Source organism: Nocardia sp. NPDC055053 (genome assembly GCF_053608285.1).
Genome location: NZ_JBSGVD010000037.1, coordinates 1 through 56086 on the forward strand (window position 1 = coordinate 1; position 56086 = coordinate 56086).

The 56086-nt window shown below is 68.4% G+C and carries 56 protein-coding genes and 1 pseudogene (1 of these 57 cut by a window edge); 20 read left to right on the plus strand and 37 right to left on the minus strand.

Going from position 1 to position 56086, the window contains the following annotated elements:
• Positions 1-111: 111 nt before the first annotated feature.
• The 5 genes and pseudogenes from rlmB to carD all read right to left on the minus strand — a co-directional run bounded on the left by rlmB (position 112) and on the right by carD (position 4350).
• Complete coding sequence (rlmB, locus tag ACWF82_RS28335; protein WP_452506048.1) at positions 112-1095, minus strand: 23S rRNA (guanosine(2251)-2'-O)-methyltransferase RlmB; 984 nt, start codon at positions 1093-1095, stop codon at positions 112-114.
• On the minus strand, positions 1095-2498 hold the full coding sequence (gene cysS, locus ACWF82_RS28340) for a cysteine--tRNA ligase (protein ID WP_452506050.1): 1404 nt from the start codon (positions 2496-2498) through the stop codon (positions 1095-1097). The genes rlmB and cysS overlap by 1 nt, the downstream gene beginning before the upstream one ends.
• Positions 2499-2601: 103 nt before the next feature.
• Positions 2602-3069, minus strand: coding sequence for a 2-C-methyl-D-erythritol 2,4-cyclodiphosphate synthase (ispF, locus tag ACWF82_RS28345; protein ID WP_452506052.1), 468 nt, complete (start codon positions 3067-3069; stop codon positions 2602-2604).
• A gap of 113 nt (positions 3070-3182) precedes the next feature.
• Positions 3183-3860, minus strand: a pseudogene (gene ispD / locus ACWF82_RS28350) (2-C-methyl-D-erythritol 4-phosphate cytidylyltransferase); the annotation flags it as partial.
• 1 nt (position 3861) lies between these two features.
• The gene (carD, locus tag ACWF82_RS28355; RefSeq protein WP_019044685.1) at positions 3862-4350 is read right to left on the minus strand and encodes an RNA polymerase-binding transcription factor CarD; all 489 of its coding nucleotides are present in this window, start codon (positions 4348-4350) and stop codon (positions 3862-3864) included.
• A 351-nt stretch (positions 4351-4701) separates the two neighbouring features.
• On the opposite strand from carD, the gene ACWF82_RS28360 reads away from it, so the two are divergent.
• Both ACWF82_RS28360 and radA read left to right on the plus strand, forming a co-directional pair.
• Entirely contained in the window at positions 4702-5427 is a 726-nt protein-coding gene (locus ACWF82_RS28360; RefSeq protein ID WP_452506054.1) for a hypothetical protein, read from the plus strand.
• 192 nt (positions 5428-5619) lie between these two features.
• On the plus strand, positions 5620-7020 hold the full coding sequence (gene radA / locus ACWF82_RS28365) for a DNA repair protein RadA (RefSeq protein WP_379077442.1): 1401 nt from the start codon (positions 5620-5622) through the stop codon (positions 7018-7020).
• Positions 7021-7187: 167 nt separating this feature from the next.
• On the opposite strand, the gene ACWF82_RS28370 is transcribed toward radA, so the two are convergent.
• The gene (locus ACWF82_RS28370; RefSeq protein WP_452506056.1) at positions 7188-7877 is read right to left on the minus strand and encodes a hypothetical protein; all 690 of its coding nucleotides are present in this window, start codon (positions 7875-7877) and stop codon (positions 7188-7190) included.
• An 82-nt stretch (positions 7878-7959) separates the two neighbouring features.
• Positions 7960-8583 carry a carbonic anhydrase gene (locus ACWF82_RS28375; protein WP_452506058.1) on the minus strand — a complete coding sequence of 208 codons (624 nt, stop codon included), beginning with the start codon at positions 8581-8583 and terminating at the stop codon, positions 7960-7962.
• Between the two features lie 90 nt (positions 8584-8673).
• On the opposite strand from ACWF82_RS28375, the gene ACWF82_RS28380 reads away from it, so the two are divergent.
• Entirely contained in the window at positions 8674-9552 is an 879-nt protein-coding gene (locus ACWF82_RS28380) for an A/G-specific adenine glycosylase (protein ID WP_452506060.1), read from the plus strand.
• Between the two features lie 89 nt (positions 9553-9641).
• Here ACWF82_RS28380 and ACWF82_RS28385 read toward each other — a convergent pair whose 3' ends face one another.
• Positions 9642-10385 (minus strand): alpha/beta fold hydrolase, encoded by a 744-nt coding sequence (locus ACWF82_RS28385; protein ID WP_452506061.1) that lies wholly within the window; start codon positions 10383-10385, stop codon positions 9642-9644.
• Between the two features lie 56 nt (positions 10386-10441).
• On the opposite strand from ACWF82_RS28385, the gene ACWF82_RS28390 reads away from it, so the two are divergent.
• The 4 genes from ACWF82_RS28390 (at position 10442) to ACWF82_RS28405 (ending at position 12460) form a co-directional block, all read left to right on the plus strand.
• Entirely contained in the window at positions 10442-10765 is a 324-nt protein-coding gene (locus ACWF82_RS28390; RefSeq protein WP_379077456.1) for an antibiotic biosynthesis monooxygenase family protein, read from the plus strand.
• 226 nt (positions 10766-10991) lie between these two features.
• Positions 10992-11192 (plus strand): CbtB domain-containing protein, encoded by a 201-nt coding sequence (locus tag ACWF82_RS28395; RefSeq protein WP_378854277.1) that lies wholly within the window; start codon positions 10992-10994, stop codon positions 11190-11192.
• On the plus strand, positions 11183-11971 hold the full coding sequence (locus ACWF82_RS28400) for a CbtA family protein (protein ID WP_452506063.1): 789 nt from the start codon (positions 11183-11185) through the stop codon (positions 11969-11971). The genes ACWF82_RS28395 and ACWF82_RS28400 overlap by 10 nt, the downstream gene beginning before the upstream one ends.
• 36 nt (positions 11972-12007) lie before the next feature.
• Positions 12008-12460 carry a hypothetical protein gene (locus tag ACWF82_RS28405; protein ID WP_452506065.1) on the plus strand — a complete coding sequence of 151 codons (453 nt, stop codon included), beginning with the start codon at positions 12008-12010 and terminating at the stop codon, positions 12458-12460.
• Between the two features lie 82 nt (positions 12461-12542).
• On the opposite strand, the gene ACWF82_RS28410 is transcribed toward ACWF82_RS28405, so the two are convergent.
• The 4 genes from ACWF82_RS28410 to ACWF82_RS28425 form a co-directional block, all read right to left on the minus strand.
• On the minus strand, positions 12543-12980 hold the full coding sequence (locus ACWF82_RS28410) for an OsmC family peroxiredoxin (RefSeq protein WP_452506067.1): 438 nt from the start codon (positions 12978-12980) through the stop codon (positions 12543-12545).
• Positions 12981-13053: 73 nt separating this feature from the next.
• On the minus strand, positions 13054-13497 hold the full coding sequence (locus ACWF82_RS28415) for an SRPBCC family protein (RefSeq protein ID WP_452506068.1): 444 nt from the start codon (positions 13495-13497) through the stop codon (positions 13054-13056).
• Between the two features lie 55 nt (positions 13498-13552).
• A complete protein-coding gene (locus ACWF82_RS28420) occupies positions 13553-13873 on the minus strand; it encodes a DMT family transporter (protein WP_452506070.1) in 321 nt (106 codons plus the stop codon).
• On the minus strand, positions 13870-14523 hold the full coding sequence (locus ACWF82_RS28425) for an FMN-dependent NADH-azoreductase (RefSeq protein ID WP_452506072.1): 654 nt from the start codon (positions 14521-14523) through the stop codon (positions 13870-13872). The genes ACWF82_RS28420 and ACWF82_RS28425 overlap by 4 nt, the downstream gene beginning before the upstream one ends.
• Before the next feature lie 108 nt (positions 14524-14631).
• Between ACWF82_RS28425 and ACWF82_RS28430 the strand changes: the two genes are divergently transcribed.
• Both ACWF82_RS28430 and ACWF82_RS28435 read left to right on the plus strand, forming a co-directional pair.
• Positions 14632-15240, plus strand: coding sequence for a TetR/AcrR family transcriptional regulator (locus tag ACWF82_RS28430; RefSeq protein ID WP_452506074.1), 609 nt, complete (start codon positions 14632-14634; stop codon positions 15238-15240).
• A gap of 31 nt (positions 15241-15271) precedes the next feature.
• Positions 15272-15751 carry a DUF4240 domain-containing protein gene (locus ACWF82_RS28435; RefSeq protein WP_452506076.1) on the plus strand — a complete coding sequence of 160 codons (480 nt, stop codon included), beginning with the start codon at positions 15272-15274 and terminating at the stop codon, positions 15749-15751.
• 3 nt (positions 15752-15754) lie between these two features.
• Here the strand turns inward: ACWF82_RS28435 and ACWF82_RS28440 are convergent, their stop codons facing one another.
• Together ACWF82_RS28440 and ACWF82_RS28445 are read right to left on the minus strand one after the other, a co-directional pair.
• On the minus strand, positions 15755-16615 hold the full coding sequence (locus ACWF82_RS28440) for an ABC transporter permease (RefSeq protein WP_452506078.1): 861 nt from the start codon (positions 16613-16615) through the stop codon (positions 15755-15757).
• The gene (locus tag ACWF82_RS28445; protein ID WP_452506080.1) at positions 16612-17505 is read right to left on the minus strand and encodes an ABC transporter ATP-binding protein; all 894 of its coding nucleotides are present in this window, start codon (positions 17503-17505) and stop codon (positions 16612-16614) included. Before ACWF82_RS28445 ends, ACWF82_RS28440 begins: the two co-directional genes overlap by 4 nt.
• Before the next feature lie 216 nt (positions 17506-17721).
• Here ACWF82_RS28445 and ACWF82_RS28450 point away from each other — a divergent pair, with 216 nt between their 5' ends.
• From ACWF82_RS28450 to ACWF82_RS28460, 3 genes are all read left to right on the plus strand, one after another.
• The gene (locus tag ACWF82_RS28450; RefSeq protein ID WP_452506083.1) at positions 17722-19167 is read left to right on the plus strand and encodes a sensor histidine kinase; all 1446 of its coding nucleotides are present in this window, start codon (positions 17722-17724) and stop codon (positions 19165-19167) included.
• Positions 19164-19856 carry a response regulator gene (locus tag ACWF82_RS28455; RefSeq protein WP_452506085.1) on the plus strand — a complete coding sequence of 231 codons (693 nt, stop codon included), beginning with the start codon at positions 19164-19166 and terminating at the stop codon, positions 19854-19856. Before ACWF82_RS28450 ends, ACWF82_RS28455 begins: the two co-directional genes overlap by 4 nt.
• A gap of 147 nt (positions 19857-20003) precedes the next feature.
• Positions 20004-20360, plus strand: a complete 357-nt coding sequence (locus ACWF82_RS28460; RefSeq protein ID WP_452506087.1) for a DUF1877 family protein — start codon at positions 20004-20006, stop codon at positions 20358-20360.
• Here the strand turns inward: ACWF82_RS28460 and ACWF82_RS28465 are convergent.
• Complete coding sequence (locus ACWF82_RS28465; RefSeq protein WP_452506089.1) at positions 20354-20848, minus strand: hypothetical protein; 495 nt, start codon at positions 20846-20848, stop codon at positions 20354-20356. The two genes, ACWF82_RS28460 and ACWF82_RS28465, sit on opposite strands and share 7 nt — an antisense overlap.
• Before the next feature lie 110 nt (positions 20849-20958).
• On the opposite strand from ACWF82_RS28465, the gene ACWF82_RS28470 reads away from it, so the two are divergent.
• Positions 20959-21423 carry a YfbM family protein gene (locus ACWF82_RS28470; protein ID WP_452506091.1) on the plus strand — a complete coding sequence of 155 codons (465 nt, stop codon included), beginning with the start codon at positions 20959-20961 and terminating at the stop codon, positions 21421-21423.
• A 54-nt stretch (positions 21424-21477) separates the two neighbouring features.
• On the opposite strand, the gene ACWF82_RS28475 is transcribed toward ACWF82_RS28470, so the two are convergent.
• From ACWF82_RS28475 to ftsH, 19 genes are all read right to left on the minus strand, one after another.
• A complete protein-coding gene (locus ACWF82_RS28475) occupies positions 21478-24042 on the minus strand; it encodes an ATP-dependent Clp protease ATP-binding subunit (RefSeq protein ID WP_452506093.1) in 2565 nt (854 codons plus the stop codon).
• A gap of 251 nt (positions 24043-24293) precedes the next feature.
• Positions 24294-25232, minus strand: a complete 939-nt coding sequence (locus ACWF82_RS28480) for an esterase/lipase family protein (RefSeq protein WP_452506095.1) — start codon at positions 25230-25232, stop codon at positions 24294-24296.
• 81 nt (positions 25233-25313) lie between these two features.
• Positions 25314-25910 (minus strand): anthrone oxygenase family protein, encoded by a 597-nt coding sequence (locus tag ACWF82_RS28485; protein ID WP_452506096.1) that lies wholly within the window; start codon positions 25908-25910, stop codon positions 25314-25316.
• Between the two features lie 121 nt (positions 25911-26031).
• Positions 26032-26646 carry an FHA domain-containing protein gene (locus ACWF82_RS28490; protein WP_452506098.1) on the minus strand — a complete coding sequence of 205 codons (615 nt, stop codon included), beginning with the start codon at positions 26644-26646 and terminating at the stop codon, positions 26032-26034.
• A gap of 309 nt (positions 26647-26955) precedes the next feature.
• Positions 26956-27318 carry a histone-like nucleoid-structuring protein Lsr2 gene (locus tag ACWF82_RS28495; RefSeq protein WP_019044650.1) on the minus strand — a complete coding sequence of 121 codons (363 nt, stop codon included), beginning with the start codon at positions 27316-27318 and terminating at the stop codon, positions 26956-26958.
• Positions 27319-27433: 115 nt separating this feature from the next.
• Positions 27434-28900, minus strand: a complete 1467-nt coding sequence (gene lysS, locus ACWF82_RS28500; protein WP_452506155.1) for a lysine--tRNA ligase — start codon at positions 28898-28900, stop codon at positions 27434-27436.
• Positions 28901-29212: 312 nt separating this feature from the next.
• A complete protein-coding gene (locus ACWF82_RS28505) occupies positions 29213-29635 on the minus strand; it encodes a rhodanese-like domain-containing protein (protein WP_452506157.1) in 423 nt (140 codons plus the stop codon).
• An 8-nt stretch (positions 29636-29643) separates the two neighbouring features.
• Positions 29644-30240 carry a cysteine dioxygenase gene (locus tag ACWF82_RS28510; protein ID WP_452506100.1) on the minus strand — a complete coding sequence of 199 codons (597 nt, stop codon included), beginning with the start codon at positions 30238-30240 and terminating at the stop codon, positions 29644-29646.
• Between the two features lie 162 nt (positions 30241-30402).
• Positions 30403-31185, minus strand: a complete 783-nt coding sequence (locus ACWF82_RS28515; RefSeq protein ID WP_452506101.1) for a type III pantothenate kinase — start codon at positions 31183-31185, stop codon at positions 30403-30405.
• A gap of 19 nt (positions 31186-31204) precedes the next feature.
• Positions 31205-31624, minus strand: coding sequence for an aspartate 1-decarboxylase (gene panD / locus ACWF82_RS28520; RefSeq protein ID WP_110041391.1), 420 nt, complete (start codon positions 31622-31624; stop codon positions 31205-31207).
• A 14-nt stretch (positions 31625-31638) separates the two neighbouring features.
• Positions 31639-32595: a pantoate--beta-alanine ligase gene (panC, locus tag ACWF82_RS28525; RefSeq protein WP_452506103.1), complete on the minus strand. Its 957-nt coding sequence runs from the start codon at positions 32593-32595 to the stop codon at positions 31639-31641.
• On the minus strand, positions 32595-33509 hold the full coding sequence (locus ACWF82_RS28530; RefSeq protein WP_452506105.1) for a Rossmann-like and DUF2520 domain-containing protein: 915 nt from the start codon (positions 33507-33509) through the stop codon (positions 32595-32597). The genes panC and ACWF82_RS28530 overlap by 1 nt, the downstream gene beginning before the upstream one ends.
• A 280-nt stretch (positions 33510-33789) precedes the next feature.
• Entirely contained in the window at positions 33790-34806 is a 1017-nt protein-coding gene (locus ACWF82_RS28535; protein ID WP_452506107.1) for a DUF6779 domain-containing protein, read from the minus strand.
• 68 nt (positions 34807-34874) lie between these two features.
• Complete coding sequence (locus ACWF82_RS28540) at positions 34875-35348, minus strand: DUF3180 domain-containing protein (RefSeq protein WP_452506109.1); 474 nt, start codon at positions 35346-35348, stop codon at positions 34875-34877.
• Positions 35342-35881 (minus strand): 2-amino-4-hydroxy-6-hydroxymethyldihydropteridine diphosphokinase, encoded by a 540-nt coding sequence (folK, locus tag ACWF82_RS28545; RefSeq protein ID WP_452506111.1) that lies wholly within the window; start codon positions 35879-35881, stop codon positions 35342-35344. Before folK ends, ACWF82_RS28540 begins: the two co-directional genes overlap by 7 nt.
• The gene (gene folB, locus ACWF82_RS28550) at positions 35878-36300 is read right to left on the minus strand and encodes a dihydroneopterin aldolase (RefSeq protein WP_452506113.1); all 423 of its coding nucleotides are present in this window, start codon (positions 36298-36300) and stop codon (positions 35878-35880) included. The genes folK and folB overlap by 4 nt, the downstream gene beginning before the upstream one ends.
• Positions 36297-37166 (minus strand): dihydropteroate synthase, encoded by an 870-nt coding sequence (gene folP / locus ACWF82_RS28555; protein ID WP_452506115.1) that lies wholly within the window; start codon positions 37164-37166, stop codon positions 36297-36299. Before folP ends, folB begins: the two co-directional genes overlap by 4 nt.
• The gene (folE, locus tag ACWF82_RS28560) at positions 37163-37792 is read right to left on the minus strand and encodes a GTP cyclohydrolase I FolE (RefSeq protein WP_452506159.1); all 630 of its coding nucleotides are present in this window, start codon (positions 37790-37792) and stop codon (positions 37163-37165) included. Before folE ends, folP begins: the two co-directional genes overlap by 4 nt.
• A gap of 117 nt (positions 37793-37909) precedes the next feature.
• Complete coding sequence (ftsH, locus tag ACWF82_RS28565) at positions 37910-40255, minus strand: ATP-dependent zinc metalloprotease FtsH (protein ID WP_452506117.1); 2346 nt, start codon at positions 40253-40255, stop codon at positions 37910-37912.
• A gap of 276 nt (positions 40256-40531) precedes the next feature.
• Between ftsH and ACWF82_RS28570 the strand changes: the two genes are divergently transcribed.
• Positions 40532-41467, plus strand: a complete 936-nt coding sequence (locus tag ACWF82_RS28570; RefSeq protein ID WP_452506119.1) for a hypothetical protein — start codon at positions 40532-40534, stop codon at positions 41465-41467.
• Positions 41468-41490: 23 nt separating this feature from the next.
• Here ACWF82_RS28570 and ACWF82_RS28575 read toward each other — a convergent pair whose 3' ends face one another.
• Positions 41491-42348, minus strand: a complete 858-nt coding sequence (locus ACWF82_RS28575; RefSeq protein WP_452506121.1) for a DUF1266 domain-containing protein — start codon at positions 42346-42348, stop codon at positions 41491-41493.
• A gap of 97 nt (positions 42349-42445) precedes the next feature.
• Here ACWF82_RS28575 and ACWF82_RS28580 point away from each other — a divergent pair, with 97 nt between their 5' ends.
• Complete coding sequence (locus ACWF82_RS28580; RefSeq protein WP_452506123.1) at positions 42446-42718, plus strand: DUF2277 domain-containing protein; 273 nt, start codon at positions 42446-42448, stop codon at positions 42716-42718.
• On the opposite strand, the gene ACWF82_RS28585 is transcribed toward ACWF82_RS28580, so the two are convergent.
• Entirely contained in the window at positions 42703-43926 is a 1224-nt protein-coding gene (locus tag ACWF82_RS28585) for a PucR family transcriptional regulator (protein ID WP_452506125.1), read from the minus strand. The two genes, ACWF82_RS28580 and ACWF82_RS28585, sit on opposite strands and share 16 nt — an antisense overlap.
• Before the next feature lie 105 nt (positions 43927-44031).
• Between ACWF82_RS28585 and ACWF82_RS28590 the strand changes: the two genes are divergently transcribed.
• The 3 genes from ACWF82_RS28590 (at position 44032) to ACWF82_RS28600 (ending at position 47699) form a co-directional block, all read left to right on the plus strand.
• A complete protein-coding gene (locus ACWF82_RS28590) occupies positions 44032-45594 on the plus strand; it encodes an aldehyde dehydrogenase family protein (RefSeq protein ID WP_452506127.1) in 1563 nt (520 codons plus the stop codon).
• The gene (locus ACWF82_RS28595) at positions 45591-46409 is read left to right on the plus strand and encodes an SDR family oxidoreductase (protein WP_452506129.1); all 819 of its coding nucleotides are present in this window, start codon (positions 45591-45593) and stop codon (positions 46407-46409) included. The genes ACWF82_RS28590 and ACWF82_RS28595 overlap by 4 nt, the downstream gene beginning before the upstream one ends.
• Before the next feature lie 393 nt (positions 46410-46802).
• On the plus strand, positions 46803-47699 hold the full coding sequence (locus ACWF82_RS28600) for a LysR family transcriptional regulator (RefSeq protein ID WP_379037214.1): 897 nt from the start codon (positions 46803-46805) through the stop codon (positions 47697-47699).
• Here ACWF82_RS28600 and ACWF82_RS28605 read toward each other — a convergent pair.
• Positions 47696-49045, minus strand: coding sequence for an amidase (locus ACWF82_RS28605; RefSeq protein WP_452506131.1), 1350 nt, complete (start codon positions 49043-49045; stop codon positions 47696-47698). The two genes, ACWF82_RS28600 and ACWF82_RS28605, sit on opposite strands and share 4 nt — an antisense overlap.
• A gap of 221 nt (positions 49046-49266) precedes the next feature.
• Between ACWF82_RS28605 and ACWF82_RS28610 the strand changes: the two genes are divergently transcribed.
• Both ACWF82_RS28610 and ACWF82_RS28615 read left to right on the plus strand, forming a co-directional pair.
• Entirely contained in the window at positions 49267-51747 is a 2481-nt protein-coding gene (locus ACWF82_RS28610; RefSeq protein ID WP_452506133.1) for a serine/threonine-protein kinase, read from the plus strand.
• Between the two features lie 62 nt (positions 51748-51809).
• Positions 51810-56086 carry the 5' portion of an amino acid adenylation domain-containing protein gene (locus tag ACWF82_RS28615; protein ID WP_452506135.1) on the plus strand. It continues 97 nt past the right edge of the window, so 4277 of the gene's 4374 nt are visible here — the first part of the coding sequence; the start codon lies at positions 51810-51812; the stop codon falls past the right edge of the window.

Below are 56086 nucleotides of genomic sequence, written 5' to 3' on the forward strand. Positions count from 1 at the left end.
GTGGGCGGGGTGCGCGCCAGCCCGTCCCGGCCCTCGCGCGCGTGCAGGCAACGGTGCCTGACCGGCGGGACACAAGGGGCCGCGACTCGAGCGCGCCAGCGCTCAGATAATTCAGCCCAGACGGCGCTGTCTCGCGATGTCGGCGAGGACCACACCGGCGGCGACCGAGGCGTTGAGCGACTCGACCGGACCGGCCATCGGGATGCTCAGGATCGAGTCGCAGTTCTCCCGGACCAGGCGCGACAGGCCCTTGCCCTCGGAGCCGACGACGACGACCGTCGGCATGCTGCCGTCGAATTCGTCGAGAGGGGTGTCGCCACCCGCGTCGAGACCGACGATCTGGAAGCCCTGCGCGGCCCAATCCTTGAGCGTGCGGGTCAGGTTGGTCGCCCTGGCGACGGGCAGCCGGGCCGCGGCGCCCGCGCTGGTGCGCCACGCCACCGCGGTCACGCTGGCACTGCGACGCTGCGGAATCACCACGCCCTGACCGCCGAACGCGGCCACCGAGCGGATGACAGCGCCGAGGTTACGCGGATCGGAGATGTTGTCCAGGGCGACGAGCAGCCCGGGCTCGCCGGAAACCTTCACCCGGTCCATCAGATCGTCGGGGTGGGCGTAGCGGTACGGCGGCACCTGCAGGGCGACACCCTGGTGCAAACCGTTGGCGCTCAACCGATCCAGATCGGTGCGCGGCACCTCCAGGATCGAGATGCCCAAGTCGGCGGCGCGCTGCACGCTCTCGGAGAGCCGGTCGTCGTTCTCGGTGCCGACGGCCACATACAGCGCGGTCGCGGGCACCTCGGCGCGCAGGCACTCGAGCACCGGGTTGCGGCCGAGCACCAGCTCGGGGCCGTCGTCGGACTTGCGGCCGACCCGCGGCACACCGGCCTTGCCGGACGGACGCGACTGCGCCGCTTTGGCTTTCGCCGCGGCCGCGGCGCGCTTGGCGGCGGGATGCTTGGTGCGGGCCTCGGCGGGCGGTGTGGCGCCCCTGCCCTCGAGCCCGCGGCGACGCTTACCGCCGGTACCGACGACGGCACCCTTCTTGGTGCCGCCCTTCCTGACCGCTCCGCGTCGCTGTGAATTGCCTGCCATCAGTTCGCCTTTCCGCTCGATGCGCCCAGCGACCATTCCGGCCCCTGCGGGGTATCGGTGACCTCGATACCCGCTGCGACGAGCCGATCCCGTGCGGCATCGGCTTCTGCCCAGTTCTTCTCCGCCCGCGCGCTCGCCCGGCGATCCAGCTCGGAGCGGACCAGCACATCCAGCGCGTCGAGCGCCGCCGAGTTGTCGGCGGGGGTGTACCAGTGCGCGTCGAGCGGGTCGGCGCCGAGGATGCCGAGCATCCCGCGGACCTGGCCGGCCAGCTCGGCCGCGGTCTCGACCGCGCCGGCCTCCAGCGCGCGATTGCCCTCGTGCACCACATGGTGAATTTCGGCCAGCGCCTTCGGAATCGCCAGATCGTCGTCGAGCGCGGCGGCGAATCCGTCGGTCCATTTACCGACCGGGACCTCGCCTACCCGGTCGAGCACGCGATGGACGAATGCCTCGATACGCTGATACGAGGCGACCGCGTCGTCGAGCGCTTTGTCGGAATATTCGAGCATCGAACGGTAATGCGCGCTGCCCAAGTAGAAACGCAATTCGACCGGGCGGACCCGGCTGAGCACATTCGGCACCGAGAGCACATTGCCGAGCGACTTCGACATCTTCTCCCCGCCCATCGTCACCCAGCCGTTGTGCAGCCAGTAACGCGCGAATCCGCCGCCGGACGCCTTGGACTGGGCGATCTCGTTCTCGTGGTGCGGGAAAATCAAATCCATTCCACCGCAGTGGATATCGAATTCGGGGCCGAGATAGAACTCGGCCATCGCGGAGCATTCCAGGTGCCAGCCGGGGCGGCCGGGGCCCCACGGCGACGGCCAGCTCGGCTCGCCCGGCTTGGCGGCCTTCCACAGCGTGAAGTCGCGGGGGTCGCGCTTGCCGCGCGTCGGGGTCTCGCCCTGGTGCACGTCGTCGAGTTTGTGGCCGGACAGCTCGCCGTAGCTGGGCCAGCTCAGCACGTCGAAGTAGACGTCACCGTCGGCGGCATAGGCGTGCCCGCGCTCGATCAGCCGCTGCATCAGCCCGACCATCTGGGTGATGTGGCCGGTGGCGCGTGGTTCGGCCGAGGGCGGCAGCACGCCGAGTATCTCGTAGGCGGAGTCGAAGGCGCGCTCGTGCGTGGCGGCCCACTCCCACCACGGCCTGCCCGCCTCGGCGGCCTTGTTCAGGATCTTGTCGTCGATATCGGTGACATTGCGGATGAACCACACGTCGTAGTCGTGCGCGAGCAGCCAGCGGCGCAGCACGTCGAAGGCGACGCCGCTGCGCACGTGCCCGATATGGGGCTGACCCTGCACGGTGGCCCCACACAGATACACCGAGGCACGGCCGGGGACCAACGGGGTGAATTCCCGCAGGGTCCGCGTGTCGGTGTCAAAAAGGCGCAAGGTCACGGCATTCGATCCTAGTCGGTGGGATGGTGGTGGAGATGACCGGCCGGTTCGTGGCTCGCCGTGGTTGTAGGACGGCGGAACGAAGTGGCGAGAAAGCGTTGGGCTACGAACACGCCGTGATCAGACAGGTGGCGATGGCCGCGATGCCCTCGCCGCGGCCGGTCAACCCGAGACCGTCCGTGGTGGTGCCGGAGACCGAGACCGGGGCGTCGAGCAGTTCGCCCAGCACTTTCTGGGCCTCGGCGCGACGGGGGCCGATCTTCGGGCGATTGCCGATGACCTGCACCGCCGCGTTGACGACCTCGAACCCCTCCTCGGCCAGCAGCCTGCGGACCTCGGTGAGCATGGCGGCGCCGGTGACCCCGGCCCACTCCGGACGGCCGACGCCGAAGACGGCACCGACATCGCCCAGGCCGGCGGCCGAGAGCAGCGCGTCGCAGAGCGCGTGCGCGGCGACGTCACCGTCGGAGTGCCCGGCGCAACCGTCGGCGTCGGGAAACAACAGGCCGGCCATCCAGCAGGGGCGGCCGGGCTCGATGGGGTGCACGTCGCTGCCGATTCCGACTCTCATCGGACGACCGCCTGATCGGGACGCTCCGCGACGGCAAGGGTCGGGCGCGCAACCTCGACGGTGTCGTCCCCGCCGGCAGCAGGGTCGCCCGCAGCAGGCACTCGATCGGCGCACAGCGATTCAGCCAGGCGCAGGTCGAGTGGGGTCGTGATCTTGAAGGCGAGGGGATCGCCCGCGACTGTGCGCACGGCGACGCCGAGGCGTTCGACCAGGCCCGCGTCGTCGGTCGCGCCGACCTCGGTGGCGTAGGCCTCGCGCAGCAGGTCGGCGGCGAAGCCCTGGGGGGTTTGGATGGCGCGCAGGTGGGCGCGATCAGGGGTGCCGGTCACCACGCCCGCGTCGTCGACCGATTTCACGGTGTCGACGACCGGCAGGGCGGGAACGACGGCGGGACTACCCGCCTGCAACTCGGCGGCCACCCGCGCGATCAACTCCGGTGGAGTGAGCGCGCGAGCGGCATCGTGCACGAGATAGAACGCGGCATCGGGCGCGGCCGCGATCCCGGCGCGCACCGAATCGGTGCGCTCGGCGCCGCCAACGACGACCTGCACCGGCACAGGGGGCATCGAACCGCCGGTCAGTGAGGTGGTGGACAGCAGAGCGGACGCGGCATCGACCAGGTCGGCGGGCACGACCACGACAACCCGGTGCACCGCACCGGACGCGATCAGCCCATCGACGGCCAACCGAACCATAGGTGTACCGCCGACCGGGACGAACGCCTTCGGGGTGGATTCACCCAGGCGCACGCCACGACCGGCGGCAGGGACCAGTGCTACGACAGGTCGCACTCTAGGAAGCCGCGGCGAGGACCTCGTCGAGCAGCGATTCGGCCTTGCCGTCGTCGGTGCCCTCGGCGAGCGCGAGCTCACCGACGAGGATCTGACGGGCCTTGGCCAGCATCCGCTTCTCACCGGCGGACAGGCCGCGATCCTGCTCACGACGCCACAGGTCACGCACGACCTCGGCCACCTTGTTCACATCGCCGGAGGCGAGCTTCTCGAGGTTGGCCTTGTAACGGCGGGACCAGTTGGTCGGCTCCTCCGTGTGTGGCGCGCGCAGCACCTGGAAGACGCGGTCGAGACCCTCCTGGCCGACGACGTCACGGACGCCGACATATTCGGCGTTCTCTGCGGGAACCCGAACGGTCAGGTCACCTTGCGCGACCTTCAGGACCAGATACTCTTTCTGCACACCCTTGATGGTGCGGGTCTCGATTGCTTCGATCAGCGCCGCTCCGTGGTGGGGGTAAACGACGGTGTCTCCGACCTTAAAAATCATGTGTCCCGTGCCCCTTTCGATGTTCACAGTTTAACATGCGACTCGATAACGGCGCGATCAACTGTGCAGGTCAGGGCCACAACGAGGCCATCGTAGGGGTTGACAACGCGTAATTGTTGTGCATTGTGTTGCGCCAGAACGGGTTAACCACCAGCACAGCGAGCCGTCATCGCGCCGTACGCGCCCGGCATCGATCCGGCAACCCCGCTCCGGACACCGAACTGTTACTTCCGCGCCCGCGCGTCGCGAGCCCGGACGCCACGCGCGCGGAGCGAACTACTACGCTGCCTAGTTACTACCCTCCGATCCCTGTGTGGACGGAGTGAGCCCGGTCGACATGGAGGACAAACCGTGACTGCCCTGAAAGCTGTGACCGCCCCGTCGGCGCGACGTCGCATGGTGACGGTTGCCGCGCTCGCCGCTGCCGCGGGCATCGCCCTGACCGGCTGCAGCGCCGGCCAGCACGCCCAGACGGCGTCGCAGGCCGCCGCCATCAACGGCAACCACGCCGACGTCGGCGACATCTCCCTGCGCAACGTGCACATCGTGTACCCCGAGGCGGCCGCCGAGCACGACAAGGGTGGCAAGGCGGTGATCGCGCTGTCGATCATCAACAACAGCGAAACCGTCACCGACGAGCTGACCAGCGTGACCACCGACCTCGGTCAGGTCAAGCTCACCGGCCCGGCGGGCGACGCCAAGTTCGTGCTGAAGCCGCAGCAGACCGTCGTCGCAGGCCCGGTCAAGGTCGCCGCCGCCCAGTCGGACGACCACCACGCGGCGCCGACCACCACGGCGGCCCCGACCACGACGGCGGCTCCGACCACCACCGGCGCGCCGACCACCACGGCGGCCCCGGCGGGCGACAAGCCGTCCATCGATCCCGAGGCCAAGCCCGGCACGATCGAGATCACCGGCCTGACCAAGGAGATCGATCCGGGTCTGACCTACAACGTCACCTTCAACTTCAAGGACGCCGGCACCGTGCAGGTGTCCGTCCCGGTCGACGCCGCCGCGTTCCAGCGCGTCGAGAACGAGAAGTCCGGCCCCGCCCCCGAAGGCAGCGGCGGGCACTGAGCCATCGGCGGCTGGCGCCGCGTGTTTCCGGCCTCGTGACCTCGCGTCCGAGGGGCGATACTGCGCCTTCGGCGTTCCGTCTCGCCCCTCGGACGCGAGGTGGCCGGAAACGTTGTGGTGCGGTCGTGAAAAGCCGTCGCGGTGATCGCGGCGGCTTTTCTTTTTGTCGGAGCCGATCCGTAGGGTGCGCGTGTGGCCAAGACCAAAGCTGTCTTCCGGTGCACCGCGTGCTCGCACGAGGTGTCCAAATGGGTGGGGAAGTGCCCCGAGTGCGGCGCCTGGGGGACAGTGAACGAGACCGCCGCGTCGGCGTCCGCCGCGGCGCCGGGGCGGCGGGCGATGCTGCCGACCACGGCGGCGGCACCGCTGTCGCAGATCGACGCCAAGGTCACCCAGGCGCGGTCGACGGGGGTCAGTGAGCTGGATCGGGTGCTCGGTGGCGGTGTCGTGCCGGGTTCGGTGGTGCTGCTCTCGGGTGAGCCGGGCGTCGGCAAGTCGACCCTGTTGCTCGAGGTCGCCCACCGATGGGCCGCGCAGCGCAGCGAGACCTCGCTGTATGTGACGGCCGAGGAGTCCGCGGGGCAGGTGCGCCTGCGGGCCGACCGCACCGGCGCCGTGCACGACCGGGTGTACCTGGCCGCCGAATCGGACCTGTCGATCGTGCTCGGGCACGTGGAACAGGTGCGGCCGACGCTGCTGGTGGTCGACTCGGTGCAGACGATGCTCGCGCCCGAGGTGGACGGCGTGATCGGCGGCGTCACCCAGGTGCGCGCGGTGACCGCGGCGCTGACATCACTGGCCAAGGCCAGCGGGATCGCGGTGCTGCTGGTCGGCCATGTCACCAAGGACGGCAATGTCGCGGGCCCGCGCACGCTCGAGCATCTCGTCGACGTGGTGCTGCAATTCGAGGGCGACAAGAACTCCACCCTGCGCATGATCCGGGGCATCAAGAACCGCTTCGGCAGTGCCGACGAGGTGGGCTGTTTCGAACTGCACGAGGACGGCATCGCCTGCGTCGACGACCCGTCCGGGCTGTTCCTGCACCACCGCACCGACACCGTCCCCGGCACCGCGGTCACCGTGGCGATGGACGGTAAGCGCCCGCTGGTCGCCGAGGTGCAGGGCCTGACCGTCAAGACCGAGATCCCCCAGCCCCGCCGTGCCGTGAGCGGCCTCGACTACAACCGGGTGGCCATGGTGCTGGCCGTGCTGCAGAGCCGCGGCCGGGTGTTCCTCGGCAAGCACGACGTCTACGCCGCGACCGTCGGCGGCATGCGCCTGGTCGAGCCGACCGCCGACCTCGCCATCGCCCTTGCCATCGCCTCCGCCGAGGCCGATATAGCCCTGCCGGCGGGCTGGGTGATCCTCGGCGAGGTGGGCCTGGCGGGAGAAGTCCGCAAGGTCACCGGGCTCGGCCGTCGGCTCGCCGAGGCCGAGCGCCTCGGCTTCACCACCGCCCTCGTCCCGCCGGGTTCGGAGAAAACCAAGATCGGTTCGATGCGTATCCACGAGGTCGGCGACCTCCGCTCGGCCCTGCGGCTCGCCGAACTCCGCAAATCCCGCGCACCCCGCGACCCGGTTCCCGTGGAATAACCCCGGCAAACCACCGATTTCACCGAAATTCGGCATTTCCCTGCCAACAACCATTGACGCGCGCATCGATCATGCGAAGGCTGCAAATTGCCCCAACTTGAACATGTGACTTACAGCGCACCCGCACAATGCACGGTCCGCACGCCGGTGTATGCGGCTCGGCCGGGTCACGCCGCCAGGTTGAAGGGCTCGGCCGCGCTGCGAATGGCGCCGAGCTGCGCGACCACCATGTAGGCGCCCGCGGGCACCGGCAATCGCTCTCCGGCGCACTGGGGCTGCGAGGTGGTCCCGAACCAGGTGCCCTTGTAGGAGAGCTGTTCGCCTGCCCCGAGCGTCTTCAGATCGGGCGGCCCGTCCGGGTTGCAGTCGTTGCTCGCCCACAGCCGCCGCTGGCCGTCGAGCGTGTACACCAGGAACTGCGGACCCGGCCCCAGATCCCGTGAACAGGACGCCGACGAGATATTCGTGATGACAGTCCCGAACGCGGGCTGATCCCCCACCCGATACGTCGGCTGCCCGACCGTCACCTTCAGCGCCAGCGACTGATCGCCACACGGCTCAGCCGCTGGCTGGGCCGCCGCAGAACTGGTCGCTGCCGAACTGGTCGCCGCGGCACTGGTCGTTGCGGTCGCCGAGCTGCTGCTCGCCGTTGTCGAGCTCGACTCGGCGGAACTGCTGGTGCTCGACTCGGACGTGGTCGTCGTCGCCGCATCGGTCTTCCCGGACGAGTCCCCGCCGCGCGCGACCATGGTGACGAGCCAGATCACGATCACCAGCGCGACGACGATGACGCCGATGGCGAGTGCACGGCGACGCCAGTAGATCTCCGGAGGCAGCGGTCCATTCGGTTCCAGCACGCCTCAACGGTAAGCGCACCGCGCGGGCCCGCGCTCGATGACCTCGGCGTGTCGGCGGCCCAAAACGGGTAGATACCCCGGTTCAGACCACCTCGCCGATGTTCCCGACGGCCCGGCGCAGGTGCGCGCGGCCGTCGGCGAGCTTGTAGGTGACACTCGCGATCGCGAGCTGACCGGTGGCCACGCGCTGGGAGATGATCATCGACCGCTGCATGAGCAGCCTGCTTGTCTCCTCGACGTGCCGCGCCTCGAACTCGTCGATCGAGGTGAGGCCTTCGCGGCGGCCGACAAGGATCGACGGGGTGACCCGCTCGACGACGCTGCGGATGAACCCACCGGGCACCTCGCCGCCGTCGAGCGCGTCGATGGTGGCCTTCACCGCGCCGCAACTGTCGTGGCCGAGGACCACGATCAGCGGCACGTTGAGCACCTCGACGCCGTACTCGATCGACCCGAGCACCGAGCTGTCGACCACGTGACCCGCGGTCCGGACGACGAACATGTCGCCGAGACCCTGGTCGAAGATCAGTTCGGCGGCCACCCTGGAGTCGCCACAGCCGAACAGGATCGCGTGCGGATGCTGGCCACTGACGAGCTTGGCTCGATCCGCGGCACCCTGGCTAGGATGCAGCAGAGTGCCGTTGACAAAGCGCTCATTGCCTTCGCGCAGTGACTTCCAGGCGCTAATCGGATTGGAACCAGGCATACCGACCATTGTGCACACGCCCTTGGTTACCAGCGAGTCCGGCGCGTTACGCGTCGGCAAACACGGCCTGGCGGAGTGGGAACGGGAGCAGTGAGTATCGACGCCGAAGCCCTGGTGGACTGGTTCGCCGACACCGCGCGTGACCTGCCGTGGCGCAAGCCGGAAGCAACCGCGTGGCACATCCTGATGAGCGAGATCATGCTCCAGCAGACCCCGGTCGTTCGCGTCGAGCCGATCTGGCGGGAGTGGGTGGCGCGCTGGCCGGTGCCATCGGCGATGGCGGCGTCCTCCCAAGCCGAGGTGCTGCGGGCCTGGGGCAAACTCGGGTACCCGCGGCGGGCGTTGCGGTTGCACGAGTGCGCGCGGGTGCTGGCCGCCGAACACGGCGACGTGGTCCCGGCCGATGTCGACGTGCTGCTGAGCCTGCCCGGCATCGGCGCCTACACCGCCCGCGCGGTGGCCTGCTTCGCCTACGGTCAGCGAGTTCCGGTGGTTGACACCAATGTTCGCCGGGTGGTCGCGCGTGCGGTACACGGCCGCGAGCCGGGCAATCCGTCTTCGCGCGATCTCGCCGAGACCGAGGCGCTGCTGCCCGTCCCGGTGCCGCGCGCCGCGAAGTTCTCGGCGGCGCTGATGGAGTTGGGCGCGCTGGTGTGCACGGCCCGCAATCCCGACTGCACGCGATGCCCGTTGCCGTCCTGCGCGTGGGTCGAGGCGGGCAAGCCCGCCGCCGCGGTGGCCCGCAAGGTGCAGAAGTACGAGGGCACCGACCGGCAGGCGCGTGGACGCCTGCTCGACGTGCTGCGCGACGCGTCCGGTCCCGTGGAACAGGTGCGCCTCGATCTGGCGTGGACGCGCGATCCCGGCCAGCGGGCAAGGGCCCTGGACTCGCTGCTGGTCGACGGGTTGATCGAGCAGACCGACGATGGACTGTTCGCGCTGGCAGGCGAAGGTGGCGCTGCGGACTAGCCTCCCGATGACGGGTGCCTCGCCCTACCCGGATGGCACAGGCCAGCCGTGCGCGAGTGGCTGCCGCGCCTTGTCCAGACGCGGGCGGGTCAGCCGGTGACTCGCGCCAGGAACCGGCTGACATGCTCGCGATACAGCCCGGGTTGTTCGTCGTGCACCAAGTGTCCGGCTTCGGCGATACAGACGTATTCGGCATCGGGGTGCATCTCAGCCATGGCCACCATCTGACCCGGCGGGGTGATGGTGTGCTCGCCTTCGATGAGCAGCGCGGGCACCCGCAGCGACTTCCATTCGGTCCAGAAGTCGCGCGTGCCCCACTCCTCGGAGATCGCCCGGAACGTGTCGACCTCGCCGTGCAGCCGGTAGCCGTCGGGTGCGGCGGTGAAAGCGCGCAGGAAGTAGGCGCCCGCGACCGGTCCGAAGTAGTCGAGCACCGCCTGGTCGTCGGCGAAGGGCTGCGGCCAGGAGTGGATCAGCTCGGCCCAGTGCGCGGCGGTGCGGCCGGTGAAATCGGGCGCGATGTCCTCGACGACGATCGCGCGCACCCGTTCGGGATAGGTGGCGGCGAAGACCCAGCCGTGGATCGCGCCCATCGAGTGCCCGACTATCACCATCGGCTCGGTGATCTCGGCGGTGAGCCCGGCGAGATCGGCGACGAACGCCTCGGTGCTGAGCTCGGCGGGCGGCACCCGGCCGTGACCCGCGGCGTCGACGGTGTAGACGTGGCCGAATTCGCGCAGCCACGGCAGCTGATCTGTCCAGGTGCGCGCGCTGCCCATCAGCCCGTGCAGCAGCAGGATCGGGACGCCGGTCCCGCCTTCGTCGTACAACACCCTGACGATTGTGCCCCAGAGCGGGATGTTTTCCGCGCGGTCGTATTGTCGGCGCTATGGCTGTTGTGAAGATCAATGCGATCGAGATCCCTGAAGGCGCCGGCCCGGAGCTGGAGAAGCGCTTCGCCGCCCGCGCGCACGCGGTGGAGAACTCCCCCGGTTTCCTCGGCTTCCAGTTGCTGCGCCCGGTGGCCGGAGACAACCGGTATTTCGTGGTGACGCAATGGGATTCGGAGGAATCGTTCGCCGCGTGGCGCGACGGTCCGGCCCGTGCCGCGCACGCCGGACACGGTGCCGAGGGCGAGCGTCCCAAGCCGGTGTCGACCGGTGCCTCGCTGCTCGAGTTCGAGGTCGTCCTGGACGTTCCCGCCAAGGCCTGACAACGGCGTTTCCGCTGGACATGCGGATGCGCGTATTGACGAGGGCACCTCGCGACTGTCACAGTTCGAGGGAACAAACGCGAGGGTGCGCGGTAATTCCGGTGAGATTCCGGAGCGGTCGCGCCACTGTTATCCAAGTACCGGGTTCCCGGTGCCGGAGAGCCAGACACCGGCACCTTCGCACCACACTTCGACCGTGGGACGCGTATCCCTGAGGAGGACCCGAATGGCCATCGCGCATTCACCCAGCCGGGATACCGGCCTGGACACCCTGGCAACCGTGCTCGTCACGGTCGGTGTCGTTCTGCTTGCACTGCTCACCCTGTACCTGGTCGGGTTCGATCAGGGGGCCGTCTCGCGTAGCGGGATGTACCTGCATGAGCTGATGCACGACGGACGTCACCTGCTCGGTGTCCCGTGCCACTGACCGGATCACTCAAGACCCTGCTGCTGCGCGGCCTGCTGGCCGGCCTGATCGCCGGTCTGCTGGCCGCCACAGTGGGCTATTTCATCGGCGAACCCCAGGTGGACGCCGCGATCGCCATCGAAGAGGCCGCCGCGGCACCGGCCGAGCACGGGCACGACGCGGCAGAGCCCGCGGGCCATTCCCATGGGGACGAAGACGAACCGCTGGTCAGCCGGTCCGGCCAGAAGGCGGGACAGTTCCTCGCGCTCGGGCTGGCCGGGATGGCGTTCGGCGCGCTGCTCGCGTCGGCGCTGAACTACGCCCGCCGGTTCACGGCGCTGACCGGGCCGAAGCTGTCGCTGTACGCCGCGGGATTCGCGTGGGCGGCGATCGTCGCGGTGCCGTTCTTCAAGTACCCGGCCAACCCGCCCGCCGTGGGTGATCCGGAGACGATCAACAACCGCACCTGGCTGTGGGTCGCCACCGTCGTGCTCGGCCTGCTGGCCGTCGCGGCCGCGATCGCCGCGTACAAGGTGCTGGCCGGACAGCTCGAGACGCTCCGGCTGATCGCAGGGGTGGCCGCGTTCGTGCTGGTCACGACCGTCGGCTACGTGCTGCTGCCCGGCGTGAACGAGGTGGCCGACGACTTCCCCGCGACGCTGCTGTGGCGTTTCCGGGTGGCCTCGCTCGCCGAAACCACCACGCTGTGGGTGGCTATGGGGCTGGCCTTCGCCGCGCTCACCGAATTCGCCACGCGCCGTAGCACTCCGGTAGTGGAGCAGGTCGCTACCGCAGGGTGATCCTCGCGAGCATCAGCGAAAGGCAGTGTCGGTGTCATGACCGGCACTGCCTTTTCCGTTTCCGCGTCCCGACCCCGCGCGGTGACCGTCGCGTTCTGCGGACTCGTCACCGCCCTGGCCGCCGGCACCGCCGAGGGACTGCTGCGCGCTGCTCGTGGCGGTGCGGAATTCGGCGCCACCGCAGCGGGATTGCTTCCCCGCCTCGCCATCTACCTGGTCGTCGGGGCCGTGGCACTGTACATGGTGAACGGCAGCCGGGTGGCCCGCGCGCTGCTGACCGTCGGCATCGGCGTTGTCGGCTTGCTCTCGCTGATCATCGAGCCGCTGGCGGTCATGCTGTCGACCGACGACTTCGGCGAGCTGTTCGCCGGCCTTTCCCCCAGTTCGGCGGTGCTGGCCGGCTGCCGGGCCGTGCACATCCTGGCGGTGGTGATCGCCGTTCCGGCGATGTACACCCCGGCCGCACATCGGTGGTTCACCCAGCGCTGACCCGGCATTTTCGTGCAATCCGGCCCCTGCCAGTCAGTTTTCCGACTGGACAGCGGCGAACTGCACGAAAATGCCGGACGGATCAGATCAGTTCGGCGTCCAGCTCGACCTCGGCGACGCCGGCCAGCGCCTTGCTGACCGGGCAGCCGTTCTTGGCTGCGGTGGCCGCGGTGTAGAAGCCCTCGGCGTCGAGCCCGCCGGCGACGGCGCGCACGGTCAGCTTGATCTTGCTGATCTGGAACCCACCGGCAGGGTCCGGCGAGAGCGTGACGTCGGCGGTGACATCCAGGCTTTCCGGGGTGCCGCCCGCATTGGCGATCTCGGCCGAGAGCGCCATCGAGTAGCACGACGAGTGCGCCGCCGCGATCAGCTCTTCCGGGCTGGTGCCCTCGGCGACTTCGGCAGCGCGGCGCGGGAAGGTCACATCGAACTTGCCCGCGCCGGAGCTGACCAGTTCGACCTGCCCGGAACCGTCCTGCAGTCCGCCTGCCCAGAGGGTGCGTGCGCTACGAGTCGGCATGGCAATCCTTTCGATTCGGTGGGTGTTGCGTCCGGTGACGAACCTACTCGGATCCCGGCCGGAGTTCGGCGCCTCAGGCGGCGCCGGTGACCTCGTCCAGCCGTTCCAGCATGTCCGGCCAGACCTGCTGGTGCAGGTCACGGAGGGCGGCGGTGGGGAAGCCGGAGTGGCGCAGGCGCAGCCGGATGCCGCGTGGCTGCTTGAGGAATTCGGCGGCGACCACGGTTTCCACGCCGTCGGTGGCGGCGGTGACCCAGGTGAATTCGATCCGCCGGTGCTGTTCCAGCAGCAGGATGCGGCCGTAGTGCGGGTTGCGTTTGTCGGCCGAGCCGGTGTCGAAGTAGAGCGGCTCGTTCACGGCGGGGCGCATGAGGACCGATCCGGGAACGGCCAGCCACAGGTCGAGGCCCTGGGTCCAGGCCGCGTAGAGCAGGCTGGGCGAGGCTTTCATCACGCGCTCGACCGTGAGGTCGTGCGGTCGCGCAGACAGGTCCGGGGGGCGAACTGGCTGGTCCATCAGCCGACCTTACCTGCCCGGACCGGCCGATCACCGCATCGGCTGTGCGACAGCGTCACTCGGGATTGGTGACGCGGGCGAGCACGATCCCGCCGAGGATCAGCGCCAGTGCCAGCATGCGGCCCGCGCTGAGCGGATCCTTGTGGACGAGGACGCCGAGACTGATCGCGCCGAGCGCGCCGATTCCGGTGAACACCGCGTAGGCGGTGCCGACCGGGAGCGTGTGCATGGCTCGCGAGAGCAGGTACACCGCGAGCGAGCCGAGGGCGACGCAGAGCAGGGTCGGGCCGAGTTTGGTGAAGTTCTCGGTGGGTTTGATGGTCTGCGACCAGATGATCTCGACGAGGCCGGCGAGGCCGAGTACTACCCAGTTCATTTCACGTAATCCTTTGCGAGCAGGCGCACTTCGGTCAGCGCCGCGGCGAGCGAGGCCTCGTGCGCGTCGCGCAGGTGGGCCAGGTTCGGGTCCTGCGCGGCATTGGCGAGTTCGGCGTGGACGAACGCGGTGTCGGTGACGGCGAAATGGCCCGCGAAGAAGTCGCGCAGGTAGCGCTCCTGGTAGTCGTAGGCGGCCTTCGGCGCGCCGGGAGAGTAGGCGCCGCCGCGGGCGCCGACGACCACGAACCTGCGCTCCCCCAGCGACATTCGCGGGAAGGTGATCTGGTCGAGCCAGGCCTTGAGCGCGGCGGGGATCGAGTAGTTGTACATCGGGGTGCCGATGAGGATGACGTCGGCGGCGAGTACCTGCGCGAGCAATGGTTCGACGATCTTCCATGCGGTCTTCGCCGCGGGGGTCACGGCCAGCTCGGGGAGCCGATCGAGGTCCGTGCCGCCCGCGGCGAGGACGGCGTCGCAGAGTTCGGTCCAGCCCTCGCCGATGAACGGTGTCGGCTGGGCGGTGAGGTCGCGATAGGTGTACTCGCCGTCCGGCGTCTCGGCACGCCAGGACTGGACGAATTCCGCGCCGAGCCTGCGGCTCAGCGACCGGGTGCGAGCGCTGGCGTCGAGATGCAGCAGGTGTGTCATGGTCGAGCCTTCCATAAATGGACATCATGTCCGTTTGCCGGTTTCTCGACGATAGAACACAAGTGGACAGCTTGTCCACATATTCGTTTCTGGGCTACAGTCGACACCATGGAGCCCCGATCCGACCTGCTCACCGGCACGGCGCTGGACGCACCGCAGCCCGCCGAGCGCACCGACGCGGCCCGCAACCGGGCCAAGGTGCTGGCGGCGGCCGCCGAACTGTTCGCCACCCGCGACCCACGCACGGTCACCATGGACGACATCGCCAAGGCGGCCGGCGTCGGCCGCGGCACCCTCTATCGCCGCTACCCCGACCGCACCGCGATCGCCGTCGCCCTGCTCGACGAACACGAACGCGCGCTCCAGGAACAACTCCTGCGCGGGCAACCCCCACTCGGTCCCGGCGCGTCACCCGCCGACCGGCTCGCCGCCTTCTACGCCGCGATGGTCGAATTGCTCACGGCCCATGCGCATCTGGTGCTCGGTGCCGAAACCGGGGGCGCGCGCTTCGCGACCGGCGCGTACGGATTCTGGTCGGCGCACGTGCGGGCGCTGCTTGCCGAAGCCGGTGTCGCCCAGCCGGATTCCCTGGTCGATACCGTCCTCGCGCCCGTGGCAGCCGAGGTCTATCTGCACCAACGCGAACGCGGACTCTCACCAGGTCAGATCACCGAGGGACTGGCGGTGCTCGCCCACCGCCTGCTCGATCAGTCCTGACCTGTCGGCCCCTGCCGCTACCGTCACGCGGGTGACGACACTTCCCACCGACACCGAAGCCGCTCGATTCTGGGCACTGATCGAAACCGCCTGGGAGCGAACCGGCTCCGGATCGCGCCGCGCTCTCCTCGACGGCGAATTCGACGACGACATCCTCGGCCGATTCGTCGACGCTTTGCGCTCGCTGAGCACCGACTTCACCAGCGCCGAGCTGACCGCGCTCGACCAGGTCGCCGAACGCGCGCTCTACGACATCGATCGCGCCGACATCCAGGCGATCACCGACGGCTCCGACGACGGATTCCTCTACGCCCGCGGCTTCATCGTCGCTATGGGCCGCGAGTTCTACGACACCGTGCGCGCCGACCCGGCAGCCGCGGTGCCGGACGCCGAGTGCGAGGAGATGTGCTATTTCTTCGCCCACCTGCACGACAAGCTCTACGGCGGGTTCCCGAAGACGGGTTCGGGCATCTCGCGCGAGACCGCGTCGAACCCGGCTGGGTGGTCCTGAGAATCAGGTCAGGTCGCGGCGGGTCATCAGCCAGATGGTGCCGCCCGCGAAGGCCAGTACGTAGGCGGTGAGCAGGGCGAGGGACTCGCCGCGGGTGAGGATGTCGAGGACGCCGGGGGTGGCAGGGCCGCCGACGGTGCGCATCGCTCCTGCCAGGGATCCGGCGGCGGTTCCCGGCAGCAGGTCGGTGAACGTCTCGATGGGATCGAAGATGGCTGCCACCCCGCGCAGAAGGTTCTCGACGACGAGCACCCAGACCAGGCCGAGGCCCACGGCGAGGGCAGGGCCGCGGGCGATGGCGCCGATCAGCGCGCCCGCCGAGGTCCACATGCTCAGAATCGCTGTGCCGGAGATGATTCCGAGAACGGATCGCTCCAGGGACGGCAGGGTGATTGGCTGATCCTCGGTCACCGCGATGAGCGAGGCGACGCCCAGGTCGACGGCGAATGCCACGCAGACCAGGGCGACCACCACGACAACCAGGCTCACGAGCAGCCCGCCGACCGCTGCCGGACGGCTCGGCCCCTGGGTGAACACGGTCTTCCAGGTGCCCCAGCCGTAGCCGCTGCCGACCGCGAGCGCGCCGAGGATGAGCATCAGCGCACCGCCGAACATCGCCATGCCCTGGGTGAAGACCTCCGGGACGGCGGCGGGCATGAGCTGGCCGAGCAGGACGTCGCGGGGCAGACCGTCCGACATGGCGCCGCTTTCACCGGAGGTGTAGGCGAGGTAGTTGAACAGGTAGGCGAAGGTCAGGTTCAGCAGCACCCACACGCCGAGGACGATCCAGAACGCGGGCCAGCGGCCGAGCCGGACCGACTCCGCGCGCATGCTCGCCCACAGATCTTTTGTCACACCGGTCATTTCGCGACCTCCATAGCCGTCATCTCGAAGAACACTTCTTCCAGGGACTTCTCGTCGACGCGCAGTTCCAGCAGGTCGGCGCCCGCCGAGACCACGGCGCGGGCCACCACCGGCGCCATCGCGGCAGACGTTTCGACCCTGATCCCGTCAGCGTTCGCCCTCGCGGGAGCGACGGCGCGAATCGCGTCGATGGCGGTATCGGCGGGTTCGGCGCGTACCAACAGTGCTGCGGTTCCGCGTAATTCGGCGACGGTCGATTCGGCGAGCAGCCTGCCGCCGGAGATCACGCCGACCCGGTGGCAGATCTCCTGCACCTCGGCGAGTTGGTGGCTCGACAGCAGTACGGTGTGCCCGTCGGCCGCGAGATCGACGATGAGCGTTCGCATTTCGGCCAGACCGGCGGGATCGAGGCCGTTGGTCGGCTCGTCGAGGATCAGCAGGTCCGGGTCGCCGAGCAGCGCGGCGCCGACGCCGAGGCGCTGTTTCATCCCCAGCGAATAGGTGCGGAAGCGGTCGCCTGCCCGGTCCGCCAGACCCACCCGTTCCAGCGCTTTCTCGACGTCGGTGGTGCTGTGACCGCGGTAGCGTGCCAGGACGCGCAGGTTGTCGCGACCCGAGAGGTAGGGGTAGAAGCCGGGGCCCTCGATGAGGACGCCGATGCGGCGCAGGGCCGCGGGATCGCCGGGTGCGAGGCCGCGCACACGGGCGGTGCCCGCACTGGGGCGGATCAGGCCGGCCAGCATGCGCAGGGTGGTGGTCTTGCCCGCGCCGTTGGGGCCGAGGAAGCCGTAGATCTCGCCTGCGGCGACGCGCATGCTCACCGCGTCCACCGCGATGTGCTCGCCGTAGCGCTTGGTCAGCTCGTCGGTGACCACGATCGAATCGTTCATGGGAATCAGAATCCGCGCCGATGCGGTGCCGGGGCATCCGTCACGAAGCGGCTTCGTGGCTACGTCGCGCGGACTACTCGCGCTGCCGTCACCGACGCTGAATATTCGCCTCGACGGGCCCGTTGACCGGCAGTTGTGGCGTCTCGGGGTGGCTCGCACCGGAATTACGGGCGCAGGCCGACGCGCAGGGCGGCCCTACGCAATAGGGTGAGTGAGGTGGGAGCGTCTGCGAAATGGGAGCGTGGCTCGGTCGTTGTGGACTGGGGCCTGGCAGTGGTGGTCGCGGTGATCCAGCTCGCCGGGAGTTCCGGTGCGAATACGCAGCAGAGTGGGGTGCGCTCGCTCGACGCGTTCGCGTATCTGTTGCTGCTCGCCGGTCCGATCGCGCTCGGCTTCCGGCGCGTGCTGCCCGAACCGGTGCTGCTGGTGGCCCTGCTCGCCGCGGTGTCGTATGTGCTGCGCGACTACGGATACGGGCCGATCTTCCTGTCGCTGATCATCGCGTTCCTGACCGCCGCGGTCAACGGATCACGGTGGCGCACATACCCGGTGGCCGCGGTCGGCTATCTGACGATGGTGTGGCCGTTGCCCGCGCTGCTCGGGCGCGAGACCGACGCGTGGCAGATCTTCGGCCTGCTGGCCTGGATGGGCGTGCTCGTCGGGATCGCCGAGGGGGTGCGGCAGCGGCGGGCGGTGGTGGTCGCGCGCAGACAGCGGGCCGAGGCCGCGCGCCGCGACGAGCAGGCGCAGCAGGCCAGGGCCGCCAGCGAGGAGCGGCTCGCGATCGCCCGTGAGTTGCATGATGTTCTCGCGCACAGTCTTTCGCTGATCAACGTGCAGTCTTCGGTGGCGCTGGAGCTCTTCGACCGGAAACCGCAGCAGGCGGCGGCCGCGCTGGCCACGATCAAGACGACCTCCAAAGAGGCACTGGCCGAGGTGCATACGCTGCTGCACGCCATTCGCAGCGGTGCGCCGGTGGCTCCCGCTGTCGAGGAGTACGCCGAGCCCACCGCCGATTCGCCCGCGCCCGTCGCTCCCGTCGCGCCGCCGCGGCCCGCTCCCCGCGCGCCCGCGCCGTCCCTCGATGATCTCGAGACCTTGCTGGAGCGCACCAGGGCGACCGGGCTCGATGTCGACACCAAGATCATCGGCACGCCCAAGAAGCTGCCCAGTGTGATTGATGTGGCCGCGGCCAGGATCATCCAGGAATCGCTGACCAATGTGGTCCGGCACGCGCCCGGCGCGACGGCGATGATCACCCTGCGCTACACGCCCGAATCGGTCGACATCACCATCGACAACACGCGGCCGACCAGTACGGCGGTCCGCACCGGCGCGGGTGGGAACGGGATCATCGGTATGCGGGAGCGAGCGCACGCGCTCGGCGGGGCGCTCACGGCTGGGCCGCGGCCGTCCGGCGGGTTCCGAGTGGCGGCCAGATTGCCTGCCCGACCAGCGGCGACCGAACCGCGCAACAACGCATCGCGCGCCTCCCGGCAATCCGCGTCTGCCGCGGGCTCCGGCACCGTGGGTGCAGGCGCCGCCGCGGCCGATGCAGGCTCCGCGGGGGCCGGTGCAGGCGGTGCGAGCTCCCCGGCTGCCGGTGCTGACCGTGCAGGCGGTACGGGGGCCGGTGCAGGCGGTAAGGAGGCCGGCGCATGAGCGACGCCGACGACCGGTTCGGTGCACGCAAGACGCGCGTGCTGGTCGCCGACGATCAGGCGCTGGTGCGTGGCGGGTTCGTCGCGCTGCTCGACGCCCAGGACGACATCGAGGTCGTCGGCGAGGCCGAGAACGGCGAGCAGGCCGTCCGGATGGCCCGCGCGCTCGTCCCCGATGTGGTGCTGATGGACATCCGCATGCCCATCCTCGACGGCCTCGCCGCCACCCGGATGATCGCCGACGAGGCCGCGCTCGCCGAGGTCCGCGTCGTCGTCCTCACCACCTTCGAGCTCGACGAATACGTCTTCGAGGCGATCCGCGCCGGCGCGGCCGGTTTCCTGGTCAAACACACCGAACCCGCCGACCTGCTCCGCGCCGTCCGCGTGGTCGCCGCAGGCGACGCCCTCCTCTCCCCCGGCGTCACCCGCCGCCTCCTCGCCGAGTTCTCCACCCACGCCAAACAACCCCCACCCGCCGCCCTGGCCGAACTCACCGACCGCGAACGCGAGGTGATGACCCTTGTCGCCGAAGGCCTCACCAACGCCGAAATCGCCGCCCGCCTCTACCTCAGCCCCGCCACCGCCCGCACCCACGTCAGCCGCATCCTCACCAAACTGAACGCTCGCGACCGCACCCAACTGGTCGTCCTCGCCTACGAATCAGGACTGGTCCGCCCGGGCTGGCAGTAACGACAGGGAGGAGATACCTCCTGCTCGAGCTCGGACTGACGCAGACACAGCCGACCGGGCCCGACGACTGCGTCAGCCCGAGGTGTCGCAGCTCGAATCAGGCGGTGGCACATCGACAGCCGGATCCCGCCGAAAGGCGCCGCCAAGTTGTCTGCAAGGCACCGTTTCTACCTTCGTGGAGGTCCAGCAATCTGCCCGAAAGGTGGCCCCTTTGGGTCTGGTTTTCGCTTTCACCGCATCTCCGATGACGATGCGGCCCGTATCCTCGCGGACGTCGAGGTTGCCTTCGACCTGATCGACGCCATCGACCGGACCGATGAACCGGCGGGCGACATCGACAAGGCCTGGGATGGCCTGCGCTACCTGTTGGGTGCCGCCGGGGTGGGCGTCGACCTGCTGCGGGACGACGAGCCGAGTCGGGACGAAGCGTGCACGACCGTGTGGAGCGCCGAGGAGGTGGCCGCGGCAGCGCTGAGTCTGGCCGCGACGCTCGGGTGTCAGTAGATGGCGCTCCAGTAGGCCTCGACGGCGAGACCGACGATGTAGTGGGGGTTCTGCGGGTCGTCGGTGATTGTGACCGTCTTCTTGGACAGGTCGATCTTCATTCCGTCGCTGTTGAGGTACTGCTGGCTGTTGGCGGTATAGGTGAAGAAGGGGGCCTCGAACGGTTGGGCGCGCAGGGTCGGTGCCGAGGCGCGCATGACTCGGGTGGCGTCGGTGCGCTCGCACACCGCGAACTTCTCCTTGGAGTTTCTGGTCGCACCGATCAGCAGCACCGGGCGCTCGCCGTCCGCGCACCGGGCACCCGGGTCGAGCCACCCCTGCTTGTCGGCCGCGGACGGCAAAACACCGTCGACGACCGGGGCTTTCGACGGCGGTGTGGAGGCTGCGGGTGTTGGCGGCGCGAGCCCGGAATCGTCTGCGCCACAACCTGCTACCGCGATACCGACAATGATCAATCCGGCGCGCCGCGCCTTTACCCACCCGAACACACGGGTAAACCTATCAATGTGGTCCGACGAAAAGCCTGGGCGCCCATCTGGATTCGGGTGTCGGTGGTCGCTGATAGCTTCGGCCGAAACGTGGGAGGAAGGGAGCCGGCGTGGGGGTGATCATGTCGTTCACCAGGGTGAGCACTGCGGATCTGGAGCGGGTGATGCGGGAGAAGGACTGGCCCGATGACTTTCTCGCGGATCTGGAGACTCCCGACAGCGAGCCGAGTGGGTACTTGGACAAGGCGTGGGCGGGGTTGAAGTATCTGATGGAACAGGCCGACAGCGGGGTCGATCTGTTCTTCACTGGGCGTCCGCTCGACAGTGAGAATCACTTCGCGTGGAGCCCGGAGGACGTGTCCTATACCGCGGGCATTCTGCGCGACACTCCGTTCGGCAAGCTCGCCGCCCACTACGACCCGGCGCGCATGGACGCGGCCGATGTGTACCCGCGGATCTGGGTCCGCGACGGCGACAGCGGTCTGCACTACCTCGGGCACCATTACGCGGAGCTCGTGCGGGTGTTCGACTACGCCGCCCGGCGTGGCTCCGGGTTCCTGCAGCATTTCGGCTGACCAGCGAAAAAGCCCGCCCCCGGGATTCCGGGGGCGGGCTTTTCGGTTGAGCTGTTACTCGCCGGAGGCGGCCTCGGGCGCGGGGCCCTCGGTAGCACCGGTCAGGACGACCTCGGGCTTGTCGTCGCCCGCGGGTGCCTTGGTCAGCTTCGCCTTGCCGGTGAAGGTGAACTTGGCGTCCTCGCCAAGGCCCTCGCCGTTCCAGCCCTCGACGTCGACCATGATGGTCTGGCCGGCGCCGATCTCGCCGAAGAGGATCTTCTCCGACAGCTGGTCCTCGATCTCGCGCTGGATCGTGCGACGCAGCGGACGCGCACCCAGGACCGGGTCGAAACCGCGCTTGGCGAGCAGGCTCTTGGCCTGGTCGGTCAGCTCGATCGCCATGTCCTTGTTCTTCAGCTGCTTGGCGACGCGGCCGATCATCAGGTCCACCATCATCACGATCTGCTCGCTGGTGAGCTGGTGGAAGACGATCACGTCGTCGATGCGGTTGAGGAACTCGGGGCGGAAGTGCTTCTTCAGCTCGTCGTTGACCTTGAGCTTCATCCGCTCGTAGTTCGAACCCTCGGCGTTGGACTGGGTGAAGCCCAGACCGACGGCCTTGGAGATGTCGGAGGTGCCCAGGTTCGAGGTGAAGATCAGCACGGTGTTCTTGAAGTCGACCGTACGACCCTGACCGTCGGTGAGACGGCCGTCCTCGAGCACCTGCAGGAGGGTGTTGTAGATCTCCTGGTGCGCCTTCTCGATCTCGTCGAACAGCACCACCGAGAACGGCTTGCGGCGCACCTTCTCGGTGAGCTGGCCGCCCTCTTCGTAGCCCACGTACCCGGGAGGGGCACCGAAGAGCCGCGATGCGGTGAAGCGGTCGTGGAACTCGCCCATGTCGATCTGGATGAGCGCGTCGTCGTCGCCGAACAGGAAGTTCGCCAGCGCCTTGGACAGCTCGGTCTTACCGACACCGGACGGACCGGCGAAGATGAACGAGCCGGACGGACGCTTCGGATCCTTCAGGCCGGCGCGAGTGCGGCGGATCGCCTTGGAGACGGCCTTGACGGCATCCTCCTGGCCGATGATCCGCTTGTGCAGCTCGTCCTCCATGCGGAGCAGACGGGTGGTCTCCTCCTCGGTGAGCTTGAAGACGGGGATACCGGTCCAGTTGGCCAGCACCTCCGCGATCTGCTCGTCGTCGACCTCGGCCACGACGTCCAGGTCACCGGAACGCCACTGCTTCTCCCGCTCGGCGCGCTTGGCGACGAGCTGCTTCTCCTTGTCCCGCAGGCGCGCGGCCTTCTCGAAGTCCTGCGCGTCGATCGCGCTTTCCTTCTCGCGGCGGGCGTCGGCGATCTTGTCGTCGAACTCGCGCAGGTCCGGCGGAGCGGTCATCCGGCGGATGCGCATGCGCGCACCGGCCTCGTCGATCAGGTCGATCGCCTTGTCCGGCAGGAACCGGTCGTTGATGTAGCGATCGGCCAGCGTCGCGGCGGCGACCAGGGCACCGTCGGTGATGGACACCCGGTGGTGCGCCTCGTAGCGGTCGCGCAGACCCTTGAGGATGTTGATGGTGTGCTCGACGGTCGGCTCGCCGACCTGCACCGGCTGGAAGCGGCGTTCCAGGGCGGCGTCCTTCTCGATGTACTTGCGGTACTCGTCGAGGGTGGTCGCGCCGATGGTCTGCAGCTCGCCACGGGCCAGCTTCGGCTTCAGGATCGAGGCCGCGTCGATGGCGCCTTCGGCAGCACCCGCGCCGACGAGCGTGTGCAGCTCGTCGATGAACAGGATGATGTCGCCGCGGGTGTTGATCTCCTTGAGCACCTTCTTCAGGCGCTCTTCGAAGTCACCGCGGTAGCGGCTGCCCGCGACCAGGGAACCCAGGTCGAGGGTGTAGAGCTGCTTGTCCTTGAGGGTCTCGGGGACCTCGCCGTTGACGATGGCCTGCGCGAGGCCCTCGACGACGGCGGTCTTACCGACACCGGGCTCACCGATCAGGACCGGGTTGTTCTTGGTGCGGCGGCTCAGCACCTGCATCACGCGCTCGATTTCCTTCGAGCGGCCGATGACGGGGTCGAGCTTGCCCTCGAGCGCGGCCTGAGTGAGGTTGCGGCCGAACTGGTCGAGCACCAGCGAAGTGGACGGAGTGCCCGCCTCACCGCGCGAGCCGGAACCCTCGACGGGCTCCTTGCCCTGGTACCCGGACAGCAGCTGGATGACCTGCTGACGGACGCGATTCAGGTCGGCACCGAGCTTGACCAGGACCTGGGCGGCGACGCCCTCGCCCTCGCGGATGAGACCGAGCAGGATGTGCTCGGTACCGATGTAGTTGTGGCCGAGCTGCAGCGCCTCGCGCAGACTCAGCTCCAGCACCTTCTTGGCGCGCGGGGTGAAGGGGATGTGACCGGACGGCGCCTGCTGGCCCTGACCGATGATCTCCTCGACCTGGCTGCGCACACCCTCCAGCGAGATGCCAAGAGACTCCAGCGACTTCGCCGCCACGCCCTCGCCCTCGTGGATCAACCCAAGCAGGATGTGCTCGGTGCCGATGTAGTTGTGGTTGAGCATCCGGGCCTCTTCTTGGGCCAGGACAACGACACGCCTCGCGCGGTCGGTGAACCTCTCGAACATCGCTCCCTCACTCTCCTGCTCCGACATTCTGGCAACAGACGCCGACCGACAACTGTCGCCGTCAGCCTGCCATGAAGCCCGGGGGTTGCGGCCCCCGCCATCCACTCTAGTTGGCAGGGGATCCCGCCGCCGCCGGTCCACCCTATTGATGACCGGCGGCAACATGGTCATTCACTCATAACGCGCACGTCGCGGCATTCGTTTCCCCTCGAGTTTTGCCTACAGCGAAATATGTCGAACCGATGACGGCACTACCCGGTGAACGGCGGCACAAACTCGCACGGGACCGGGGCCTGACGGGCCGGATCCAGGGCGTTGAGGACGTGACCTGCGGCGCGCGGGCTGCCCGCGATGGCCATGTGCTCGGAGTAGTCCTGCGCGCAGCCGTCCTGGACCACATGGGAGGTGGCGTTGGGCGCGGGGACAAGGCCCGAGGTGTGCGGGACGACCAGTTCGTCGAGAGTGGTGACGATATTGGTGTAGCTGACCTGCGGGTCGTAGACGCCGTCGGCATTGAGCGCGGCCATGAACTCGTCGCCGGTGAGCATCTGCCCGCAGGCCTGGCACAGCGACGTCGCGACCGCGTCGAAGGCGGGGCCGGCGCCGAGGGCACGGCTGTAGGCGGCGATGTCGCCGGCGCCCAGCGCGTTGGTGCCGAGCCACGGCGGGGCGATCCCGACCAGCTTGTCGACCTTGGCCGCGCCGCCGAGACGCTTGATGTAGTAGTTGCCGACGATGTTGCCCTGCGAATGCGCGACGAAGTCGACCCGCGCGGCGCCGGTGCGCGCGAGCACCCGGTCGACGAAGGCCGACACCTCGGCGGCGCTCTGCTCGATCGGACGCATCGCGCCGATCGCCGAGATCGGCCACGGCAGGGCGTAGGCGCCGTAGGTGAGCGAGTAGACGCAGTAGCCCTCGTTGGCCAGCAGCGGGGCGTATACGCCCCAATTCGTCTGCGCGCCACCGCCGGTGCCGTGCAGCAGCACCACCGGATTCGGATGCTCGGCCGAGGGGACACAGCCGGGGTCGTTCGAACCGGGGAGCGACCCGCCGGGGTTGGTCAGCTCCGGTGCGATCCCGGCGAAGAAGTTGTAGTCGACCGGATACCCGGCGGCGGCGGTGCCCGCGGTCGCCCAGGTCAGCAGGGCTGCCGCGGCCAGTACCAGCAACGATCTCGAACTACGTCGCATGAAACGACTCCTCACTAGAACGTGTTCCACTCATCATGGAACACGTTCCAGTGATCGCGTGGCCCTATTGGCAGATCGCCATCAGGGCTGGAACGGCGCCGCGGCGAACCCGCCCACCATGGGTGCCGCCACGGTCCGCGAAACCTGCTGTCCGGCAACCACACCCGCGGCACTCGACTTGCCCTGCTGCACACCGGCGGCGAACAGCGCGCCACACAGCACCAGGAACGCCGCCGTGTGCAGCACCGCCCGCAGGATGTTCCAGCGCACCCAGGCCGCCTCGTAGTCGGCGCGCACCGCCGCGGTGTCGAGGATGGCAGCCGGGTCGCCCGCCGCCTCGAGCGCGTCGTTGAGCGGCACGTTCAGCGCCACGGTGACGGCGAAGGCGATCACGTTGAGCGCCACGGCGATTCCGAGCCAGATCAGCGTCGTACGGTGCTCGGAGCCCAGGCTAAGCACCGCGGCCAGCGCGGTGAACCCGACCGTGCCGAGGAAGCCGAGCATGAACCACGGGTTGATGATCACCACGTTGACCTTCTGCATGACATCGATCAACGTGCGATCCCCGGTACGGGCCAGCGCCGGCATCACCGAGATCGCGTAGGCGTAGAACACGCCTGCGATCAGCCCGGTGCTGAGCACGGCCATAACCATCGCGGCCATCCGAACTGCGAACATGAATGTCTCCTGACTCGTCTTCCGGAGCTCGAACCCTGTGCCCCGGTGATACGACTCAGTCAACCGTGTAACGCGTGTCGCCGACATGGTTCAGACGCTCACGCACCTGCGCGAGCGTCGCCTACAGGTCGTGGTCGGAGATCATCCCGCTCTGCATGGCCAGCGCGGCCAGCCGGGTGCGCTTCTGGTTCTGCGGCAGGTTCTCCACCCCGAACTTCGCGAACAGGGCGCGTAGATGGGTCTTGATCGCGTCGATGGAGAGGAACAATTCCTCGGCGATCTGCTGATTCGAGGCGGGTGTGGCGAAGCCGGTGCCGTGCTTGTACGGGCGGCACAGCGCGATCAGCACCGCGCGCTGGGTCTCGGTGAGCGAGCGCATGGTGGGAATCGAACCGGAGGCGGTATGCGTCGCGTCGTCGACGACCCCGCCGAAATCGAAGAAATGGACCAGCGTGGTGCCGACGCGGATGCGGTCACCTGGGCTGAGCCTGCGCCTGCCGATCAGGCGCTCGCCGTTGACGAAGGTGCCGTTGCGGGAGAGGCCGTCGTCGACGATGGTCCAGTGCGCGCCGAGGTGCTCGACCGCGGCGTGCAGGCGTGAGACCTCGGCGTCCCAGCCCAGGACGAGGTCGGCCTGCACATTGCGGCCGATAGTGAAACGCTGCTGCGCGGGGTCGAGCGCCAGCTCATGCTGCCGCCCGGTCTCATCGGTATACCGAAGAAACGAACTAGCCATCCCGGTCACTGTGCTGTCCCGCCTCTCTGTCCCGCCGCTCCGCGATTCAGGCCAGACTTGTGCGCGTGGACCGAAACGTCGGCGGGCGGCGGTGAGAGCGTGGCCAGCTCGCCCGTACCCGGTGAGTTACCCATGTTCTCGCCGGATCAGGTCGGATGGTCGGCGTCTGCCGACGTGAAAAACCTTGCGCACGAACATCAGTCTATCTCCCTGGGAGACAGCCGCCGCGTGTTCCGACCTGGGAGAACACCGGCAACGAGAAAGCGGCCCGGGATCGCGCGTCAGCAACCCCGGACCGCTGTCGAAACTTCAGGCCTTGCCGACTTCCTTGTTGTACGCCTCGGTGATGTCGGCCGAGATGCGGCCGCGGGCGGAGACCTTGTGGCCCTTGCGGCGGGCCCATTCACGAATTGCGGCGCTCTGTTCCCGGTCCATGGAAACACGGCTCTTGCCCTGCGGCGCGGGGGCGCCTGCCGCCTTCACCCGGCGACGGCCACTCACGCGACGGGCGTTGGCGACCCACTCGTCCAAGCCTTCGCGCAGGCGCGCCGCGTTAGCCTCCGACAGGTCGATCTCGTACGACACACCATCGATAGCGAACTCGATGGTTTCGTCCGCGATGGACTCACCGTCGACATCGTCGATCAGGCTAACGGTGACCTTCTTTGCCATGAGATGAACGTCCTCTCGAAATCGTCAAGCCTGCCTCCAGGCCGAATACCCGAGGCAAGAATACCTCGATTTACGAAAATTCCAACACGAGGCCTTCGCCTCGCAAATTGACTGGTCAGCGACTAGCCGGACGAACAATCGGGAACAGGATCGTTTCCCGGATTCCCAAACCGGTGAGTGCCATCAACAAGCGATCGATTCCCATACCGGTTCCGGTAGTCGGCGGCATGCCGTGTTCCATCGCGGCGAGGAAGTCTTCGTCGAGCACCATGGCCTCGTCGTCACCAGCGGCGGCGAGCCTCGCCTGATCGACGAACCGTTCCCGCTGGATCACCGGGTCGACCAACTCCGAATAGCCCGTTGCCAACTCGAAACCGCGAACATACAGGTCCCACTTCTCCGTGACCCCGGACTTGCTGCGATGCTGACGGGTCAGCGGTGAGGTCTCCACCGGGAAGTCACGGACGAAAGTCGGCGCGTAGAGCTTGTCGCCATACGCATGTTCCCACAGTTCTTCGACAAGTTTGCCGTGTCCGTAGCCCTTGCCCGCAGGAATTTCCAGACCGACCCGATCGGCCAGCGCGAGCAATTCCTCGACACTGGTTTCCGGAGTCACCTCGACACCGATGGACTCCGACAGCGACGGATACATCTCGACCGTCGTCCACTCGCCGCCGAGATCATATTCCGTACCGTCGGCAAGGGTCACCAGCAGGGTGCCGAATGCCTCCTGCGCGACTTCCTGGATCAATTCCCGGGTCATCGTCGCCGAGTCGTCGTAGGTGCCGTAAGCCTCGTAGGTTTCCAGCATCGCGAACTCGGGCGAATGGGTCGAGTCGGCGCCTTCGTTGCGGAAGTTCCGGTTGATCTCGAAGACCTTCTCCAGGCCACCGACCACGCAGCGCTTCAGGAACAGCTCCGGCGCGATACGCAGGAACAACTCCATGTCCAGCGCGTTGGACTTCGTCACGAAGGGGCGCGCGGCGGCGCCGCCGTGGATGGTCTGCAGCATCGGGGTCTCGACCTCGAGGAAACCGCGACGCTCCAGCGCGGTGCGCAGCGCGCGCACCACGTTCACGCGGGTACGGGCCATTTCCCTGGCCTCGGGACGCACGATCAGGTCGACATAGCGCTGCCGGACGCGCGACTCCTCGTTCATCTCCTTGTGCGCCACCGGCAGCGGCCGCAGCGACTTGGCCGCCATCGACCAGGAATCGGCCATGACGCTCAATTCACCGGTGCGCGAGGAGATGACCTCGCCGTGCACGTAGACGAAGTCGCCGAGGTCGACATCGGACTTCCAGGCGGCGAGCGCGTCGGCGCCGACACCGTTGAGACTGATCATCGCCTGCAGCTTGGTCCCGTCGCCCTCCTGCAGCGTGGCGAAACACAGCTTGCCGGTATTGCGGACGAAAATGACGCGGCCCGCGATGCCTGCCTGCAGACCGGTCTGGGTGTCGGGCTCCAGATCCGGGTAGGCGGCCCGGATTTCGGCCAGCGTGTGGGTGCGTGGCACCACCACCGGGTAGGCCTCACCACCCTCGGCGAGCAGCCGCTCCCGCTTGTCCCGGCGAATCCGCATCTGCTCGGGGACATCACTGTCCACGGCGGAACTGACGGCACGGCCGGTTGCGGCGGGGTTAGGGGTGCTCACATCCGATAACAGTAGCGTGCGCGGGAAATGCTTTTGCGGCCCGGCTCCCCCGCCGCTCCGCGAATGCTCCCCCGCCTCCCCGTGAATGCTCCCCCGCCTCCCCGTGAATTCAGCGTGTCGTCCGGAAACTCGCCCGGCGGCTCTCGGTCTCACGTCGTGCGAGTGGCCGCTGGGAGGTGGCTGGGGAGTTACCCATGTCCTCGCTTGCCGGTGAGGCACTTCACAATTCGGGGCCAGTGCCTACAACGAGGCGAGCGCATTCACCTCGCGGGCAAAGTGCGGGGCGCCGACCGCGACGGTCAGCAGGCCGGCCGACTTCAGTGCCTGGTAGCCGCCGATCAGATCGGTGGCGCGATGCAAACCCAACTGTTGCAACGAGGCCGCGGCCAAACTCGAGGTGTAGCCCTCCGAGCAGAAGATGATCCATTCCACGTCGTGGTCGGCGGCCAGCGACAAACGGGCCGACGACGTCGGATCCAGGCGCCATTCCAGGACATTGCGTTCGATGACCAGCGCGCCGGGCAGTGAACCCTCACGAACGCGCTGCGCGGCTGGGCGGATGTCCACCAGATTCGCGCCCCTGGCCAATGCCGAGGGTAGGTCGTAGACGTAGAGCCTGCGTAGGTCGGCGCGGGCGTTCTCGAGCATCTGATCAATCGTCAAACGACTCATCACAGGTCACCTTCGGGCTGGTCGGTGAGGACGGTTTTGGTTCGCCGCAAGGTGCCGTGACCGGTCACCTCGTAATAGGACATCGCCGACAACGGCGGGGAATAGGCGTGCACGCTCAGTGTGGGGTCGAGCGGGCCGACGGATTCGGCGGCGGCGGGCGCGCGCACCACATCGTGGACCCAGCCGATCGGGAACGAGGCCTGATCGCCCGCGGCGAGCGTGCGCCTGCGCAACTCCGAGCCATTCCAGCGGAATTCCGAGAGCGCGCCGCTGAGCACGGTGAGCGCGCCGAGGGAACCGGCGTGATCGTGCAATTCGGTGGATTTTCCTGGCGTCCAGCTGATCAGCCAGACATCGACCTCGTCGTCGGCGATCAGGCGGGTGGCCCAGCGTTCTTCGGCAGGCCAGATGCCGTCGGCGGGCAGCAGGTGGTCGTAGCGGCCCGCGAGGACGTCTTCGGCGCCTTCGTCGGTGAGTCGCAGCAGGTCAGCGGGCCGCAATCGGGTCGGCAATGCCGATGCCACCGCCCGGTCGAGCGGGGGTGTCGCCGAATATTCGTCGCGCGCGGACGAAAGGGAAAGGACAGAAGAACGCATGAGCGACTCTCCAGGAGGTGTGAAACGGTCGAGGGGAAAACGTCAGCCTCGAACGGTCGAGGCAGGTCAGCCTCGACAACACTCCTGGGTGCTCACACGGAAGGACACGAGCGTGAGTTTAGCAGTTGACGCGCGCTACGGCGAAAATGACCTGCACCACAGTCACTTCTTGTTGCGTTCGTAGACGTGGCGAAGGCCGGTCAGCGTCAGGTGCGGCTCGTGCTGATCGATGGTCTCCGATTCCGGGACGATCAGCGGCGCGCCGGCACCGGTGGCGACGACGGTGACATCGGTGCCGGAGAAAGCGTCGAACTCGTCGCGAATCCGGTCGATCAGGCCGTCGACCAAGCCCGCGAAACCGAACACGGCGCCGGACTGCATGCACTCCATGCTGTTCTTGCCCAGCACCGAGCGCGGGCGGGTGAGCTCGACACGGCGCAGCGCGCTGCGTTCGACCAGCGCCTCGGTGGAGATCTCGACGCCGGGCGCGATCACGCCGCCGAGGAACTCGCCCTTGGCCGAAACCAGGTCGACGCAGATCGCGGTGCCGAAATCGACCACGATCGCGGGGCCGCCGAAGGTGCGGTACGCGGCAAGGCAGTTGACGATGCGGTCGGCGCCCACTTCCTTCGGGTTGTCCACCAGCAGCGGGATACCGGTCCGCACACCCGGTTCCACCAGCACGTGCGGCACATGCGCCCAGTAGCGCGCGAGCATGGTGCGCAGCTCGCGCAGCACCGGCGGCACCGTCGACAGCGCCGAGACGCCGACCACCTGGTCGATCTCGTCACCGACAAGGCCACGCACCTGCATGGCGAACTCGTCGGCGGTGAGCAGCGGATTGGTGTGGATTCGCCAGTGCCGCGCCAGTTTCGCGTGCTCGCCGCTGCCGGAGAACAGGCCGAGTTCGATTCCGGTGTTGCGGACGTCGATCGTCAGCAGCATCGCAGTCCCCCCGCCGCGCTCAGGCGAACGACAGGGAGCGCGGGGAGGTCAGGCCGGAACCCTCGGGCGCGTGCGCCGGGTCCGAACCGAGCTCGACGGGGCGGTTGCGGTCGTCGACGAAGACCACCTTGGGGTCGTAGTCGCGCAGTTCCTGCTCGTCCATCTGGCCGTAGGCGATGAGGATGACCAGGTCGCCGGGGTGCACGAGATGGGCGGCGGCGCCGTTGATCCCGATCACGCCCGAGCCGCGCTCGCCCGCGATCACGTAGGTCTCGAGGCGGGCGCCGTTGTCGATGTCGACGATGCAGACCTGCTCGCCCTCGAGCAGATCGGCGGCGTCGAGCAGATCCTGGTCGACGGTCACCGAACCCACATAGTGCAGGTCGGCGTGGGTCACCGTGGCACGGTGGATCTTCGACTTCATCATGGTGCGCAACATCGTCGTCGCCTTTCTCAGTGCGCCTGCGAGGCAGGCAGGGAGTTCGCGTCGGGGTGCCCGTCGAGCTGGGCGCCGAGGACAATCGGGGCATTGTCGATCAGGCGGGTATCGCCGACCTTGGCCGCGACGAGGAGCCGGGCATTGCCCGCGGTCGGCGCGGGGCCCAGGTTGCTGTCACGCAGTTCGAGGTAGTCGACCTCGATACCGTCGACCGCGTCGAGCACGTCGCGCGCCGCTCGCACGACCGCATCGGGGCCGAGACCGGCGGCGTGCCTGCCCGCGGCCAGCGCCGCCGACAGGCCGAGCGCCGCTTCCCGCTGGGCGGCGTCGAGGTAGCGGTTGCGCGAGGACAGGGCAAGACCGTCGGGCTCGCGGACCGTCGGGTAGGCGACGATCTTGACGTCCATGTTCAGGTCGCGGACCATCTGCCGGATCAGCGTGAGCTGCTGGTAGTCCTTCTCACCGAAGTACGCCTCGGAGGCGTGCGCGATATTGAGCAGCTTCGCGACGACGGTGAGCATGCCCGCGAAATGCGTCGGCCTGCTTCCGCCCTCCAGCTCGGCGCCGAGCGGGCCTGGCAGCACGGTGGTGCGCGGGCCGTCGGGGTACATGTCGGAGACGGTCGGCGCGAACACCAGGTCGACGCCCTCGTGCCGGAGCAGTTCGAGATCGGCGTCCAGGGTGCGCGGGTAGGCGTCGAGATCCTCGTCGGCGCCGAACTGCAGCGGGTTGACGAAGATCGAGACGACCACGACCTGATTGGTCAGCTTGGCCTGGCGGATCAGCTGCAGATGACCCTCGTGCAGCGCGCCCATCGTCGGCACGAAACCGACCGTGCGACCGGCGCCGCGCAGCGCCTTGGTCACCGTGTCGAGCACCTCGGGATCGTGGTGGACGGTCAGCACGCCGGGCTTGTACGCGCCGGTCGCCCGCGGGCCGCCCTGGTGGTGGTGCACTTCTCTGGGTTCCATCAGTGGCCTTCCTTGGCGAGCAGGTCCAGCAGGGCCGGATTGGTCTTGGCGAGTTCGGCGGTGCGCAGCGACATCGCGCGGTAGGCCGCGGCCAGGCGCTCGTCCAGCGACTCCAGTGCGGTCAGGTGCGCGGCGACCGCGTCGACGTCACCGCGGGCGACCGGGCCGGTCAGCGCGGCGCCGCCGCGGCGCAGCGCGTTGTCGAGCGCGGCCGAGACGAGCGGGGCGAGCAGACGTTCCGGCAGGCCGTTGGGCTGGTCGTCGACCACCGGCTGACCCAGCAGGCCGGGGCCCACCATGGCGGCACGCAGCGCGGCGACCGCGTCGACGATGACCGTGACCAGGTGATTCGCGCCGTGCGCGAGAGCCGCGTGGTACAGCGTGCGCTGATCCTCGGCCACCTTGACCGGTTCGCCGCCCATCTCGATGACCAGCGCCTGGCCGATCGCGTAACCGACCTCGTCGGCGGCGGTGATGCCGAAGCAGGCGTTGGCGAGACGATCGATGTCCTCGTCGTGACCGGTGAAGGTCATCGCGGGGTGGATGGCAAGGCCGAGCGCGCCCTGCTCGGTCAGCGGCGCGAGCACGCCGACGCCGTTCGCGCCCGCGGTGTGCACCACGATCGTGCCCGGCCGGACGACGTTCGCGCTCGCCAGGCCACGGACCAGGCCTGCCAGCTCGGCATCGGGGACCGCGAGCAGCAACAGTTCACTGCGCTGGGCGATTTGCTCGACCGGCAGGATCCGCGAGTCGGGCAGCCGCGTCCGCGCCCGGTGCACCGAGGCATCGGAGATCGCGGCGACACCGAACACCACGTGACCGGCTCGCTCGAGCGCGACACCGAGAGCCGAACCCACCCGTCCCGCCGAGACGATTCCCACCGTCAGTCGTGCGGGCGCAGGGTCGACACCCACGTTCGCGCCATCGGAATTGACACTTCTCGAGGTCAACATTGTCCTCTCGATTTGCGTTCCAGTCCCGCAGTGCGGGTACCGGACGTTACCGATCGAGGATAGCTTGTCCCGCCTCCCCGCGACTCATGGCCAGCCTCAGATGCGGGCTTGCTTCGCGTTGGCGGACGGCGGTGACAGCGTCGGGTCACGGTTGCCCGTACCCGGCGAGTTACCCATGTACATCACGAAATCACTGGTCACCGTACTGATCCGGCATGGACCGCCCCGCTCGACCGAGGTTTCACGAACGAGTGCTGGACTCCGACTCGAGGTTCGCCATGATATCGGCCACAGAAAGGCGAGGCGCGCCCTCTTCTTCGGCGCGGCGACGGCGGCGGGAGCTGGTGCCGACGGTCGGGCCGGTGGTGGGCTCGGCCGAGGTGGGGGCGGGCGCCGGTTCCAGGGTGACCTCAGCGGATGGCTCGACGGTGTCGTTGCCGTTGGCGGCGGGGGTGACCGTCTCGCCCAGGTCGTCGATCTTCCTGGTGTTCGGGGACGACAGGCGCGGCGGCGGGGTCTTCCCGTTGGCCGGCGCCGGCTCGGGGGCTTGCGCGGTGGCGGCTTCGGCCTGCTGCGCTTCGGCGTAGTCGTCGAGCTGGACCGCGGAGGTCTCGGCGGTGACCGGGTCGTCGTAGGGGTCGGCGAAATTGGCCGAGACCGGTTGCATGAAGACCGGTTTCAGTGCACTGGGGGGTTGCTGCCATGGGCCGAACCAGGCGGCGTTGGCATCCACCGGGCTATCGGCGAAATCGTGGTCGGCGTCGTCGAAGGCGTCGAATTCGCCGGCGGGCAAGGCGTCGATGCGGACCGCGTCGGCTTGCAGGGCCGGCTGCTCGTCGGGGAGCGCGCCCTCGAACAGGACCTGCAGGTTCTGGCGCAGCAGCGCGAGTTCGGCACGCAGGGCGGCGATCTCGGAGGCGTCGGCGCCGACTTCGGCGCGCACCCGCGCCTCGATGCCCATCTCGTACTCGCGGCGCGCGTTGATCTCACGTTCGAGCTGCAACTCGTACACCGTCTGGAGATCGCGCACCTTGGCCTTGTCGACCGCGGAGTCCTTGCGATACCGGGTGGCGGCGAGCGCGCCGATCACGGCCGCCCACAGGGCCGCTACCAGGCCTACTCGTACATATTGGACGTTCTCGCTGAAGATCAGGAAAACACTTGCCGTCAGACCGAGCAGGATGAGCACGCCGATGAAGAGCTTTCCCGCGTCGTCCCGCCGTCGACGGGGCGGAGTGCTACGGGAGGGTGAAACCATGTGGGCCAGGGTAGCCGGAATATGCTGGTCGGCCCACCGAACCGCGCGGTGATTCCATTCGCAAATTGCTAGGTAGTAGCGGGTTCGTCCGGTGGTTCCTCCGGTGCCCGGCAGCAGTACTCCAGCCACAAAGCCGCAGCAACCAGGGCGGAACCGGCCAGCACGCCGACAACGGCGCCCGGCGAATCCGCCGCGGCCGCCGTCACGGTGCCGCGCTGTGGGAATACCCACAGCAGGAATCCCAGCCACACACCCGCCGCCAGCGAACCGACCTGCAGCGAGGCCTTCGCCAGCGCGACCGCGCGCGCCACGTTGATCGGATGCAGTTCGCCTGGCCCGTCGCCGATCTTCTCGTCGGCGATCTTGGCCTTGACGACGTAGCCGAGCGCCGCTTCGATCGCGGCGACCGGCAGCAGCGAGGCACCCGCCGCCACCGAGATCGGCGGGAAGGTCGAATACGCGAAGCGGGTGGCGATCCAGGCGATCGCCGCGGCGACAACCACGTTCAGCGCGAGATCGAGCACCCGGGTCGGTTTCAGCACGGGCGCGCGCTCTCGTCCCGCAATACGAGGTCGGTGCGCACCACGCCCGCGCGCTCGGCCGGATCGAGGCCGGCGAGCAACCCGGCGATCGGTACGTCGGCGCCGTCGACCCGCAGTCGCGCCGACGGGTCGACGTCGAGCCACGGGACCAGGACGAAGGCCCGGTTGTGTGCCTGGGGATGGGGCAGGATCAGGGCGGGATCGGCGTCGCGGGCGATGGCGGCGCCGGTGGCGTCGGTGCACGTCACCACGTCGACGTCGAGTGTGCGCGCACCCCACCGCACCTCGCGGACCCGGCCTGCCGCCTGCTCGAGCTCCTGCCCGAAGCGCAGCCAGGCGTAGTCGTCGAAGGCCGGATCCTCGGCCACGACAACGGCATTGAGGAAGTCGTCCTGGTCGACGCCGCCCCATGGGGCGGTCGTGTAGACCGGCGAGACCGCGAGCACCCGCTCCCCCAGCGCGTCGACCACGCCGCGCAGGTGCGCGAGCCGGTCACCCAGGTTCGAGCCGATCGACAGGACGGCGCGCGTCATCGGCGCGGCCCCGGTTCCACCGTGCGGAAGCGGGTCGCCACCACGCGGACGTCGGCGAAGGTGTGCGGGATCGGCGCCGACGGCTTGTGCACGACCGCCTCGACCGCTTCGACCCGCGGGTCGGTCATCACGTCGTCGGCGATCTCGGAGACCACCGTCTCGATCAGATCGCGGGGCGGACCGGCCACGATGCGCACCGCGCGCTCGGCGAGCGCGCCGTAGTCGACGGTGTCGGCCAGATCGTCGGAGGCGGCGGCCGCGGCGAAATCGACCCACACCGTCAAGTCGACGACGAACTCCTGGCCGTCGCGGCGCTCGAAGTCGAACACGCCGTGCCTGCCGAACACGCGCAGCCCGCGCAGTTCGATCCGTGAGGTCGCGGGGCGGCCCGCGGGCGGGGGCAGCAGCGGTGAGCTCATCGAGTGACTCCTCGGGCGGCGGTGGCTCGGCGCCACGCGTCGACGACGGTGATCGCGTCCAGGGAGGCACGCACGTCGTGGACACGGACGCCCCACGCGCCTTGGCTGGCGGCGATCGCCGAGACCGCGGCGGTCGCTGTCTCCCTGCCGTCCGGCGGCCGCGGGCCTGACTCGTCGGCAAGCAGTGCGCCGAGGAAACGTTTACGGGATGCGCCGATCAGGATCGGCAGGCCGCCCGCGACCAGTTCCGGCAGCGCGCCGAGCAGTTCCCAATTGTGCTCGGCGTTCTTGGCGAAGCCGAGGCCGGGATCGAGGACCAGCCGGTCCGGGTCGACACCGGCGGCGACGGCCAGGTCGACCTGCGCGGCGAGTTCGGCGCGCACCTCGGCGACGACGTCGTCGTAGTGGTCGGCCGGGCCGGTGTGCCGGTAGTCGGCGCCGGCCCGCCAGTGCATGAGGATCCACGGCACGCCGGACTCGGCGACGACCTTCACCATGTTCGGGTCGGCGCGGCCACCGGAGACGTCGTTGATCACCGAGACACCGGCACCGAGCGCCGCCTCGGCGACCTCGGCGCGCATGGTGTCGACACTGGTCGGCACCCCGGCGGCGACGAGTTCGCGGATCACCGGAGTGACCCGGGCCGCCTCGGTGGCCGGGTCGACCCGGTCGGCACCCGGCCTGGTCGACTCGCCGCCGACATCGACGATGTCGGCGCCCGCCTCGTAGAGGGCGATACCGTGCGCGACGGCGAGCTCGGGATCGAGATAGCGACCACCGTCGGAGAACGAATCCCCGGTCACGTTCACCACACCCATGACCACACACGAGCGGCCGTTGCGCGCGGTCACGATGGGCTCGCTCATTTGCGCAGGATCAAGTCCAGCGCCTCGGCTCGCGAGGCGGCGTTGGTCTGCAACAGGCCGCGCACCGCCGAGGTGGTGGTGCTCGCGCCGGGCTTGCGGATGCCGCGCATCGCCATGCACAGATGCTCGGCCTCGATCACCACGATCGCGCCGCGCGGGTCGAGCCTGCGCATCACCGCGTCGGCGATCTGGCTGGTCAGCCGCTCCTGCACCTGCGGGCGCTTGGCGTAGAGGTCGACGACGCGGGCCAGCTTGGACAGCCCGGTCACCCGGCCGTGCGTGCCGGGGATGTACCCGACGTGCGCGACGCCGTGGAACGACACCAGGTGGTGCTCGCAGGTGGAGAACATCGGGATGTCACGGACGAGCACGAGTTCCTGATGACCCTCGTCGAAGGTCGTCGCCAGCACCTCGTCGGGCTCGGTGTAGAGCCCGGCGAACATCTCCCGGTAGGCGCGGGCCACCCGGGCCGGGGTGTCCTGCAGACCGGGACGGTCCGGGTCCTCGCCGACCGCGAGCAGCAACTCCCTGATCGCGCGCTCGGCCCGGTCCTGGTCGAACGGGCGACCGGTCGCCAGCGCCGTCAGGTCCTTCGGGCTCGTCGAGCCGAGCTCGCCGTCGGCGATCGACCCGTTCCCTACTGGCTCAGCGACCTTCTTGTTGGCCGACAACTTCTCCGCACCTCCACATGTCGACGCCGGTGATCGTCCGGCATCCGACGGTCGAGCGTAGTTGGCCCGCCGTCAGCGGCGGCCGTTCGGCCCTTCCCAGTCGTTGTTCTCCGGATCGGTGCCGGGCGCGGGCTGCTGCGGCGGCTCGCCCCACGGCTGGAACCCGCCATCCGCGTGCCGCGGCTGCTCCGGCTGACCCCACGCATTGCCCTGACCCTGCGGGGCCTGCGGCTGTTGCGGCTGCTGGGGCTCGTCACGCGGCGGCCAGCCCGGCGCCGACCAACCGGCCGGGGCGCCGTAATCGGGCCGCGAACCGTGCGTGCCCGACTGACGCGGGAACGCCTGGGTCGGCGCGGCGGGCAGCGGGTAACCCGTGGCGGGCGGCGCGGGCTGACCGTACTGCGGCGGCTGCGCCGGGTAGCCGTTGGCTGGCTCGAGCGGCGTACCGGCTGGCACCGGCGCCTGCTGCGCGGGCGGCCACGGCTCGCCGCGCTCAGCGGCCAGCTCGCCCGGGGTCTTCACCGGGGGCTTGTCGGACGGGAGCCGGTCACCGAAGTCGTTGAACGCGGTGATCCGCGGCCGCTTCTCGACGCCGGCCAGCACCTCTTCGAGGTCCTTGCGGTGCAGGGTCTCGCGCTCGAGCAGCGCGGTCGCCAGCGCGTCGAGCTGCTCGCGGTACTCGCTCAGGATCGACCAGGCCTCGGTGTGCGCTGCCTCGATCAGGTTGCGCACCTCCTCGTCGATCTCGCGGGCCACCTCGTGCGAGTAGTCCGAGCCCTGGCCCATCGAGCGGCCGAGGAACGGGTCGCCCTGCTCCTGGCCGTAGCGGACCGCGCCGAGGCGCGCGCTCATGCCGTACTCGGTGACCATGCCGCGCGCGATCTTGGTCGCCTGGTCGATATCGGAGGACGCGCCGGTCGTCGGCTCGTGGAACACCAGTTCCTCGGCCGCGCGGCCACCCATCGCGAACACCAGCCTGGCGATCATCTCCGAGCGGGTCATCAGGCCCTTGTCGTCTTCCGGCACCGTCATGGCGTGGCCGCCGGTGCGGCCGCGGGCGAGGATGGTGACCTTGTAGACCGGCTCGATATCGGGCATCGCCCAGGCAGCCAGCGTGTGACCACCCTCGTGGTAGGCGGTGATCTTCTTCTCGTGCTCGCTGATGATGCGGCTCTTGCGGCGCGGGCCACCGATGACGCGGTCGACCGACTCCTCCAGCGATTCGCCGGTGATGAGCGAGCCGTGCTCGCGCGCGGTGAGCAGCGCGGCCTCGTTGATGACGTTGGCCAGATCAGCGCCGGACATGCCGACGGTGCGCTTGGCCAGACCCTCGAGGTCGGCGTCGGGCGAGATCGGCTTGCCCTGCGAATGCACACGCAGGATCGCGCGGCGGCCGGCCAGGTCGGGGTTGCCGACCGGGATCTGCCGGTCGAAACGACCGGGGCGGAGCAGCGCGGGGTCGAGGATGTCGGGGCGGTTGGTCGCCGCGATCAGGATGATGCCGGTGCGGTCACCGAAGCCGTCCATCTCGACGAGCAGCTGGTTCAGTGTCTGCTCACGCTCGTCGTGACCGCCGCCGAGGCCTGCGCCGCGCTGGCGGCCGACCGCGTCGATCTCGTCGACGAAGATGATGCAGGGGCTGTTCTGCTTGGCCTGCTCGAACAGGTCGCGCACACGCGAGGCACCGACACCGACGAACATCTCGACGAAGTCCGAACCGGAGATGGTGAAGAACGGGACGCCCGCCTCACCGGCGACAGCGCGCGCGAGCAGCGTCTTACCGGTACCGGGGGGACCGTAGAGCAGAACGCCCTTCGGGATCTTCGCGCCGAGCGCCTGGTAGCGGGCCGGATTCTGCAGGAAATCCTTGATCTCGTACAGCTCTTCGACGGCCTCGTCGGCACCGGCCACATCGGCGAAGGTGGTCTTTGGCATGTCCTTGGACAGCTGCTTGGCCTTGGACTTGCCGAAGCCCATCATGCCGCCGCGACCACCGCCCTGCATGCGCGACATCACGAAGATGAACAGGCCGACCAGCAGCACCATCGGCACGATGAACAGCAGCAGCTGGGAAAGCCAGCTCTCCTGCTTGACCACAGTGTCGTACTTCGCGCCGGAGTTCTGCACCGCGTCGAAGATCTGCGCCGATGTCTCACCGCCGCCCGGGTATTTGGCGACGATCTTGGTGTTGTTGTTCGTCGCCTCGTTGCCGTTGTTCAGTTCGATGCGGAGCTGCTGCTCCTTGTCATCGATCTGGACGTTCTTGACATTGGCTTTGTCCTCCAGCTGGCTGAGCGCAACGGAAGTGTCGACACTCTCCCAGCCGCGCGTGTCATCGCTGAGAAAGCTGAACAGCCAGATCATGAGCAGGATGCCCGAGATGATCGCCAAAGTGCGAAACACTGTCTTGCGGTTCATAGAGCGTCGGCCGGACGGCCCAGTCCTTTCCGGTTATTTCTCCGGGTGTGCCTAGCGAAGCGTCGAGATCGGCGGGTTTCGGATGCGGACATGCCACGTTACCGCGTACGGTCTAGTTCGATACATCGCGCAGTTCGGCTGCTGGTGCAGTTGCACTGGTCAACGTTCAGAGCTGGGGAACGGTTCCCGAAAGCTCCGAACGCGTTGTTGCAAGTGGCCACAATCATGTCATGCCCGGCTTATCGTGGGCGACGACACAACTACAGCGCAGGGGGTATGGACATCGTCGAGCTACGAACACCCACAGCGATTCTGCGCCACGGCAGTGGACGGCTCACCGTTCTGCGGCCGGGTACCGACGGCGAACGGGTTCTCGATGTTCCCATCGCCGACCTGCTCAAAGTGCGCCTGAACAGGCGCGCCGACGACGCTGTCGTCATCGAGATCTTCCTGCGCTACCCCACCGCGGTACTCACCGGTGTTCCCGCCGACCGCACCCCGCTTCCCGTCCTCATCGCCGAACACGACGTGCCTGCCGCGCTCGGCATCGTCGACCGGATCAACGACCAGATCATGGCAACCCAGCGCGTCGATATCGCAGCGCCGGATCTCACCCCGCCCGCACCGGAATGGGGCAAGTCGGGGCCGGTCAGGGCCGATGTCGAGCGCGCTGTCCGCCGGATGGCGCCGCGCAAGGAGTCCCGCACGGCCGTCAGCGCGCTGCACCGCTACGTCACCCCCGACGAATACGTGCTGGAAACCGCGATCGCCGCGGCGACGCCGCCCGCGGGCACCGGCACCGGTCTGCTCGCGGCGACAACGACCAGGCTGCTGTTCATCTCCATCGGCAACGGCGAGCGCTACGCACACGAGCTGGCCGTCGCCGCGATCCTCGGCGCCCGCACCGTCGACGGCGCTCGCTCGGCGCCCGGCGAGATCGACACACGGCACGGCGGCTCCGGCATGGACGTCAGCGACGGCAACCGCACGCTGCACTTCGCCGGCGCCGACCGCGCCGACACCGAACGGGTGACCTGCGCGGTCAACTTCGCCGTGCGCAGGCAGGCCGCCGACGGCGCGACCGGGCCGGCCGATCCCGGCGTCTCCCAGCTCTACGCGGAATGGGAATTACTGGTCGAACGGCACTCGCTCGGCATGGTCGACGACACCCAGTTCCAGCGCTACGGCCGCGGAATTCTCCGCAGCCTGTAGCTCCGGCAGGCCGAACCGAACGCTCAGTTCGGTTCGGCCACTTCGGTTTCGGTCTTCTGTTCGGGTTCGTTGAGTTCGATCCGGCGCCACGGGCTGGTCGGACGGGTCCATAGCCGTAGCAGTTCCATCCGGCGGTCGACGCCGCCGTTCTTCAATTCGGCGAGGTCTTCGGTGGCCTGCCAGTAGGTCCAGCCAGCGAGGTAGGCGTCGCCGAACTGGCGCCAGTTGCGGTAGCGGCGCTGTGCTGGGGCGAGTGCCCGCATCGCGTACTCCCACGCGACGTCGGCGTCGATGTATCCGGCGGTGAACGCCATTCTGGCGACCGCGATGACGCGGGCGAGATCCCAGGCGTGGATGTCGTTCGGCAGCGGCCGCGCCAGGTGGTCGGTGAAACCGATCTTGATGGCCTGGGCCCAGATGTCGTAGTCGCGGACCAGCGCCTCTGGGTTGTCCATGCCGCGGAAGGAACCGACCTGGCGCAGGAACGCGCGGTGCCGGTCGGCGCGTTCACCGAAGCGGTCGCGTTCGCTGGCGTTGATCGAGGCCATCACCAGCGGGTGCACCAGCGCGTACAGGGGGGCGTGCATGCCTTCGAGGAGCTGTTCCATCGACGCGCGCGCCTCGGTGCCGTCGGTGATGCCCCAGGCGCCGGTGAGGGTGTCGATGGCGAGTTCGCGGCGGTCGCCGAGCGGGTGCTCGCGCTCGGGGCCGAGCAGCATCGCGTCGTGGAAGGCGTCCCAGCGGGTGGAGTAGAAGGCGCCGAGGGCGAGCGCGCGAAGTTCATCGTCGCTCACACCGGCGCCGGACCAGTGGTCTTCCTCGCGCTCGTCCAGTTCCTGGTAGGGAAAGGTGGTCAGCGCTGGTACTCCCCTGGCAGGCATGCGGCCGAGTCTAGTGCGGCGGGTGCCTTCCGGGGCCTAGGAGCGAATCTGCTTTCTTGGCCTGCCGTGATCTGCCCCACAGGTTTATTGTTCTGACATGTGTAGAAATATCACCGTCTTGCGTGGTCTGGAGCCTGCCGCCACCGAGCAGGAGATCTACGCTGCCGCCTTGCAATATGTGCGCAAAGTCGGCGGCATCTCCGGGCTGAGCAGCACCACCAAGCCCGCGGTCGACAAGGCCGTCGCCGCCATCGCCGCCGCGACGACGACACTGCTCGCCGAGCTGCCCGATCGACGGGTCCCACCGCCGACCGAACCGCCGCTGCGCCGCATCGCGGCCAGGGACGGCATGGTTCAGGAAACGCCGTAGGCGGCGACACAATCCAGCGCTATCTCCAGCGCCAGCGCTCGCTCGGACACCGGATGTCCGAGGATTTCCTCCACACGGTGGATCCGGTACCGCACCGTGTTCTTGTGCACGCCTATCAGGCGCGCCGCTTCCTCCGGGCTGCGCTGCGCGCGCAGATAGGCGTGCAGGGTCGCGCGTAGCCGGGTAGACACCGGATCGGTACCGGTGAGCCCGCGCAGCTCCCTGGCGATCAGCCCGCGCATGGCGGCCGTGTCGGCACCGGCCAGATAGGCGATCTCGACCTCGCGATAGTCGGTGACCGCCCGCTCGTTCTGCTCGGCGACGCGGCGGGCGGCGACCGCCTCGCGATGGCTGCTCACGAACCCGTCGACGTGCGCGCCCGGCATCCCGAACGCCACCCGCACCGGCGCGGCGACCTCGCAGCGGGCGATCCGCTCGGTGATCTCGGCGTCGTCGTCGATGGCCACCCAGGCCCACAGCCCGCTCGCGCTGGCGGCGACGGTGAGCAGACCGGTGGCGCCGAGCACGGTCGCGATCCTCGCGGCGGCCCGGTCGAGCAGCCCGCCCGGTTCGTCCCCGCCCGCCTCGCCGGTCCACAGCACGAACGCCAGGTGCCGCCGCGAAAGCCGGTAGCCGAGGCCGATCGAGGCCTGGTCGACGTCTACCTCGGTGCCGGTGAGCAGGGCGTGCACCAGTTCGGTCCTGGTGTTGATCGCATCGCGCAGCACCCGTTCCCGTTCGGCCATGAAGGTGCCGGTGAGTGCCTCCACCGACAGCCCGAGCCAGGTGGTGGATCGTTCGAACACCCGCAGCAGCACTGCCCGTTCGATCTCCGGCGGCACCTGGCCCTGCGCGACGGTCTCGGTCATCACGGCGAGCACCTCGGCCATACCGGTGCGGTAGGCCCGCAGCAGCACTCGCACGTCGAGGCCGCGCCGGGCGATGGTTCTGGCCAGCGCGTGCGCCTCCTCCGGCAGTGCCAGGTCGACGGTGTCGCTGGCCAGTCCGCTGAGCACCACCCTGGCGTGCGCGCGGGTGCTGGCCGCCAGGTCGCGGCGCATGTCGGGGTCGTCGAGCTCGGGGACACCGGCGAGCACGGCCGCGTCGAGCCTCGCGACGATGCCCTCCATCGTCTGCGCGCGCAGCAGGTCGAACACGAAGTCGGCGAACCAGCCGCGCAGCTGTTCCCGGTTTTGTTCTCCAGACACCAAAAGACCCGATTTCGTTGACGTGTACGGCCAAGAATCCGCGCTCTCATTGTGCCAGGCTCATAGATGGTGAACTGATTCACACAACGCAGTGGGGAGCACGAAGTGACCGAACTCGACCAGACCGCCGCGGCCGACGCCAAGGTGATCGCGGTACACAATCCGGCGACCGGTGAACACACCGGCTCGGTGCCGATCGTCGCGCCGGACGAGGTGGCGGCCGCGGTCCGGGAACTGCGCCTCTACCAGCCCGAATGGGAGGCTATCGGGCCGGAGGGCCGCAAGAAGTGGCTGCTGAAGATGCAGGACTGGCTGATCGACAACACCGAACACCTTGCCGCGGTCCTGCAGTCCGAGACCGCCAAGCCGCGCGTCGACGCGCTCATCGACCCGGCCTTCGCCGTCGACCTCCTCGGCTACTACGCGCGCAGGGCGGGCAAGTTCCTCGCCGACGAGCATCCCTCCCCGCACAGCCCGCTCGCGCGGGTGAAGTCGCTGACCGTCGCCTACCGCCCGTACCCCGTGGTCGGCGTGATCACGCCGTGGAACTTCCCGCTCGCCATGCCCGCGATCGACGTGTTTCCCGCGCTGGCCGCCGGCGCGGCGGTGATTCTCAAGCCGTCGGAGGTGACGCCGCTGTCGGCGGTCGAGCTGGCCCGCGGCTGGGCCGAGATCGGCGCGCCGCCGGTGTTCAAGGTGGTCACCGGTGCCGGCGCGACGGGCGCGGCCGTCGTCGAGAACGCCGACTACATCCAGTTCACCGGCTCCACCGCGACCGGCCGCAAGATCGCCGCCGCCTGCGCGGAGCGGATGGTGCCCTACAGCCTCGAGCTCGGCGGCAAGGACCCGGCGATCGTGCTGGCCGACGCCGATATCGACCGCGCCGCCCACGGCATCGCCTTCGGCGGCATGTTCAACGCCGGACAGGTCTGCATCTCGGTGGAGCGGGTCTACGTCGAGGAGCCGGTCTACGACGAGTTCGTCACCAAGCTGACCGCCGCCGTCGCTGCCCTGCGCCAGGGCGAGGACAGGCGGGAATCGAAGAACGACGTGGGCGCGCTGGCCAACGAGAACCAGGTGCGAATCGTGCAGCGCCACGTCGACGAGGCGATCGCGGCAGGCGCGCGGGCGACCACCGGTGGCAAGCGCACCGGCGTCGGCACCTTCTTCGAGCCGACCGTGCTCGTCGACGTCGACCATTCGATGTCGTGTGTCGCCGAGGAGACCTTCGGGCCGACGCTGCCGGTGATGAAGGTGGCCGACGAGGCCGAGGCGATCCGGCTGGCCAACGATTCGATCTACGGCCTGTCGGCGTCGGTGTGGACCGGAGACAAGGCGCGCGGCGAACGCGTGGCCAGGCAGCTGAACACGGGCGCGGTCAACATCAACGACGTGTTCTCCAACCTGTTCAACCCGGCGATGCCGATGGGCGGCTGGGGACTGTCCGGTGTCGGCGCGCGCTGGGGCGGGGCGTCGGGTGTGCGCAAGTACTGCCGCGCGCAGGCGATGACCAAGCCGAAGATCCCGACCATGAGCAAAGAGCTGTTCTGGTACCCGTACGACATGAACAAGCTCGTCGTCATGGTCAGCGCGATGCGGGTGGCCGGCGCGCGCGGCATCCGCCGGATAGACCTGCCCGCGGTGTGGCGACTCAAGGGCGGCAAATGAGCACGGCGGTCCGCGATCTCGTCGTCGTGATCACCGGCGGCGCCCGCGGCATCGGACTCGCGACGGCCACGCGGCTGCGGGAACTCGGCGCGCGGGTGGCGATCGGCGACATCGACGAGACAGCGGTGAAGGCGGCAGGCGATTTCGCGCTGTCGGGCGCGCTCGACGTCACCGACCCGGTCTCGTTCGAGGCCTTCCTCGACGAGGTCGAGCGCACCGTCGGCCCGATCGATGTCCTGATCAACAACGCGGGCATCATGCCGACCGGCCTGCTGGTCGACGAGCCAGACCGGGTGACCCGCCGGATTCTCGAGATCAACGTCTACGGCGTAATTCTCGGTTCCAAGCTCGGTCTGGCCCGGATGCTGCCGCGCGGGCGCGGGCACGTCATCAACATCGCCTCGCTGGCAGGCGAGACCCACATCCCCGGGCTGGCGACCTACAACGCCAGCAAGCACGCGGTGCTCGGCTTCACCGACACCCTGCGCGAGGAGTATCGCGGGTCGGGCGTGCGGTTCTCGGCGGTGCTACCGACACTGACGAAGACCGAGCTGGGCGCCGGGGTGAAGGGCAACTGGTTGTTGCAGCCTGCCGAACCCGAACAGATCGCCGCGGCGGTCGAGGGGTTGATCGGATCCCCGCGCTCGAAGGTGCGGGTGTCGGCGTTCGCGGGCTACCTGTCCCGGTTCGTGAACCTGCTGCCCGAGGCCGTCGGTGACGGTCTCGGGCGGGCGCTGGGGTCGGGCACGGCCTTCCTCGGTGATGTCGACAGTTCGGCACGACGCGCCTACGAGGAACGCGCCCGCGACAGCTGAACGTCCGGAATCCGGCCGCGCGCGCACGGCTCGCCGCGGCCGGAATCCACACACCGAAACCTGTTTGTGACGAAACTCACTGTGTCGCAGGGTTTCCGGCACGGACCGTGGTCAACGGTCTGTTTCATCGCCCGGCCGCGTCACCGCGGCGCACGCCACATCGCGCCGAATCGTGTGAATCCGGACGCATTTCCGCTGGTCAATCGCCCAGCAGGCACCCATCCTCCGCTCGGCGCCCGGCGATCGCACACAAATGACGCCTCAATGGTGCAGCGCACCATGTCAGGCCATATGCTGTGCATTACCAACCTGGTGACTGTTTTGATCCACTTCCGCGAACTTCCTTGCCCGTTTTGGCTGGATTTTCCCGACCGATTCTGATAGCAAGGTGCTATGGACCCGCATTTGCGCGATCTGCGGTATTTCGTCGCCGTCGCTGAGGAACTGCACTTCACCAACGCCGCCCAGCGGTTGCATATCGCTCAGCCGACGTTGTCACGCCAGATCCGCCAGCTCGAACGCCAGCTCGACGTGGTCCTGTTCGACCGCAACCAGCGCAGTGTCGCCCTCACCGTCGCCGGTAAGGAACTGCTCGAAGGCGCACGCAAGATCCTGGAGCTGTGGGAGGTGACCAACGTCTCCCTGCAGGAAGCGGGCGAAGTGCTGCGCGTCGGTATCCAGTCCGCGCTCGGCCGCGGCCTGCTCAACGACCTGGAGAGCGCCAGCGGCCACCGCCTCGCCCTGCACGCCGCCTCCTGGAACGACCCGTCCAGTGGCCTGGCGGGCCGTCAGGCCGACCTGGCCCTGGTGTGGCTGCCGCTGCCCGACCCCAACCGCTACCGCTGGCAGGTGCTGCGCACCGAGCCGCGCTGGGTGCTGCTGCCCGAGACCCACCCGCTCGCCGAGCAGGAGACGATCGAGTTCGCCGATCTGCTCGACGAGCCGTTCATCGCCCTGCCGACCGAGGCTGGCGCGGTCCGCGACTTCTGGCTCGGCAACGACGCCCGCGGCGGCCGCGCCGCCAAGATCGGCGCCGAGGCCGCTACCCCCGAGGACAAGCTCGAGGCCGTGAGCCTCGGCCTCGGCGTGTGCCTGCTGGCCGAGAACAACGTGCCGATGTACCGCTGGCCCGGCCTGACCGCGCGCCCGGTCGCCGGTCTCACCCCGTGTGAGCTGGCGGTGGCGTGGCGGGCCGACGACACCCGCCCGACCATCCTGGAATTCGCCGGTCGCGCCGTCGACGGTGGTTTCTCCGAGCCGCAGCAGGTGCAGACCCCGATCGCGGTCTAGTTCGTCAGCTCCAGTTGGGCGGCGAGGCCGAGCAAGGTGGCCTCGCTGCCCGGCGGACCGGCCAGTTGCGCCGCGAGCGGGGTGTGCGCCTCGGGATGGGTGCCCATCGGCACCGACGCGGCGGGCCAGCCGACCAGATTCCAGATGCCGGTGAACGGCGCGTAGCGCGCCGAGACGAGCACATTCGCGGTCCAGCCGCGCCCGCTCCACTGTTTGGCCTTGGGCGGCGGCGCCGCGAGCGTCGGCGTGATCACCACGTCGAAGTTCTCGAAGAAGTCGACCAGTCCGGCCTCGATCCGGTCGACCTGGTTCGGCCGCACCAAACGCAGCCGCCGGATCAGCCTGCCGAGCGCGAGGTGCCGTTTGGTGCGGCGTTGCAGCAGCTCAGGGTGCGGTAGCGCCGCGGCGTCGGCCAGGCCCGCGCTGGGCCAGCGCAGTGCCATCGCCAGCGCGGTGTCGCCGTAGGGCAGTTCGACCGGCTCGACCAGGTGCCCGGCCGCCGCCGCCCGCGCACCCGCGGTGCGCGCTGCCGCCGTCCAGTGCCGATCCATCCGGACCAGTCGCGACGGCGGAGCCACGGCGAGTCCGATGCGTAGTCGCTGCGGTGCGCGTAGCTCGGCCAGATCGGATCGGCCTGCCAGCACCGACAGCGCCAGCGCCGCGTCCGACACCGTCGTCGCGAGCACGCCGTTCTCGGCCATGCCCGCCCAGGAATCGGCGCCGATCTCCGCGGGCACCACCTGACGACCGGGCTTGATCCCGAAGACGCCGCAGGCAGCGGCGGGCACCCGGATCGAGCCGAGCCCGTCGTTGCCGTGCGCGATCGGCACCAGCCCGGCGGCCACCGCTGCGGCCGCGCCACCCGAGGAGCCGCCGGAAGTCCGGCCGACATCGCGCGGATTGCGGGTGACGGTCCCGTCTTCGTCGGTCGTCGCCCACAGGCCGAGTTCGGGCATCGCCGTCACCCCGACGACGATCGCGCCCGCGGCCCGCAACCTGGCCACCACCGGATGATCGGCGGGCTCCGGCTCTGCCGAACTGGCCGCCGACCCCGCGTGCAGCGGAACCCCGGCGACCGCGATGTTCTGCTTCACCGCCACCGGCACCCCTGCCAGCGGCAGCTCGTCCAGATCGTCGCGGGCGGCCAGCTCCAGCGCCTCGGCGCGGGCCTGCTCGGCGCGCACGACGGTGAACGCGTTGATCTTGCGATTTTCCGAGGAGATCCTGGTCAGTGCCTCGGTCACCACGTCGAGGGGCGTGATGGTGCCCGCGCGTACCCGGGCGGCCAGCGCCGCCGCCGGGCCGCCGATGGGGTATTCGTCGGCGGGTGGGTGGGAAGCGTCCATCGCCACCTCAGCGTCCGTCACGCCGTCGTCGTCGACGGACTCCCATGCTACCGCTGTGAGGTCATCGTGCATGTGCGGATTCGCCCCCGTCGCATGGTCTCGAAATTCGGGTGATCTGCTCTCGAGGCGCAAGTTATCATTCGGGTACGGCTCGGAGGCCGATGGTGTCGGGTGTGGCGGAATGAATTTCGCTCCGATCCGCGCGAACCTTAGGTCGGTTGATGATCGATAAGACCGGAAGCGACGAACTGCCCGACGCGAGCGCCGGACGGTCGACGAACGGGCGCGGCGACATGGTCGACGCGTTCACCCAGGCGTGGGGTTCCACGGCCGGGCAGCCGCCCGATATGGCCGAATTCCTCCCCGACGCGCGGACCCTGCGCAGGCAGGCGCTGCACGAACTGATCCGCATCGATCTGCGCAATCGCTGGCTGCACCACACCGGCGCCGACGTCACCCGCAAGCGCCTGGCCAACTACTGCGCCGAGTTCCCCGAACTCGATCCGGCGACGCTGCCCGCCGGGCTGGTATTCGAGGAGTTCGTGATCCGCAGGCACAGCGGTGAACGCGTCGACCCACGCGACTGCCTGCGCGAATACCCGGATCAGGCGCCGAGCCTGCGCGCGCTGCTCAACGCCGACGAGCTCGAGCAGAGCACCCATCGCACCGACGACCCCGATCCGACGGTGAACCAACCGCCCGACCCCACTCGTACTACCCAGGTGACCACGCCCGAGCTCGACTTCACCGCGACAGCGACCGCGGCGGCGACCGCGACCTCGGCGGCCACCGCCGCCGCGTCGTCGCCGGGCGCGTTCGAGCCGCTGGACCGGATCGAGATCGGCCAGCGCATCGGCGATTTCGAGCTGCTGACCGGGCTCGGCACCGGCGCGTTCGCGCGGGTCTTCCTGGCCAGGCAGACCTCGATGCAGCGCCTGGTCGCGGTGAAGATCTCCGCCGACCGCGGCACCGAACCGCAGACCCTGGCCCAGCTCGACCACGACTACATCGTGCGGGTCTTCGATCAGCAACTGCTCGACACCGACGACACCGCGCCGTCGGGCGCCCGCCGCCTGCGCCTGCTCTACATGCAGTTCCTGCCCGGCGGCACCCTGCTCGGACTTCTGCGCTGGGTGCGCGCGACCCCGCCCGGGGAACGCAGCGGCCAGCTGCTGCTCGACGCGGTGGACGCGGCCATGGAGGAGAAGGGCGAGATCCGCCCGACCGATTCGAGCGTGCGCGCCGAGCTGGCCGAGCTGACCTGGCCGGAGACCGTCGCGTGGCTGGGCAGGCGGCTCGCCGAGGCACTCGACTACGCGGCCGCGCACGGCGTGCTGCATCGCGACGTGAAACCGGCCAACGTCCTGCTGACCGCGGAGGGCGTGCCCAAGCTGGCCGACTTCAACATCAGCTTCAGCCGCACCGTCGCCGGGACCAGCCCGGTCGCGTATTTCGGCGGCTCGCTGTCGTACATGTCGCCCGAGCAGCTCGAGGCCTGCCATCCCGGGCTCGGCCGCAACGCCGCCGACCTCGACACCCGCGCCGACATCTATTCGCTCGGCGTCGTCCTGTGGGAGCTGCTGACCGGCGCGAAGCCGTTCGACGACAGCACCGCCGAGGCCGCGGGCCGCGGCGACGAGACCACCCTCGAGGCGATGCTGGAACGGCGCACCAGCGGCGTCGACCCCGCCGCCCTCGACCGGGTGCCAGAGGACTGTCCCGCAGCCCTTCGCCGTGTTCTGCTGACATGTCTCGAGCCGGAGCGTGACCGGCGCTGGTCGACCGGTTCGGTGTTGGCCAAGCAGTTCGGCTTGTGTCTCGACAAGCGAGCGAGGGAACTCGTTGATCCGGCGCCCGGCAGTTGGCGGCTCCGTCTGCGGCCTTGGATCTTTCCCATCGCGTTCCTTGCGATCGGTGTCCCGAACATCCTCGCAGCCCTGTTCAACATCCAACACAACCAGCACTTGATCGTCGACCGGCTCAGTGCGGACGCACGGCCGACGTTCCTGATCACCACAAGTGTGATCAACGGAATCTTCTTCCCTTTGGGAACGGTCGCCATCGTATACATTTCCCGCTACGTGTTCTCGGTACCGCGAGGACTTCGGCGGGGCCAGAGGTACGATCCGGACATTTTGAGGCGAACCAGATCGGACACACTGCTGTTCGGTGACCGAGCGGTGGCGGTCGCATTCATGTTGTGGATGGTCGCTGGGCTCGCTTTCCCGATCGCCCTGCAGTTCTCGACCGGTGGAGTCACAGCCCGAGCTGTGCTGCACTTCCTCGCGTCACTCGCGGTGTGCGGTGCGATCGCGGCGGCGTACCCGTTCTTCCTCGTAACCTTCTACATGGTCCGGTGCGTCTATCCGATCTTCCTGCGTCACGGTGAGATCAGTGCTACAGACCGCGCCAAACTGCACGGATTGGATCGGCGCTGCAACGGATACCTCGCGGTCGCCGCGTCGGTGCCGCTGCTCGCCGTGGCCGGTGTCACATTCTTGCAACCGGGGGACATTCCGTCGGTCATCGTCACTGTCCGCATAATGTGCATCGGCGCGATCATCGCGTTTGTCGGCTTCTTCTTCCTGTTCCGCGCGTTGGAAGCCGATTTGCAGGCGCTCGAACGCGTCGTCGCGCCGCTTGGCTCGCAGGATCGAGAACCACGCTCGGACGCGGCACCGGATGTGTCCGCACGGGAATGATCGACTCGCCAACCCCATGACGACCCGGTAGCCTCGCGGTGCACTATGTGAGGGGGGCATACATGGCTGACCAGGCATGCGATCAGACCGAAACATTCGAGCTTTCACCTACTCAGCTCGGCCTGTGGTACGCGCAGCATATGGATCCGCTCGTGCCGATCAACATCGCCAAGTACATCGAAATTCGTGGCGAGATCGACATGGCGATCCTGACCGAGGCGATCGGTATCGCCGGCGAGGAGCTGAGCGTCGGGCGCGTGCGAATGGTCATCACGGGTGGCGAACCGAGACAGTTCATCGATCCTGCGATCGAGTTCGTTCCGGCCCTGATGGACCTGCGCGACTCTTCCGACCCGAAGTCCGAGGCCATGGCATGGATGCGCACGGACTACACCGCTCCGGTCGATCTACTGGATCCGCCATTGCTGCGGATGACCGTCCTGCGGCTGGCCGACGACCACTGGTTCTGGTACCTGTGCGCCCACCACATTGTGCTGGACGGATTCGGCGCGATGATCGGCATTCAACGAATTGCCCAGCTCTATACGGATCTCGCTGCTGGACTGAGTAGCCCTTCCCTCAACAGCTCCCTGCGCAACGTGAGCGATTCCGAGATCGACTACATGGCGAGCCCACGCTACGAACGTGACCGCCAGTACTGGGTCGAACGAATGAAGGGCTTGAAGCAACGGTCCTCGCTCGCTCGGCGCTCGGCGGCACCCGCCGTCGAGAACACCCTGACCCAGGCTGTGCTGTCGGCCGACCAACGTGACCTTCTGTTCGACGCAACCCGCCGACTCGGCTCCACTCCGGCCATCGTGGTCATCGCAGCGTTCGCTACCTACCTGGCCGGCTGGCTCGACACCGACGAGGTGACGTTGAGTCTGCCGGTGGCCGCACGGCTCACTGCCGCTACACGCCGTGCGTGCGGCAGCACATCCAACGTCGTTCCCTTGCGATTGCGACTAGGCGAGGAGACCACCTGCGCCGAATTCTTGCGCATGGTTCAGGTCGAAGTTTCCGGGGCGCTGCGGCATCAAAGGTACTGGCACAACAACATTCGGCGCGATGCGGTCGGCGAGACGGATGGGCTGACCGACGACGGCACCACGGAGTTCTTCGGACCCTGGGTGAACATCATGGCCTTCAACGACAAGGTCACGCTCGGCCGAGCACAAGGCCAGGTCCACGTCCTGACTACCGGCGCGATCGAAGACCTTGCCCTCAACTTCGTCCAGGCGCCAGACAGCTGCCAACTCGACTTCGAGACGAATCCGGACCTCTATTCCACCTCAACCGCGCAGGACCATCACCGGCGGTTCCTCGGCTTCCTGCATCGATTCCTCGCCGCGGAGCCAACGGCCCTCTTGCGCACGCTCCGCCTCACCACCACGGACGAGTGCACACGCATCCGGAATGCCGGAGCTGGTCCCGAGTGCACCGAACACGACACCAACCTTCCCGATCTACTCAATTCCTCGCTCCTCGGCGCGGCTACGCGGGTCGTGCTGGAATCCGATGACGCGGCATTGAGCGGAGCCGAGTTCGCCGCGCGGGTCAACCAGCTGGCCCGCTACTTGATCGAGCAGGGCGTTGGCCCGGACACTGTTGTTGCCCTTCACCTGCGGCGATCCATCGATCTCGTCATCGCCATGCACGCCGTGGTGCACGCGGGTGGCGCATTCCTCCCGATCGACCCGGGCAATCCGGCAGCACACAACGCGACGGTCCTCGCGGGCTCAGGCGCTCACCTCGTGCTCACGCTGTCGGGCGATCGTCAGCGTCTGCCCCAGACGACCATGATCGGCGCCCTCGACAGGCTGGATCTGTCACCGTACCCCGACACACAGGTGACACAGGCAGACCGGCTCAGTCCACTTCGATCAGACAATCTGGCATATGTCCTCTACACGTCCGGCTCTACCGGGAAACCCAAGGGAGTCGCGGTCAGCCAGCGCGCTCTCGTCAACCAGCTGGAATGGATGCTGGATGAGTACCGGATCGATTCCGGCGACGTGTACCTGCAGAAGACCGCGAGCACGTTCGATGTTTCGCTCTGGGGCTATTTCCTCCCGGCATTGGCCGGAGCCCGCCTTCTGCTCGCCGACCATGACAGATATCTCGATCCCGCCTATCTCGCAGCTCTGGTCCAACAGCACCGGGTAACCGTGACGGACTTCGCCCCTACACTGCTCGCGCCGTTCGTCAGCCGTGCCAGTCGCGATCAGTGTGTAACCCTGCGAACGGTTTTCGTGATAGGCGAGGCGCTTCCGCCCGAGACCGCAGCCGGATTCCACGCGATCTCCACCGCAGGCCTGCACAACCTCTACGGGCCGACAGAAGCCGCCATCTCCGTCACCCATCACCGCACAACGCCCGATGACATACCCACGGTTCCGATCGGCGTTCCGGAACGGAACGTCGTGGTTCGGGTACTCGATTCGAAGCTTCGACCGGTGCCGATCGGCGCGACCGGCGAACTCTACATCTGCGGGATCCAGCTGGCACGTGGCTATCTCGGTCGCGCCGACCTCACCGCAGGGCGGTTTGTCGCCGACCCCTTCCAGGCCGGCCTGCGCATGTACCGAACCGGCGATCTCGCCCTGTGGACATCCGATAGCCGGCTGGAATATCTAGGGCGCACCGACTCACAGGTCAAGTTCCGCGGCCAGCGGATCGAACTCGGCGAGATCGAGTCCCGGCTGTTGACCACAGATTCGGTCGCGCAGGCCGTTGTTTTGGTCAGCGCGGCAGCTGGTCCACAACAGCTGGTCGCGTTCGTCGTACCGGAAGCAGGGAAGGCACCGGTTCCCGACCAACTTCGGGCCGAGCTGTTCGCGACATTGCCCGCAGCTATGGTCCCGGGGATCGTCGCCGTGCTACCCGCTATGCCGACAACACCGAGCGGCAAGGTCGACCGCCGGGCGTTGGAGTCCCGAATCCCAGCACTGCAGGCCACCGGTCAGAGGCCACAGACACCGACGGAAATGCTGATCGCACGGACCTTCGCCGCGGCGCTCGGAATCGACGAGGTTGGGCGCGACCAGGACTTCTACACGCTGGGTGGAAATTCCCTGCTCGCCTTCCAGGTACGCACTGTCCTGATGGCGGAGACCGGCCTGGAGCTACCGCTTCGCGACTTCTTCCGAACGCCGAGTGTCGCGAGCCTCGCCGCCCTCATCGACGGTCGGTCGACAGCAACAATCGCGCCCCTGGTCGAAGCCGATCTCCGACTGCCCGAGACGTTCCCGGCCATTGCGAATCTCGGCGACTCCCCCGATAACTCCGTCCTGCTGACCGGCTCCACCGGCTTCCTCGGCACGTACATCCTGAACGAGCTGATCGAGTACACCGACCGGACGATCTGGTGTCTCGTCCGCGCGAGCTCCCACGACGAGGCCGCGGCACGAGTCACCGACTCCCTGCTGAGATTCGGGCTGTGGAGTCCACGCATCCGCGACAGGATCGTGGCCCTGCCTGCCGATCTCGCGGCACCTGGACTCGGCCTGGAACCCGAGGTGTTCGACACCTTGTGCACGCGCATCAGCACGATCATCCATTGCGGCGCGCAGGTCAGCCACCTGGACGAATACGAACGCGTGCGCGCCGCCAACGTGGACAGCACCAGAGAGCTGATCCGGATGGCCGCCACAGGTTGCCACACGTCACTGCACTACATCTCGACCACGTCGATGTTCTCGGGAGCGGGGAATCCGCCGGGGGCGCAGATCCTGGAAAGGGACCGACCCGAATTCTCGGACGTGGAGTATTCCGGCTACGTCACGTCCAAATGGGTGGCGGAGTCACTGATCGAATCCGCATCTGCCCGCGGTGTGCCCACCGCCACCTACCGGGTCAGCTTGATCGCCGGCCACACGCAGACCGGTGCCGGTGCGACCCACGGTTTTTGGAGCATGGTCCGTGCGATCGCGGCGCTCGGCATCGCGCCCGATGGCGTCGAGACAAGTATCGAGTTGGTACCGGTTGATTACGTGGCGCGCGCCATCACGCGAATCGCGACGACTACGCATCCGGATGGACAGACGTTCCATATCGTCAACAACCGGCATGTGCCGGTCCGCACGATCTTGGACTTGCTACGCTCCCGCGGTCATCGGATCTCCGAAGTGAGCGCCGAAGAGTTCCGGGAGCGTTTGCAGACCGAGGCCGGCATACGCGCCTCAGCAGGAGACTATTCGCTGGCAGGTGCCGCGCTCCTGAGCGAGTCCGGGGAGTGGGCGGCACGCCGGGATGTCACGTTCGATGACAGCAGCACCCGGAAAGCACTCGCCGTCACCGGTATCGACGGGCCAACGGTCGACTCCACAGTCCTCGACCG

What these genes read in the sequence shown, in the direction of transcription:
- rlmB (WP_452506048.1), bottom strand. Translation starts at nt 1,095, where the DNA reads ATGGCAGGCAATTCACAGCGACGCGGAGCGGTCAGGAAGGGCGGCACC.
- ACWF82_RS28580 (WP_452506123.1), top strand. Translation starts at nt 42,446, where the DNA reads ATGTGTAGAAATATCACCGTCTTGCGTGGTCTGGAGCCTGCCGCCACC.
- ACWF82_RS28515 (WP_452506101.1), bottom strand. Translation starts at nt 31,185, where the DNA reads ATGCTGCTGACGATCGACGTCCGCAACACCGGAATCGAACTCGGCCTG.
- panC (WP_452506103.1), bottom strand. Translation starts at nt 32,595, where the DNA reads ATGGAACCCAGAGAAGTGCACCACCACCAGGGCGGCCCGCGGGCGACC.
- folK (WP_452506111.1), bottom strand. Translation starts at nt 35,881, where the DNA reads ATGACGCGCGCCGTCCTGTCGATCGGCTCGAACCTGGGTGACCGGCTC.
- ACWF82_RS28570 (WP_452506119.1), top strand. Translation starts at nt 40,532, where the DNA reads ATGGACATCGTCGAGCTACGAACACCCACAGCGATTCTGCGCCACGGC.
- ACWF82_RS28375 (WP_452506058.1), bottom strand. Translation starts at nt 8,583, where the DNA reads ATGCCTGGTTCCAATCCGATTAGCGCCTGGAAGTCACTGCGCGAAGGC.
- ACWF82_RS28430 (WP_452506074.1), top strand. Translation starts at nt 14,632, where the DNA reads ATGGAGCCCCGATCCGACCTGCTCACCGGCACGGCGCTGGACGCACCG.
- ispF (WP_452506052.1), bottom strand. Translation starts at nt 3,069, where the DNA reads ATGAGAGTCGGAATCGGCAGCGACGTGCACCCCATCGAGCCCGGCCGC.
- ACWF82_RS28485 (WP_452506096.1), bottom strand. Translation starts at nt 25,910, where the DNA reads ATGTTCGCAGTTCGGATGGCCGCGATGGTTATGGCCGTGCTCAGCACC.
- ACWF82_RS28600 (WP_379037214.1), top strand. Translation starts at nt 46,803, where the DNA reads ATGGACCCGCATTTGCGCGATCTGCGGTATTTCGTCGCCGTCGCTGAG.
- ACWF82_RS28575 (WP_452506121.1), bottom strand. Translation starts at nt 42,348, where the DNA reads ATGCCTGCCAGGGGAGTACCAGCGCTGACCACCTTTCCCTACCAGGAA.
- folB (WP_452506113.1), bottom strand. Translation starts at nt 36,300, where the DNA reads ATGAGCTCACCGCTGCTGCCCCCGCCCGCGGGCCGCCCCGCGACCTCA.
- ACWF82_RS28605 (WP_452506131.1), bottom strand. Translation starts at nt 49,045, where the DNA reads ATGGACGCTTCCCACCCACCCGCCGACGAATACCCCATCGGCGGCCCG.
- lysS (WP_452506155.1), bottom strand. Translation starts at nt 28,900, where the DNA reads ATGCGGATTCGCCGGGACAAGCGGGAGCGGCTGCTCGCCGAGGGTGGT.
- ACWF82_RS28490 (WP_452506098.1), bottom strand. Translation starts at nt 26,646, where the DNA reads ATGGCTAGTTCGTTTCTTCGGTATACCGATGAGACCGGGCGGCAGCAT.
- ACWF82_RS28495 (WP_019044650.1), bottom strand. Translation starts at nt 27,318, where the DNA reads ATGGCAAAGAAGGTCACCGTTAGCCTGATCGACGATGTCGACGGTGAG.
- ACWF82_RS28415 (WP_452506068.1), bottom strand. Translation starts at nt 13,497, where the DNA reads ATGGACCAGCCAGTTCGCCCCCCGGACCTGTCTGCGCGACCGCACGAC.
- panD (WP_110041391.1), bottom strand. Translation starts at nt 31,624, where the DNA reads ATGTTGCGCACCATGATGAAGTCGAAGATCCACCGTGCCACGGTGACC.
- ACWF82_RS28440 (WP_452506078.1), bottom strand. Translation starts at nt 16,615, where the DNA reads ATGACCGGTGTGACAAAAGATCTGTGGGCGAGCATGCGCGCGGAGTCG.
- ACWF82_RS28390 (WP_379077456.1), top strand. Translation starts at nt 10,442, where the DNA reads ATGGCTGTTGTGAAGATCAATGCGATCGAGATCCCTGAAGGCGCCGGC.
- ACWF82_RS28480 (WP_452506095.1), bottom strand. Translation starts at nt 25,232, where the DNA reads ATGCGACGTAGTTCGAGATCGTTGCTGGTACTGGCCGCGGCAGCCCTG.
- ACWF82_RS28610 (WP_452506133.1), top strand. Translation starts at nt 49,267, where the DNA reads ATGATCGATAAGACCGGAAGCGACGAACTGCCCGACGCGAGCGCCGGA.
- carD (WP_019044685.1), bottom strand. Translation starts at nt 4,350, where the DNA reads ATGATTTTTAAGGTCGGAGACACCGTCGTTTACCCCCACCACGGAGCG.
- ACWF82_RS28405 (WP_452506065.1), top strand. Translation starts at nt 12,008, where the DNA reads ATGACCGGCACTGCCTTTTCCGTTTCCGCGTCCCGACCCCGCGCGGTG.
- ACWF82_RS28445 (WP_452506080.1), bottom strand. Translation starts at nt 17,505, where the DNA reads ATGAACGATTCGATCGTGGTCACCGACGAGCTGACCAAGCGCTACGGC.
- ACWF82_RS28510 (WP_452506100.1), bottom strand. Translation starts at nt 30,240, where the DNA reads ATGCGTTCTTCTGTCCTTTCCCTTTCGTCCGCGCGCGACGAATATTCG.
- folP (WP_452506115.1), bottom strand. Translation starts at nt 37,166, where the DNA reads ATGAGCGAGCCCATCGTGACCGCGCGCAACGGCCGCTCGTGTGTGGTC.
- ACWF82_RS28425 (WP_452506072.1), bottom strand. Translation starts at nt 14,523, where the DNA reads ATGACACACCTGCTGCATCTCGACGCCAGCGCTCGCACCCGGTCGCTG.
- ACWF82_RS28595 (WP_452506129.1), top strand. Translation starts at nt 45,591, where the DNA reads ATGAGCACGGCGGTCCGCGATCTCGTCGTCGTGATCACCGGCGGCGCC.
- ACWF82_RS28455 (WP_452506085.1), top strand. Translation starts at nt 19,164, where the DNA reads ATGAGCGACGCCGACGACCGGTTCGGTGCACGCAAGACGCGCGTGCTG.
- ACWF82_RS28535 (WP_452506107.1), bottom strand. Translation starts at nt 34,806, where the DNA reads ATGGTTTCACCCTCCCGTAGCACTCCGCCCCGTCGACGGCGGGACGAC.
- ACWF82_RS28395 (WP_378854277.1), top strand. Translation starts at nt 10,992, where the DNA reads ATGGCCATCGCGCATTCACCCAGCCGGGATACCGGCCTGGACACCCTG.
- ACWF82_RS28420 (WP_452506070.1), bottom strand. Translation starts at nt 13,873, where the DNA reads ATGAACTGGGTAGTACTCGGCCTCGCCGGCCTCGTCGAGATCATCTGG.
- ftsH (WP_452506117.1), bottom strand. Translation starts at nt 40,255, where the DNA reads ATGAACCGCAAGACAGTGTTTCGCACTTTGGCGATCATCTCGGGCATC.
- ACWF82_RS28410 (WP_452506067.1), bottom strand. Translation starts at nt 12,980, where the DNA reads ATGCCGACTCGTAGCGCACGCACCCTCTGGGCAGGCGGACTGCAGGAC.
- ACWF82_RS28475 (WP_452506093.1), bottom strand. Translation starts at nt 24,042, where the DNA reads ATGTTCGAGAGGTTCACCGACCGCGCGAGGCGTGTCGTTGTCCTGGCC.